Below are 43,712 nucleotides of genomic sequence, written 5' to 3' on the forward strand. Positions count from 1 at the left end.
CCGGGGATTCCCTCTTTACACCGGGCCCACGCCGCAATGCGCGAACCCTCCCGTTTTGGGAACCTTGGTACAGGCAGGCCGGGGATTCCCTCTTTTATTGCTCTCGGAGATGGATCTCCATCCGCCAGCGGTCATCGACCTCGCTACCGGCCCACTCGCCCTGCAGCGGCCGGGCCGCCACCACCGTCAGCAACAGTCCCCCGTCACTCAAACGCGTTCGCCAGTTCACGTCCTTGCCGTTGAGCTTGAGCTGACCTTTCTGTGCCTTGCCTTCAGCCTCGAACAACAGCGCCACGCTGCCGTCGACCAGCTCGCCGTGGGTTTTGGGTTCGTTGTTGAACCACACCACCAGCCCATCGTTCGTCACCTCGACCTGCTGCAAAACGCTGGGGTCGGGCGCGGTCAGGCGACCGATCATCAGGCCCACCATCACCCCGACAATCGCCAACGAAGCCATCACCCGAGGGAATAGTTTCGAACGAGGGTCCTTTGGCGGCGTAGAATGCCCGTCATCTTTACCTTCGGAGCCGTGCATGTTTCACGTCATCCTTTTCCAACCAGAAATTCCGCCGAATACCGGCAACGTTATCAGGCTGTGCGCCAACAGTGGCTGCCACCTGCATTTGATCGAACCGCTGGGCTTCGAGATGGACGACAAGCGTCTGCGCCGGGCCGGCCTCGATTACCATGAGTATGCCACCCTGCAACGCCACGCAGACCTCGCCAGCTGTCTGGAAAGCCTCGGCCATCCCCGGCTGTTCGCCTTTACCACCAAGGGCTCGCGGCCCTTTCACGACGCCAGCTTCGCCGAGGGCGATGCCTTCCTGTTCGGCCCGGAAAGCCGAGGCTTGCCGGCCGAAGTGCTCGATGCCCTGCCCAGCGAACAACGCTTGCGCCTGCCGATGCGCGAAGGCTGTCGCAGCCTGAACCTGTCCAACACCGTGGCCGTCGCCGTTTACGAAGGCTGGCGTCAGCTGGGGTTCAAATAACCCCGCGACTGATCGTTCCCACGCTCTGCGTGGGAATGCCTCAAGGGACGCTCCGCGTTCCAGCAGCACCACAGGCGTCGAGCCTGGCACCAGTGTGACGCGGAGCGTCACGGGCTGCATTCCCACGCAGAGCGTGGGAACGATCATCTCCCGCCCAAGAAAAAAGCGCCTGTTACGGCGCTTTTTTCGTTACTGCATCGAACGCTTACTGAACGGTTGGAGTCTCGCCAGCCGCCTGCATACGTTGCAGCTCTTGTGCGTACAGCGCGTCGAAGTTCACCGGGGCCAGCATCAGGGCCGGGAACGAACCGCGGGTCACGAGGCTGTCCAAGGTTTCGCGAGCGTACGGGAACAGGATGTTCGGGCAGAACGCACCGAGCGTGTGGCTCATCGAAGCATCGTCCAGGTTCTTGATCAGGAAGATCCCGGCCTGTTGCACTTCAGCGATGAACGCCACTTCCTCACCGTTTTTCACGGTGACCGACAGAGTCAGCACGACTTCGTGGAAGTCACCTTCCAGAGCCTTCTGACGGGTGTTCAGATCCAGACCGACACTCGGCTCCCACTGCTGGCGAAAGATCGCCGGGCTTTTCGGGGCTTCGAAGGACAAGTCGCGTACGTAGATGCGCTGCAAGGAGAATTGCGGTGCGGTTTCTTCTTCGCTAGCTGCAGTGTTCTGTTGGTCAGTCATCTCAGATCCTTTCTGATCTCGGGTCTTGTAGGGTTGGCTATTTCAAGTAAGGCAGTCAGGCCTTGAGCATGGCGTCGAGCTTGCCGGCGCGCTCCAGGGCAAACAAATCATCACAGCCGCCAACGTGGGTGCTGCCGATCCAGATCTGCGGCACGGACGTACGCCCGGCCTTCTGAGCCATCGCGGCACGCACCTGCGGCTTGCCATCGACCTTGATCTCTTCGAAGGCTACGCCTTTGTTCTCGAGCAGGTACTTGGCTCGCGAGCAATAAGGGCAGTAATCGCTGGAATAGACGACGACGTTGTTCATATCACTTCACCAGCGGCAGATTGTCGGCTTTCCAGCTGGAAATACCGCCGGACAGCTTGGCGGCGGTGAAGCCGGCTTTCATCAGTTCGCGGGCATGAGTGCCGGCAGTCTGGCCCATGGCGTCGACCAGGATAATGGTCTTGGCCTTGTGCTTTTCCAGTTCGCCGACGCGAGCGGTCAGTTTGTCGTGAGGAATATTCAACGCGCCAACAATGTGACCAGCGGTGAAATCCTTGGTCGAACGAATGTCGATTACCACGCCTGCATCTTTGTTGACCAGCCCGGTCAGTTCACCGGTGCTCAGGCTGCGGCCGCCGCCTTGCATCTGATAAGCGATCAGCAACGCCAGCAGTACGACGAAGATACCGACAAGCAAATAGTGGTTAGTGGCAAATTCAATCAGGTGAGCAACCATCGAAGGAGGTTCCAGGGCGTTAAAATGTCGGCCAGTATACACAGCCACTATGGTGGGCCAAACCCCGTCTGGCGGTGACGGCGCCGGAACTTCGCTTTAAACTGCCACTCCCTTTTCCATCGCCCTCTTTATAACTCAGCCACGAGTGGAATCCATGACTACCACGCCTAAACCTTTGGTCCTGATTATTCTCGACGGCTTCGGTCACAGCGAGAGCCCTGAATCCAACGCCATCTTTGCAGCGAAGAAGCCCGTACTGGACCGCCTGTGGGCTACCGTACCGAACGGCCTGATCTCGGGCAGCGGCATGGACGTCGGCTTGCCGGACGGCCAGATGGGCAACTCCGAAGTCGGCCACATGAACCTTGGCGCCGGCCGCGTGGTGTACCAGGACTTCACGCGCGTGACCAAAGCGATCCGCGACGGCGAGTTCTTCGAGAACCCGACCATCTGCGCCGCAGTGGATAAAGCCGTTGCTGCCGGCAAAGCCGTGCACTTCATGGGCCTGCTGTCCGATGGCGGCGTTCACAGCCACCAGGATCACCTGGTCGCCATGGCTGAACTGGCCTACAAGCGCGGCGCCGAAAAAATCTACCTGCACGCCTTCCTTGATGGCCGTGATACGCCACCGAAAAGCGCCCAGTCGTCGATCGAGTTGCTGGACGCGACCTTCGAAGCCCTCGGCAAAGGCCGGATCGCCAGCATCATAGGTCGCTACTACGCCATGGACCGCGACAACCGTTGGGATCGCGTGTCCCAGGCCTACAACCTGATTGTCGATGGCGCCAGCGAATTCAACGCCGCCACCGCACAGGAAGGCCTGCAAGCCGCTTACGAACGTGGCGAAAGCGACGAATTCGTCAAAGCCACCAGCATCGGTGAGCCGGTGAAGGTCGAGGACGGCGACGCCGTGATCTTCATGAACTTCCGCGCCGACCGCGCTCGCGAGCTGACCCGCGTGTTCGTCGAAGACGATTTCAAGGAATTCGATCGCGCTCGCCAGCCAAAACTGGCCGGTTTCGTCATGCTGACCCAATACGCCGCCAGCATCCCCGCGCCATCGGCCTTCGCCGCGAGCAGCCTGGACAACGTGCTGGGCGATTACCTGGCGAAAAATGGCAAGACGCAGCTGCGCATCGCCGAAACAGAGAAGTACGCCCACGTGACTTTCTTCTTCTCCGGCGGTCGCGAAGAGCCGTTCCCGGGCGAAGAACGCATCCTGATCCCGTCGCCGAAAGTCGCCACCTATGACTTGCAGCCCGAGATGAGTGCCCCGGAAGTCACCGACCGCATCGTCGATGCCATTGAAAACCAGCGTTATGACGTGATCGTGGTCAACTACGCCAACGGCGACATGGTCGGCCATAGCGGTGTATTCGACGCGGCAGTCAAAGCGGTCGAGTGCCTGGACCTGTGCGTCGGCCGCATCGTCGATGCGCTGGAGAAAGTCGGCGGCGAAGCCCTGATTACCGCCGACCATGGCAACGTTGAGCAAATGTCCGACGAAACCACCGGCCAAGCCCACACGGCCCACACCACCGAGCCGGTACCGTTCATCTATGTCGGCAAGCGTGATCTCAAGGTGCGTGATGGCGGCGTGCTGGCGGATGTCGCGCCGACCATGCTGATGTTGCTGGGGCTGGAAAAACCGGCGGAAATGACCGGGACATCGATTCTGGTGTAATCCGGCAGTCAAACGCAGCAAAACCCTGTGGGAGCGAGCCTGCTCGCGATAGCAATCTGACAGCCAACATCTGTGTTGAATGTACTGATGCCATCGCGAGCAGGCTCGCTCCCACATTGGTTTTCAGTGTTTTTCTGTCCAGTTATCACACAACCCCAATTGGGCATTTTTTTTGCTGCGCTTGGCGGGCATACTAGGCCGTCCCTTTCCCTGGTGTCGCCCGCCTCTATGCTTCGCGTCCTGATAGCCCTTGCCCTGACTTGCCTGCTTCAACCGGCCTTTGCCGACGAGCGCACGCAAACCCAACAACAGTTGGACGCCACGCGTCAGGACATTGCCGAGCTGAAAAAATTGCTGGGCAAACTCCAGGAAGAAAAATCCGGGGTGCAGAAAGACCTCAAGGGCACCGAAACCGAGATGGGCAAGCTCGAGAAGCAGGTCGAAGCCCTGCAAAAAGAGCTGAAGAAAAGCGAATCCGAGCTGCAGCGACTCGATGCCGAGAAAAAAAAACTCCAGAGCGCGCGCATTGAACAGCAACGACTGATCGCCATCCAGGCCCGCGCGGCTTATCAGAATGGCCGTCAGGAATACCTCAAGCTGCTGCTCAACCAGCAGAACCCGGAAAAATTCGCTCGCACCCTCACCTATTACGACTATCTGAGCCAGGCCCGCCTGGAGCAGCTGAAGAATTTCAACGAAACCCTGCGCCAACTGGCCAATGTCGAAAAAGACATCGGCCTGCAGCAGGCGCAATTGCTGGTGCAGAAAAGCAGCCTCGACAGCCAGCGCGACGAACTCGACAAGGTCCGCAAGGAGCGCCAGCAAGTCCTGGCCAAACTCAGCGACGACGTGAAGGCCCGCGATCAGAAACTGGCGGCGCGCGAGCAGGATCAGGCAGATCTGTCTAAAGTCCTTAAAACCATCGAAGAAACCCTGGCCCGTCAGGCCCGAGAGGCAGAAGAGGCGCGGCAAAAAGCGCTGATCGCCCAGCAGGAAGCCGAAAAAAAGCGTTTACGTGAGGCTCAGGCTGAAGCAGATGCCACTGACGCCCCACGCAAAACCGTTAAATCGACACCCGGCGCACTGGTTTCAAGTTCAGGCGAAACCTTTGGCGGCCCCTTTGCCTCCTCCCGCGGCAAACTTCCATGGCCGGTTGATGGTCGACTGCTGGCGCGCTTCGGTGAAAGCCGTGGCGACGATGCCCGTACCAAATGGGACGGCGTAATGATCAGCGCCTCCGCCGGCAGCCAGGTGCATGCCGTTCACGGCGGCCGCGTGGTGTTTGCCGATTGGTTACGAGGCGCCGGGTTGCTGGTGATCCTCGACCACGGCAACGGTTTTTTGAGTCTTTACGGTCACAACCAGACGCTGCTCAAGTCTGCGGGTGACGTGGTAAAAGCCGGTGAGTCCATCTCCACTGTCGGTAACAGTGGCGGACAGGACACACCAGCACTGTATTTCGCTATTCGTCAGCAGGGTCACCCGAGTGATCCGGCGCAATGGTGTCGCGCGCAAGGATAGGCGTTGAGTCACCTACATTAGGAGTTCGTTCGACATGCTGTATTTGTCCCGCCTTACCTCGCTGGCCCTGACGATTGCCCTGGTGATCGGCACACCGTTAGCGTTTGCCGCTGAGCCTGCCCCGGTGGTAGCACCTGCAGGCACTGCTGCGACCACCAAGGCGCCATTGCCGCTGGACGAGTTGCGCACTTTTGCCGAAGTCATGGACCGGATCAAGGCAGCCTATGTGGAACCGGTGGACGACAAGACCCTGCTCGAAAACGCCATCAAAGGCATGCTCAGCAACCTCGACCCGCACTCCGCGTACCTGGGCCCTGAAGACTTCGCTGAATTGCAGGAAAGCACCAGCGGCGAATTCGGCGGCCTGGGCATCGAAGTCGGCGCCGAAGACGGTTTCATCAAAGTGGTTTCGCCCATCGATGACACCCCGGCCTCCAAGGCGGGCATTCAGGCCGGCGACTTCATCGTCAAGATCAACGGCCAGCCGACTCGCGGCCAAAGCATGACCGAAGCCATCGACAAGATGCGCGGCAAGATCGGCCAGAAGATCACACTGACCCTGGTACGCGACGGCGGTGCGCCGTTCGACGTGACCCTGGTCCGCGCCATCATTCAAGTGAAGAGCGTGAAGAGCCAACTGCTGGAGTCCGGCTACGGCTACATCCGCATCACCCAGTTCCAGGTCAAGACCGGCGAAGAGGTCTCCAAGGCCTTGGTCAAGCTGCGCAAGGACAACGGCAAGAAGCTCAGCGGCATCGTCCTCGACCTGCGTAACAACCCGGGCGGCGTGCTGCAATCGGCGGTGGAAGTGGTCGACCACTTCATCACCAAAGGCCTGATCGTCTACACCAAGGGCCGTATCGCCAACTCCGAATTGCGCTTCTCCGCCACCGGCAAGGACGAAAGCGAAGCCGTGCCAATGGTCGTGCTGATCAACGGCGGCAGCGCCTCGGCCTCGGAAATTGTCGCCGGCGCCCTGCAGGATCAGAAACGCGCCGTGGTCATGGGCACCACCAGTTTCGGCAAAGGCTCGGTGCAGACCGTGTTGCCGCTGAACAACGAGCGCGCACTGAAAATCACCACGGCGCTGTACTACACGCCGAACGGCCGCTCGATCCAGGCTCAGGGCATCGTCCCGGACATCGAAGTGCGCAAGGCCAAGATCACCAACGAGCAGGACGGCGAATACTTCAAGGAAGCCGATCTGCAAGGTCACTTGGGCAATGGCAACGGCGGCGCCGATAAACCGACCGGTTCCGGTGGCAAAGCCAAGGCTATGCCGCAGGATGACGATTACCAATTGGCCCAGGCCCTGAGCCTGCTCAAAGGACTGAGCATCACCTCCGGCCGCTGAGATGCGCTTGCGGTTGCTCCTCGGTCTGCTGTGCTGTCTGGCGGGTGTCGCTCACGCGGCGCCTGCCACGACGGCGGCCACACCGGCGAAGGCTTATCTGAGCCTGATCATCGATGACCTGGGGCAGAACCTGCTTCAGGATCGCCGCGTGCTGGCGCTGCCCGGCCCGGTCACTGTGGCGATCATGCCCGACACCCCCCACGCCACCGAGTTCGCCCGCGAAGCCCATCGCGCCGGCAAGATCGTCATCCTGCACATGCCCATGGCCCCGGCCACCGGGCCGTTCGCCTGGCATCCCGAGTTGCCCATCGAAGAACTCGAGAAGCGCTTGAACGCGGCGTTCAAGGCTGTGCCGTATACCGCTGGTATCAACAACCACATGGGCAGCCGCATGACCTCCCAGCAACCGGCCATGGCCTGGCTGATGGCCGACTTGCAGCGTCGACACAAGCTCTTCGTCGACAGCCGCACCAGTGCACAAACCGTGGCCGCCGCCGAGGCGCAGAAAATCGGTTTGGCGAGCGTTTCGCGGGATGTGTTCCTCGATGACGAGCCCACTGAAACCGCGATTTTCACTCAGCTACAAACGGCTATCAGCCTGGCGCGCAAGCAGGGTTCTGCGGTGATGATCGGGCATCCGTATCCGCAGACATTGGCGGTGCTTGAACGTGAATTGCCCAAGCTCAAGGCTCAGGGCATTGACTGGATCGATATCCAACAAATGATCAGCGTGCGCGGCAATCGCGCGACGGCGGCACATGGCAAGGATGGCCAGTACCGCCTCCCGACCGCCCGGTAATTGCTCGCAGCCCACTCCATTTCGCGATAACTATTTATACCTGTCGGCACACAGACGCGTGCCACGATAGCGCTCACCCCGAATTTCATCACCAAGGAATGGACATGAAATATCTCAGCTTGTTTTGCTTCACCGGCCTGATTGGCCTGCTGGCTATTTCCGCCGGGCAGGCCCGCGACTTGGGCGAAGGTGCTGTCAACGACTCACCGTCAAGGGCACTGCAAAACAGCAAACATTTTTATGAAATCTGGAGCGGCGTGGGACGACTCAGTCTCCACTCGGGCGAGACTTGCAGCGCCGTTCTACTGGATACGCGAAACAGGCAAGGCCGAGCCACTGGCCCTGCTTACCTGCTCACCAGCGGTCATTGCGTATTCTTTGAGTACGGTTCGGCGCGGACCAAACTGCCTTTGAAAGCCAGCGTCACCTTCCGCTACTTTCATGACGTACCACAGCGTAAGCGCCAATACACCATCCGAACTGCCCGATGGAGCAGTCTGGTCGGGACCGATCTTGCAGTACTGGAGGTAGACGCAACATTGGCGTCGCTGATACAGGCCGGGATCAACCCGCTCAAGCTGGCCTCCCATCAAACCTACGAAAGTCAGGATGCGCTTAACGTTGGCGCGCCGGGCGGCTTTACCGAACAGGGGCTTCGATTGAGCGCCTGTGCTGAACAAACCGCCGGAACGTTTATCGATCACCCTGGGGTTTTCCCTTTGGCCATGAAAAACAGCTGCGATCTTCACGCTGGCAGCTCCGGTAGCCCGATGCTGAACCGCCGCACCAATGAAATCACCGGCATCGTCAGTAAAGTCGTGATCTCGCGCAATACCCCAGCGCCGCCCGATTGTGAGCACTCGACGTCTTGCAAGGCCGCCCGTTTCAACTACAGCTACTCGGCCAACTTCCTGCACAAGTGCTTTATTGATGGTGTCTTTACCCGCGATGGGGCGGAGTGTTCGTTGGAGCCGGTCGAACTGACTGTCATGGAGCCCTGGAAGCTCAAGTCATACGTTTATAGAACGCAAAATGCGGATGAGCAGATCGTATTGCCTACGTGGGACTTCAGGTTCTCCCTCGAGGCGCCCTTCTACCGCTACAAAACGGTCCACAACGCTCGGGATTGTCAGGCGCCACGCAACTATAGCGCCGCCATCCGCGCTGAAGATGCTTACATCAATACTGAAATCGGGCCACAAAGCGGCGCCTATGCGCTCTGTATTATCGGTGTCGCCTCACGGGAACAGCAGCTGACAAGGGCGACATTGAATAACGTGTTTACAAGTGCCATGTACTTGAGCGCGACGCCGGACGCTGCGTTTCAGACCCCATCGAGGTAATGGCTACAGATAGCGCCCCATGATGTCATCAACAATGCCTTCCTTGCGCAGTTGATCCAGCGCGGCTTGCAGCTTGGCGACAGTTTCGTCCGGCACGTCTTTGTTCAGCGCCAGGTAGAGCTCGGCGCTGTTGAAGCGCAGCACGGTCTTGAGCCCGTTCACGCCTTCCTGGCGCGCCAGGTAGCGGCCTGCCGGGTCACCCGTGGCCCACAGATCAATCTGGCCGTTGACCAGTTTTTTTGCATTATCTTGATCGCGCAGCACAACAATCGGTTTCAATCCTTGCTTGGCCAGTGTCTCGGCAATCGCATCGCCCTTGTAGGCGCCGATCTTGTATTTGCGTGCCTGCTCCAGCGACTCGAGGGTGATCTTGCTATCGGCCTTGGCCAGCAGGATCCAGTCGTCCGGGCCGATAGGGCCAACCCACTTGAAGAGTTTCTCGCGGTCCGGCAACCGTGCCATCACGAACACGCCATAACCAGGTTTTTCCAGGGCGAGTTTGTAGATTCGCTCCCAAGGGAAACGCAGTGTCAGGCTGTAAGTAATGTCGGCGCGTTTGAACATCTCGCGGACGATATCCACGGCGATGCCATTGATATTCTCGTCCTGAGCAAAATTCTTGCCGTTCTTCGCCATGTTGTACGGCGGGAAGTTTTCCGTCAGCAACACCAGACCGGTGCCGGGATTTTCTTCGGCGTGAACTCCGTTGATGAACAACAGGGAAGCGCTGGCGAGGACAAGAAGAAGACGTTTAAGCATGTCGGGCTACCGGAATCCATGGCGTGCCCAAGAGTGCCTTGAGCCCGCCATACTGTCCACTGGCCTGTTTAACGCATCACGATGCCGCGATGAGCCATGTAAGCCTTGGCTTCCTGCACGGTGTATTCGCCGAAGTGGAAAATACTCGCCGCCAGCACCGCGCTGGCGTGGCCTTCGAGGATGCCGTCGGCCAAGTGCTGCAAGTTGCCAACACCGCCGGACGCGATCACCGGAATCCCCAGCGCATCACTGATGGCGCGGGTGACACCCAGGTCGAAGCCGTTTTTCATGCCGTCCTGGTCCATGCTGGTCAGCAGGATTTCGCCGGCCCCCAAGCCTTCCATCTTCTTCGCCCACTCAACGGCGTCGAGGCCGGTTGGCTTGCGACCGCCATGGGTGAAGATTTCCCAGCGCGGGGTTTCACCCGGACCGGACACTTTCTTCGCGTCGATGGCGACGACGATGCACTGCGAGCCGAAATGCTGGGCTGCTTCGCCGACGAATTCCGGGTTGAACACTGCTGCGGTGTTGATCGAGACCTTGTCCGCACCGGCATTGAGCAAGTTACGGATGTCCTGCACGGTACGCACGCCGCCGCCAACGGTCAGCGGGATGAACACCTGGCTGGCCATGCGTTCGACGGTATGCAGCGTGGTGTCGCGACCGTCGACGCTGGCGGTGATGTCGAGAAAGGTAATCTCGTCGGCACCTTGCTCGTCGTAACGACGGGCGATTTCCACCGGGTCGCCGGCGTCGCGAATATTCTCGAACTTGACGCCCTTGACCACCCGGCCGTTATCCACGTCCAGGCAAGGGATGATGCGTTTGGCCAGCGCCATGGTGAGTCCTCAGCCTTTGTACGAATCGCAGAAAGCTTGCGCTTCAGCGACATCGAGGGTGCCTTCGTAGATCGCCCGGCCGGTGATGGCGCCGATGATGCCTGGCGCCTTGGCGTCGAGCAGCGACTTGATGTCACCCAGATTGTGGATACCGCCGGAAGCGATCACCGGAATCTTCGTCGCCGCGGCCAAAGCGGCGGTGTACGAAACGTTGCAGCCCTGCATCATGCCGTCTTTGGCGATGTCGGTATAAACGATCGCGGACACGCCGTCGGCCTCGAATTGCCTGGCCAGGTCGATCACCTGAATGGTGCTGATTTCAGCCCAGCCGTCAGTGGCGACAAAACCGTCTTTGGCATCCAGACCGACGATCACTTTGCCCGGGAACGCGCGGCAGGCTTCAGCAACGAAAGCCGGATCTTTCACGGCTTTGGTGCCGATGATCACGTAGCTCACGCCCGCTTTCACGTAGTGTTCAATGGTTTCCAGCGAGCGGATACCGCCGCCGATCTGAATCGGCAGGTTCGGGTAGCGCTTGGCGATGGCGGTGACTACTTCGCCGTTGACCGGCTGGCCTTCGAAAGCACCGTTCAGGTCGACCAGATGCAGACGGCGGCAACCGCCTTCCACCCACTTGGCAGCCATGCTCACCGGGTCATCGGAGAACACCGTGGAATCTTCCATGCGGCCCTGGCGCAGACGAACACAGGCACCGTCTTTGAGATCGATAGCGGGAATAATCAGCATCTGGCAAACCTTCAAATTCGAGTGTTCAGCTTGGCTCGGAAATCAGTTTTTCTCGAGCGCCCACAGGTCGCTTTCGATGCTTTCGAACCTCTCTTTGAGGTGCGTCTGCACATCGAAAATCGCCCTGTTGTAATAGTGCGGAGCAATTTCGCGGGTAAACAGCTCAAGGATTTCAGCCGCCTCGAACGAACCCAGGTCCAGTTCGAAGCGGTCTTCCATGAAGCGTTTGATCTTGTGATTGGCCTCGTTCTCCTGCTCGGGAGTGAGGGTCAGGATCGGCGGCTTCTTTTTGGCAGCCATTTACCAGCGACCATCCCACGCAGCGAAGTTCTGCAGCAATTGCAGGCCATGGGTGTGGCTCTTCTCCGGGTGGAACTGCACGGCGAAACGCGAGCCATCGGCCAGCGCCGCGGCGAAATCGACACCGTAGTGACCGCTACCCACCACCTGCCGCGCATTGCCGGCAGCGATGTAGTAGCTGTGCACGAAGTAGAAACGCGCCAGGTCCGGAATGTTGTGCCACAGCGGGTGTTCTACCGTCTGCTTCACTTCGTTCCAGCCCATGTGCGGCACTTTCAAGTGTTCGCCGTCTTCGTGCAAATCCTTGCCGAAGAACTTCACCTGACCCGGGAACAGGCCAATGCAGTCCACGCCGTTGTTCTCTTCGCTGCTGTCGAGCAAGGCTTGCATGCCCACGCAGATGCCAAGGAACGGGCGGTCCTGGCTGACTTCACGCACCAGCGAGTCGAAGCCCAGGCGACGGATCTCCGCCATGCAATCGCGAATCGCACCAACGCCGGGAAAAACCACCCGGTCGGCTTCGCGAATCACATCGGCATCGCTGGTGATCAGCACCTTGCCGGCACCGACGTGCTCGAGGGCCTTGGCCACCGAGTGCAGGTTGCCCATGCCGTAATCGATAACCGCGACCGTCTGCATTACAGAACGCCTTTGGTCGACGGCATTTGCCCGGCCATGCGGTCATCCAGCTCCACAGCCATGCGCAGGGCGCGGCCGAAAGCCTTGAACACGGTTTCGATCTGGTGGTGGGTGTTGTGCCCACGCAGATTGTCGATGTGCAGGGTGACGTTGGCGTGGTTGACGAAGCCCTGGAAAAATTCCTGGAACAGGTCAACGTCGAAACCGCCGACGGTCGCGCGGGTATAAGGAACATGCATCTGCAGGCCAGGACGGCCGGAGAAGTCGATCACCACACGCGACAGCGCTTCATCGAGCGGCACGTAGGCGTGGCCGTAGCGACGAATGCCTTTCTTGTCGCCGATGGCTTTGGTGAAGGCTTGACCCAGGGTGATACCGACGTCTTCCACCGTGTGGTGGTCGTCGATATGCAGGTCGCCCTTGCTGACAATATCCAGGTCGATCAGCCCGTGACGGGCGATCTGGTCCAGCATGTGCTCAAGAAAAGGTACACCGATATCAAATCGGGCCTTTCCGGTGCCATCCAGGTTGATCGAGGCTTTGATCTGGGTTTCCAGAGTGTCGCGCTCGACAGACGCCATACGTTCGGCCATCACCAGCTCCGCAAAAATCATTGGGGCGAAAAAGGCAGCCATTATAGGGTCGCGGGCGCTAAACAGAAACACGAGAGGTGATATGACTGACGGAGTGAATCCAGTGCTACCAGCGATGTACATGTCAGTACAAGCATCCCAAGACCACTGATCGCTCCCACGCTCTGCGTGGGAGTGCAGCCCTGGACGCTCCGCGTCCGCTCTGACTGTGACGCGGAGCGTCACGGGAGGCATTCCCACGCAGAGCGTGGGAACGATCAGAGTCAGGGGATTTAGTGGAACAGTACTGCCGTTTTCTGCAGCGTCACCCAAACACCCCATGCCAACGGAATGCCCACAACCAGCCATGCAGCCACTGCCAAAGGCTTGGTACCCGCATCCGCTTTCCACTCCAGCACAGTGCTGGCGTCAGCACCTTTGTCGTGGCCCAGCGCTTGTTCGGCGGCCAGTTCGGCCTCGGTCATGAAGTACTTGTCGGCCACCGGACGCACCAGCAGGTTGCAGATGAAACCCAGTACCAGCAGGCCCGCGAGGATGTACAGGGTGATGTCGTATGCCGCTGCGCGTTCAACGCCGATGCTCAGCTGATATTCACGCAGGTAGTTCACCAACACCGGCCCCAACACACCTGCCGCCGCCCACGCCGTCAGCAGACGACCGTGGATCGCGCCGACCATTTGCGTACCGAACAAGTCAGCCAGGTAAGCCGGCACCGTCGCAAAACCACCGCCGTACATCGACAGGATGATGCAGAACGCCGCCACGAACAGCGCGACGTTGCCCAGGTGACCGAGGTTCGGGATCAGCGCGTACAGCGCGAAACCGAGGGCGAAGAACACGAAATAAGTGTTTTTGCGACCCAGGTAGTCCGAGAACGAGGCCCAGAAGAACCGGCCACCGATGTTGAACAGGCTCAGCAAACCGGTGAAACCGGCCGCAATCGCTGCGATCGAGGCCAGTTGCCCGGCGTCCAGCTGACCAAACGTCTGATCGGTGCCGAGCAATTTACCGGCGAAGACTTCCTGCAACAGCGGCGAAGCCATGCCGAGGATGCCGATACCCGCAGAAACGTTCAGGCACAACACCAGCCACACCAGACGGAACTGGGGGGTCTTCCAGGCCACATTCACGTGCACGTGACGGTGAGTGATCATCGCGTTCGAGGCTTTTTTTGCCGGAGCAGTCCAGCCTTCAGGCTTCCAGCCGGTTGGCGGAACGCGGTAGGACAGCGCGCCACCGATCATGAACACGAAGTAGATCGCGGCCATTACCAGGAAGCTCTGCCATACGCCCACGCTGGTTGGCGAAGCGAAGTGCCCCATCAGCGCTGCAGCCAGTGGAGCACCAACCATCGCGCCGCCACCGAAGCCCATGATCGCCATGCCTGTTGCCATGCCGCGCTTGTCCGGGAACCACTTGATCAGGGTCGAGACCGGCGAGATGTAACCCAGCCCCAGGCCGATACCACCAATGACCCCGGAGCCGATCCACATCAGCCAGATCTGGTGGGTATAGACCCCCAGCGCCGAAATCAGCAGACCACCACACCAGCACAGTGCCGATACCACACCGGCCTTGCGAGGACCTGCGTGTTCCAGCCAGCCACCCCAGATCGCTGCCGAGCAGCCAAGGAAGATGAAGAACAAGGTGTAGATCCAGCCGAGCATCGAGATCGGCCAGTCGCATTGAGACGAAAAGACCTGAGCGATGAAGCTCATGTCTGGCGCGCAAGTCACGGCCTTGGTGACGCCCAGGGCTTTGGACAACGGCAACCAGAACACCGAAAAGCCGTAGGCCATGCCGATGCACAGGTGGATGGCCAGAGCGGCCGGTGGTACCAGCCAACGGTTGAAACCGGGCCTGGCGATGATGCGCTCCTTGGACAGGAACGCGGGCTGGTCGGCAAAGTCGTCCGCCGTGATGCTCGTAGTCATGGTGTTTCCCCCAATTATTAGTATTGTTCGCCAGCCGTACTTCACCCCCAGCCTTAATGCACGCAGGCATGACTTTTTTTAGGTGAAGCTCCATTTTGGTGCGACATCACGTCGCAGAAGGGACGGACGAACGGGCAGAGGTTACCATTTGCAGGTGACAGAAAAACCAAACTGATATCACCTTTTTGTATGTCGTCTGTTCTCGTACAACCCAAGAAAATACATTTTCACGCGGATTAACTTTTCAAAGGAGGCGCCATGCCGATCATTGTCGAGCTGCTGAACCAAGCCACTTACCAGGATCAGCAAGATCTGCAGAAGATCTACCGCGATGCTCCGGACTGGTTGTTTACCCCATTCACCGGGGATTTGCAGCTGATCGAAAGCTGCCTGCTGGACGGCTCGCTGATCGCTGGCCGCTTCAATGATCGACTGTTAGGAGCGGCACGCCTGCAACGGCACCAGGATGTCTGGCACCTGTCCCAACTATGTGTACGAAAAATCACCCGTCGCCGTGGCGTTGCCGAGCGTCTGGTGAACGAAGCGCAGAAAATGGCGTCGCAATCAGGCGCGACATTACGGCTGTTGGCGCCTGCCGGGCACCTCGAAGCTCAAGCGCTGGCGGCTAAGCTGAAGGTGCCGCTGGATGAGCTCCCGACGTGATCGCTGACCGGTCGGCCACTTCGGAGCGCTATACTCCCCGGCTAAATTTCGAATTCGACTAATACAAGGACTCGCCCATGAAAGCGTTCGGCAAAATCCTGGGTCTGGTACTTCTCGGGCTGTTGCTGATCATTGTGGCGCTGGGCTTTGCCCTGACCCACCTCTTCGATCCCAACGACTATAAAGACGAGATTCGCCAGATTGCCCGCGACAAGGCCCACATCGAGCTGACGCTCAATGGCGATATCGGCTGGAGCCTGTTTCCCTGGCTGGGCCTGGAATTGCACGAAGCCAGTGTTGCGACCCTGGCCAAGCCTACTGAACCGTTCGCCGACTTGCAGATGCTCGGCCTGTCGGTCCGCGTGATTCCGCTGCTGCGCCGCGAAGTGCAGATGAGCGATGTGCGCGTCGAAGGCTTGAACCTGCGCCTGAACCGCGACAAGGATGGCCACGGCAACTGGGAAGACATCGGCAAGGTCCCGGCGCCTGCCACCCCGAGTACCTCGGCCACGCCGCCCGCCGCCACCGGCGAACCCGCGCCAACGACTACCGCTCAAGCAGAAAAACCGGCCCAGCCGATCCGCCTGGACATCGACAGCCTGACCGTTAACAACGCCCGCGTTGAATACAGCGATGAGAAAACCGGCAAGCAGTTCAGCGCCGAAAGCATCCAGCTGAGCACCGGCCCCGTGCACGACTCGACCAACATCCCGGTCAAACTCACCGCATTTCTCGGTACCAACCAACCGGTTCTGCGGGTGCGGACCGAGCTGGCCGGCGAGTTACGTTTCGAGCGGGCGCTGCAGCGCTACAAATTCGAAGACATGAAACTCTCCGGTGAAGTCGCAGGCGATCCGCTGCAAGGCAAGACCATGACCTTCGCCGCTCAAGGTCAGTTGCTGCTGGATAAGGCCGCCAACGTCGCCGAATGGACCGGCATCAAAATCTCCGCCAACCAGCTGCGCGCCTTGGGTGAACTGAAGGCCAACGACTTGGACAAGACCCCGCAAATCAGCGGTGGCCTGTCGATTGCCCAGTTCGATCTGGCGAAATTCGTCGACAGCATCGGCCAGAAACTCCCGGCGATGGCCGAAGGCAGCCTGAGCAAAGTCGAACTGGCCAGCCAGGTTGCCGGCACACCGACCAGTTTGTCCCTCGACAGCCTCAACCTGAAACTCGACGACAGCACTTTCAGCGGCCGCATCGCTGTCGAGGACTTCGCCAAGCAATCGCTGCGACTGAACCTCAAGGCTGACACCTTCAACGTCGATCGTTACTTGCCGCCAAAATCCGCCGAAGCCGACAGCGCGAAACAGGTGCGTCAGGCCGAAGTAGCCAACACCGAGAACGAGGCCATGGCCGGCGCAGGCAGCTCACCGCTGCCACCCTCACCGACCAAAGGCCCGTGGAGCACCGAACGTCTGTTGCCGGTGGAGCGTCTGAGCAAACTCGATGTGAACGCCGACCTGACCTTCGGCCAGCTGACCCTCGACAAAATGCCGATTCAGAATGCAGCACTCAAGGCCACAGGCCTTGGCGGCCTGCTGACGCTGGAGAACCTGCGCGGCGACCTGTACGACGGCAACTTCGAAGCCAAAGGTACCCTGGACGTGCGCCAGCAAGTGCCGGCGCTGAACATGCAGACGCGCATCAGCAAAGTGCCTGTAGAAAAAATCCTCGAAAGCCAGGGGAAAAATCCCCCGGTTCAAGGCCTGGTTACGCTCGATAGCGCGCTGACCAGCAGCGGCAATAGCCAGAGCGTGCTGATCGATAACCTCAACGGCAATGCCAGTTTCGTTATCAACAATGGCGTACTGCTCAATGCCAATCTTGAGCAGCAACTGTGCAAAGGCATCGCCACCCTGAATCGCAAAACCCTCACCGGCGAGCCACGAGGCAAGGACACACCGTTCGAAGAGCTCAAGGGCAACCTGATCTTCCACAACGGCGTGGCCAGTAACCAGGACCTGAAAGTGCGCATCCCGGGCATGACCGTCAACGGTAACGGCGACATCGACCTGCGGGTGCTGGGCATGGATTACCGCGTCGGCGTGATCGTCGAAGGCGACAAGAGCGACATGCCGGACCCGGCCTGCCAGGTCAGCGAGCGCTTCGTCGGCATCGAGTGGCCACTGCGCTGCCGTGGTCCGCTGGAACTGGGTGCCAAGGCTTGCCGTCTCGACAACGAACGCATGGGACAAGTCGCGAGCAAACTGGCCGGCGAGCGGATCAGCGAAAAAATCGACGAGAAGCTTGGCGATAAAGTCAGCCCGGAACTGAAAAACGCGCTCAAGGGGCTGTTCAAGCGATGAGAGCCGAGCAGTTTTCAACGGCGGTGCTGGATTGGTACGACCGCCACGGCCGCCACGATTTGCCTTGGCAGCAGGGCATCACCCCTTACCGGGTATGGGTCTCGGAAATCATGTTGCAGCAAACCCAGGTCAGCACTGTGCTGAACTACTTCGACCGTTTCATGGCGTCATTGCCGACGGTCGAAGCCCTGGCCGCCGCGCCGGAAGACGAAGTGCTGCACCTGTGGACCGGCCTCGGTTATTACACCCGCGCGCGCAACTTGCAGAAGACCGCGAAGATTGTCGTTGCCGAATACGGCGGAGAGTTTCCCCGTGATGTGGAAAAGCTCACCGATCTGCCGGGTATCGGCCTGTCCACGGCCGGCGCAATTGCCAGCCTGAGCATGGGCCTGCGGGCGCCGATCCTCGATGGCAACGTCAAACGGGTGCTGGCGCGCTTTACCGCGCAAGAGGGTTATCCGGGCGAGCCCAAGGTTGCCAAACAGCTGTGGGCCAACGCTGAGCGCTTTACGCCATACGATCGGGTCAACGCCTACACCCAGGCGATGATGGACCTGGGCGCCACGCTCTGCACCCGCAGCAAACCGAGTTGCCTGCTCTGCCCGCTGGAAAAGGGCTGCGAGGCGCACATGCTTGGCCTGGAAACCCGCTACCCGATCCCCAAGCCGCGCAAAGCCGTGCCACAGAAGCGCACGCTGATGCCGATGCTCGCCAACGGTGAAGGGGCAATTCTGCTTTACCGTCGCCCTTCCACGGGCCTGTGGGGCGGTCTCTGGAGCCTGCCGGAACTCGACGACCTCGACGACCTGCAACATCTGGCTTCGCAGCACTCGCTGGAACTGGGCAGCCAACAGGCACTGCCGAGCCTGGTGCACACCTTCAGCCACTTTCAGTTATCCATCGAACCCTGGCTGGTTCAGGTCCAGGAGGCCGGCCATCACGTGGCCGAGGCCGACTGGCTCTGGTATAACCTCGCCACCCCGCCGCGCCTGGGCCTTGCCGCCCCGGTCAAAACCTTGCTCGAACGCGCGGCCGTCGTATTGAACGCAGGAGAGTCGTCATGACCCGCACCATCATGTGCCGCAAGTACAAAGAAGAATTGCCCGCCCTGGAGCGCGCCCCGTTCCCAGGCGCAAAAGGCCAGGATATTTTTGACCACGTCTCGGCCAAGGCGTGGGCCGACTGGCAGAAACACCAGACCCTGCTGATCAACGAAAAGCGCCTGAACATGATGAACGCCGAAGATCGCAAATATCTTCAAGGCGAGATGGACAAGTTCTTTTCCGGCGAGGAATACGCCAAGGCCGAAGGCTACGTTCCGCCGGCTGAATAACCCCGCTTTTTCGGGGGGTGGATCGTAAGCGACGGTAATAATTAAAATTTTTTTGAAAACTTTCTTGACGACCCCCTGAAAAACCAGTTTAATGCGCCCCGTTGCCCAGATAGCTCAGTCGGTAGAGCAGGGGATTGAAAATCCCCGTGTCGGCGGTTCGATTCCGTCTCTGGGCACCAAATACCGAAAACCCTGAATCGCAAGATTCAGGGTTTTTTTATGCCTGGGATTTGATCAGACATCGTGCAAGTCGTCCTTCCTTGCTAGTTTTCACCACCCCAGTGGAAAACCAGATTGCGAGCAGCACCGCTGCCTACATCCGCTGTATCACGCCGCACCTCTCCCTTATGTGTCGCGACAACGGTGTACTTGCCGGCAGGCAGCTGAACGTAAACCAGCGGCCCAGCCTCACTCAGCGTCAGCACGGGTTGCCCTGCGGCTTTTTGAATGACCACATCCACATCGGGAACGTATTCATCCTTAGGCCCGGTAGAAAAGGTCATGTGCAGGTTATAGCCCTGCGTTTGTTGGATAGCTTTAGCCTCATCCTCTCCAATACCGCCGGACAGGTAGGTAATCCCGTTTTGCTGTTGCTGCTGGACTTGCACGCCTGAGGGATCGATCGGTTCAAGACTGGCGGCGTTAAGCACGACTGGAAACATCAGTACGCCGACGGCGGCGATGGGCAGCATGAATGAATGGACGTTCTTCATGATGGCGACTCCCGGGTTACGCAGAACCCAATCGTTACTCTTTTTAGATTTGTTACCGAATGTTCAAGTTTTAGATCGATTCGCACTTGGGCTCACTGCGAATCGGACTACGTGATGCGCTCCTCCTGCATGGGTTTCCGTCGGCCCGGTCCTGCAAAACAAACTCGCCTTTCCTTCCGATTTACCAGCAACGCCCGGCATCGCGGACTATCACTCCCTTGCCATCCTCTTGCGCCTGTTTCCTTCAGCTGCGGAAAATGTCATGAGCCCTCTCAAACCCGATAACACTCAAGATTCACAGATCACTTCACTGCTCGGCAATCTTGGCGAATTGATCCGTGAAGCGCGTCAGAAGGTGCTGCGAGCGGTCGATACCGTTCAGGTGCAAACCTGTTGGCAAATCGGACGGCATATTGTGGAGTTCGAGCAGGAAGGCGCTCGGCGCGCGGTTTATGGCAAGCAACTGCTATCGACGCTGGCGAAAGTACTGACGTCGGAGTTTGGGAAAGGCTTCGACGCTTCCAACCTTCGCTACATGCGCCAGTTCTATCAAGCATTCCCAATTCGTGACGCACTGCGTCACGAATTGAGCTGGACCCACTACCGCAGACTGCTGCGAGTCGACAACGACAGCGCTCGCCACTGGTACATGAACGAATCAGCTCTGCAGAACTGGTCAAGTCGCGCCCTCGAGCGCCAGATCAATACCCTCTATTACGAACGCCTGCTGGCGAGTCGCGACCGGTCCGCCGTCAAACAGGAAGCCGACACCAACATCCAGCAAATGAACGCCAGCCCTCGGGAATTCATCCGGGACCCCGTGCTACTGGAGTTTCTCGGCCTGCCCAATGCGGGCTTGGTCCAGGAAAGCGAACTTGAACAAGCCTTGATCGATCAACTTCAGGGCTTCCTGCTCGAACTGGGCAAAGGCTTCGCCTTCATCGCTCGCCAGCAACGCATCAGTACCGAGAGCAAAGACTTCTACATCGACCTGGTGTTCTACAACTACCTGCTCAAGTGCTTCGTCATCTTCGACCTCAAGCGCGGCGTACTGACACACCAGGATGTCGGCCAGATGGACATGTACGTGCGCATGTACGACGACCTCAAGCGCGGACCGGAGGATAGCCCCACCGTCGGCCTCATTCTCTGCGCGCAGAAAGATGAATCGGTGGTGCGCTATTCAGTGCTGCAAGGTAACGAACAACTGTTCGCCAGTACCTACCGGCTGGTGCTGCCGAGCGAGGAGGAACTTCGCACAGAACTGGATCGGGAATGGGCGGTGCTTGAGGAGCGGTTGCGTGGCAGGGTAATCCGGTGAACGAGTTGGCCCTTCAAAACTACCTACGCAGCAAATACCCCAAGGAAAACACTGCCTGCGAGTGGAAGGAGTTCAAGAACCTTACTCATGCCGTGTCCGGACGCAAAGGTGCAGATATTGCGAGTTATCTATCCGCCATCGCAAATATGGCCGGAGGTCATTTGGTGATCGGCGTCCAGGATTGTTCGCTACACATTGTCGGAGTCCAGCAGTTTCATGACTACACACCTGAAAACATTCGCCAGCGTTTGCTCGGGCGTTGCTGCAATCTGAACTCGGAAGGTTTTTGCATCGAAAGTTTCACTACCAGCGATATCGGCAAGACCGTCTGGGTGTTTCATATTCCCAGGCATAGGCCGAGGCTGCCGGTTTATGCGCACGATAAAGCATGGCAGCGGTTGGACGATGTATTGATTGAGATGCGGCAGGAACGGCTAGAGGCTATTTTGAATGAGCCAATCGACATACAGGATTGGTCGGCTCAGACGGTATTAGGCGCGACCCACGCCGACCTTGATGAACAGGCGGTCGACGTAGCACGACAGAAGTTTGCGGAGAAACACCGCAATGCTTCATTTGCTGAAGACATTCAAACCTGGGATCTGGCGACTTTTCTGGACAAAGCGAAGCTGACTATTCAGGGGTGCATCACGCACTCCGCTTTGTTGTTGGTGGGCAAACGAGAAGCCAGTCATTTTCTGCCAACCCTGGCACAAATCACCTGGAAACTCGCAGGCGAAGAACAGGCATACGAACACTTTGGCCTACCGTTTTTACTGACGACGACTCAGGTGCTGCATCGCATACGTAATATTGACTACAAGCTTTTTCCACAAAACCAATTACTGGCCACCGAAGTCAGCAAATATGACACTCGCGTCATCCTGGAAGCCTTGCACAACTGCATTGCCCATCAGGACTATCAACTGCGCTCACGCATCATCGTCGTCGAGCGCGTCGACAGATTGGTATTCGAAAATGCTGGAGGTTTCTATGAGGGTGAACCTGAGGACTACTTCAGCGGCGAGCATACGCCAAGCCGCTACCGTAACCCTTGGCTCACCCAAGCGATGGTCGGCTTGAACATGATCGACACCATGGGTTTCGGAATTTCCACCATGACTCTGTCCCAACGTAGCCGATACTTCCCACTGCCGGACTACAGCAAGTCCAAGGAAAACAAAGTTGTGCTGGAGATTTACGGGAACGTGATCGACGAAAACTACACCCGTCTACTGTTGGAAAATCAGGATCTGCCATTGAACACAGTCATGCTGCTGGACAGGGTGCAGAAAAGACAACCCATCACAGAAAATGCCGCGGCCTTGCTGCGCAAGCAAGGGCTTATCGAGGGGCGAAAACCGAATTATTACGCTGCCGCCCAAGTGGCGCGCAGCACGGGAAACCAAAGCGACTATATTCGCAACCGGGCTTTCAATGATGGCTACTACAAAGATCTGATTCTCGATTATTTGAGGCAATATGGGTCAGCATCACGCCTTGAGCTAGTCGCGCTAATCCTAGATAAACTATCGGATGCTTTAGACGAAAAACAAAAGCAGAACAAATTTCGCAATTTGCTGCACTCGATGTCGACACGTGACCAAAGTATTGAAAAATCGGGCAGTTTGCACAAAGGCCGCTGGATTCTCAGGCGTTTTACTGACGCCATACCGTAGACAAACTCTAGACAAACTTTCTCGCTCTGAATGGGCCCGGTTAGCAACGGAGCACCAATGAGACAACAAATCCTGCTCACGCAATTTCCAATGCTCCAATTCGGAAAACGCCCCTCCAATGCCGCCGGAGAGCCGTTCAACGAACCCGCCGCCGACGGCTTCATCCTTGGCGGCTTCACCTGGCGGCATGCGAATCAAGACCCAACCCGTCCTGTGGTGATTATCAACGCCGCTACTTCAGTCCGTTGCCGACACTACTCGCGCTTCGCCGATTACCTGTTCGCCAATGGCTTCGACGTGATCACCTATGACTACCGCGGCATCGGCGAGTCGCGCCCCGCGTCGTTGAAAGGACTTGAAGCCTCATGGTCCGACTGGGGCGCGCTGGATTTCGAGGCGATGCTGCAAAGAGCGCAACGCGAGTTTGCAGAACAACCCATCAATGTCGTCGGCCACAGCTTCGGCGGCTGTGCGGCAGGGTTGGGCGCCTCGGGGCATGTGATCCGACGCCTGGTGACGGTGGGTGCGCAGTTCGCTTACTGGCGCGACTATGCCCCCGCCCATCGCTGGCGAATGTTTGGGAAGTGGCACGTGACGATGCCATTGATGACCCTGCTTTATGGCTATTTTCCCGGCAAACGCCTCGGCTGGCTCGAAGACACCCCGGCCGGTGTAGTCCGCGACTGGAGCATGCCCACCGCCCGATACGAGAAACGCCCCAGCGGTCGTGTCATCCACGCCAAAAACGGTCAGCTCCCCTTCGCCAATGTCACCGCCCAAACCCTGGCGATCAGCCTCAGCGACGATCCCTATGGCACCATTGCGGCCATCGAACGCCTGCTCGGCTACTTCACTGGCAGTACAAACACCCACCTGCGAATCACCCCTGAAGATATCGGCGAAGAAGAAGTCGGACATTTCGCCTTTTTTCGTAGCGCATACCAAGCCACACTATGGCCCATTGCATTGTCCTGGCTGCGAACCGGCGAGCTGGCCCCCGATACACCCGGGCGGCGAGTGCCACGCAGTTGATGGATGCGCCCCCTCAACGAATTACGGAACGACGCCCATGGCCTCCGCCAACAAGCAAAACAAACGCGCCTCCCGCGCCAAAGCCAAGGCCAAGCAGAACCGCACCCAGCGGGCCGCTGCGCCGGTCGAGCTGGACCCGAACGACGATCGCATCGACTTCGAATCGGTGGACCTGACCGAACTGTTCAAGAAAATGATCGACGCTGAAAAAACCAGTCAGCAAGCGATGTGTGCAGCCTTCCTCGAAGACCCGCTGCTGGAACTGGTGTACGAGCAGGAAGGCGAAGAAGGCGCAATGGACTTCATCCTCGCGGCACTGATCGAATACCGCCAATGGTCCACCGAGACCGACGAAGCCGGCGCCCTGGCGTGGATCGAATCTGCGGCCTTCCAGGCTGACTACGTGGCGGCGTCCGACGCCATCGCGGCCCAAACCCAACAGAAACCAGACTGAGTTCCCATGGCATCCCTGAACAAGCAACAGAAACGCGCCAAACGCGCCAAGATCAAAGCCAAGCAAATCAATATCCACGGCAGAAAACCCGCCGCGCTGGACGATGATCTGGGCGACATCGGTGAGCCGATCCCGGAATACACCCTGGCGATGTTCAGCAAAATGCGTGACGCCGAGGCTACCAGCCGCAACGACATGCTGCTGACCCTGCTGTCGAACCTCGCCGAAATCATCAGCGATCATCCAGAACTGCTGGACATGGAAAACGCCGACAACGAAGCCATGGCCGCCACACATTTGGCCGCCGACATGCTGATCGACTACCGCATGTGGGCCGACGGCATGGACCGCGACGCCGCCCAGGCCTGGCTGACCGACCCGCAATTCATTACCGACTTTGGCGATGCGCTGGACAGTTATCGTCAGTCGCTGGACGAAGGCGAGTCAAAGGGCGAATCAGTCTGAAAACTGAAACCCGGGCAAACAAAAAACGGGCGCAATCATCACTGATTGCGCCCGTTTTTTGTTTGCCACCCGAAAATTCAAATCTTAGCCAGCGACAGCTTCCAGACGTGGAATTTCCATGCCGATCTTCGCGCTCACATAGCTCAGGTCGCCGCTGGCGATGGATTGAGCTTTGTAGCCGGAACCGATCAGGTCACGCACGTAGAGTTTGTTGTAGATGAACATGAACACGATGTTGCTGAGGCCGAAGGTGAAGCAGGCCACAATGAACATGATCGCTGCCCATTTGATATCACCACGGAACAGTGGCGGAAAAAAGCCAAAGAAAAACACCGTCCACGAGAAGCCGATTGGCGCTTCTTTCATGGCACCGGTGTTAGGGTTTTTGAACACAACCGATGTAAACGCCATGCCTGTCTCCTTGATGCCCTAATGGGTTGGCTGAACGGCCGGGCTATCTCCATGCAGCGCTGACTCTGACCTGCCGTCATAAACAACAGGTACACGCAAATGCATCTGTGAACACTCTTCAGATGAGGGAGCAGGCAAGAAAGGCTCGGGGGGCTTTAGCCAGGAAGGCTGGGGGCATCGAACAATCCGTGTCCTGAAACTCCATCGCATCCCGGAAACACCGAAATGCACATTCGCCAAGAAGGCTACTATTTAGCCATCACTCTGTCCATGAGATAGCCAACCGAAAAAGCAAAAACGACCGTGATCATTTCTGATGACGGTCGTTCGGTGTTTCTACCGCGTTTACTTTGAGTCAGAACACTCAGCGCGCTATCGCTGCGGTCAACTTCTCGTTGCGACGACGTCGAGCTACCAGCAACCCCGCCGCCACCACGAGTGCGCTTAGCAAACCGGTCGCGAGAATCTCCACGCGATGGGCTTCCTGGAACAGCATGATGGTCAGGGCCGCGACAATGAATACGATCACGGCGTAGGTCAGGCCCGGGAACAGCCACATGCTGAAGGCGATTTTTTCACCGCGAGCCATACGCTGTTTGCGCATACGCAGTTGCGAAATCGCGATCACCAGGTACACCAGCAACGCGATGGCGCCCGAGCTGGCCAGCAGGAATTCGAATACAGCGGCCGGGGCCACGTAGTTAGCGAACACTGCAAGAAACGCAGCAGCGGTCGACAGCATCACAGCCCAGTAAGGTGTGCCGCTGCTGTTGGTGCGCTGGGAAACGGCCGGCGCATCGCCACGTTTGCCCAACGAGAACATCATGCGCGAAGCAGTGTAGAGCGCCGAGTTCAGGCAGCTGGTTACCGCAACCAGAACCACAATATCGACGATCAGCTTGGCATTCGGGATACCCATGCGCTCCAGCACGGTCTGGTAGGAACCGACACTGGCCAGAATCGGGTCATTCCATGGCACCAAGGCCACAACGATGAAGATGGAGACGAGGTAGAACAAGCCAATCCGCCAGATCACCGAGTTGGTAGCCTTGGAAATCTGCTGGCCAGGGTTCTTCGATTCCGCGGCCGCAATGGTCACGATCTCAGTGCCCATGAAGGAAAACATAGTGGTCAGGATGGCACCCAGCACCGCGCCCATGCCGTTTGGCAGGAAGCCTTGAGTGTCAAACAAATGCGACACGCCGCTGACCTGGCTGGTCGGCAGGAAGCCGAAGATTGCCAGAATGCCAAGACCGATAAAGCCGATGATCGCTACGACTTTGACCAGGGCGAACCAGAACTCGAACTCTCCGTAGTTCTTCACACTGAACAGGTTGGTCACGGTCAGCAGCAAGGTGATAACCAAGGTGAAGGCCCAGATCGCCACGTTCGGGAACCAGGCATGCAAAATGGTCGCGGCAGCGTTAGCCTCCAGCGGGATAACCAAAACCCAGAACCACCAGTAGAGCCAGCCGATGGTGAAACCGGCCCAGTGACCAATCGCGCGATCGGCGTACGTCGAGAAGGAACCTGTGTCTGGCGATGCAACGGCCATCTCGCCGAGCATTCGCATGACCAGAACCACTAGGGCACCGGCGGCCGCATAAGCCAACAGCACGGCCGGGCCAGCAGCGGCAATGGCGTGACCGGAGCCGACGAACAGGCCGGCGCCGATTACTCCGGCGATCGACAGCATGGTCACATGACGCGGTTTTAGCCCCTGTTCAAGGCCATTGGAGGAGCTTTGGCTACTGCTCATTAAAACTACCTTTGCAAGTAAAGCGATGACGTCGGCCCGGTCTGACATCCCTTCTCGTAAAAAGAATCCAACAGGGCGTTTCTTATTCTGCACGCAATAATTGCGCCAAAATGTTTCACGCGCCCGTTACACGGGGCCTGCACGCAGATCGAGCAGTTATCGCAAGTCATTGAGATTAATGGCATTTCGCCAGAGCGTTACCCTGCCACCCACTTCAGTAACGAATCTGCGCACCAAAAAGACATCAAGAAATACAGGCGCGCACAATAAAAGTGCAGTTCGGGTACGTTTGTCCGGTTAGCGCTTCCAACACCCCGCCAAAGCTGGCAACATCGCGCCTTTTTTTACGCGACAGCCACGTCCAAGCGTGTTCAAACGGCTGTTCGGTTGTTGATGGGGCGACAGTCTGCTGTGCCGATGCGACAACCTGCCACATGCCACCCGTTTACCGTCCGTAGCGCTGTTGGCTGCCATTCGAACGCTATGCTAGCTTGGCCGCCTCGCCAGGAAGGCCGCCAATAGCAGGAGCGCAAAACACTATGAGGAACGCACATGGCTGAGGCCACGCCCGCGCTTGAAATCCGCAACTTGCACAAACGCTACGGACAGCTTGAGGTGCTCAAAGGCATCTCGCTGACCGCCCGCGACGGCGATGTGATCTCGATCCTGGGTTCCTCCGGTTCCGGCAAGTCCACGTTCCTGCGTTGCATCAACCTGCTGGAAAACCCGCATCAGGGCCAGATCCTGGTAGCCGGCGAAGAACTCAAGCTCAAAGCCGCCAAGAACGGCGAATTGGTCGCTGCCGACGGCAAGCAGATCAATCGCCTGCGCAGCGAGATCGGTTTTGTATTTCAAAACTTTAATCTCTGGCCGCACATGAGCGTGCTCGACAACATCATCGAAGCCCCGCGCCGCGTACTCGGCCAAAGTAAGGCCGAAGCCATTGAAGTCGCCGAAGCCTTACTGGCCAAGGTCGGCATCGCTGACAAGCGCCACGCCTACCCGGCGCAACTCTCCGGCGGCCAGCAGCAACGCGCGGCTATCGCCCGCACCCTGGCGATGCAGCCCAAGGTCATTCTGTTCGACGAACCCACCTCCGCCCTTGACCCGGAAATGGTCCAGGAAGTACTTAATGTCATCCGCGCATTGGCCGAAGAAGGCCGCACCATGCTGCTCGTGACCCATGAAATGGGCTTCGCCCGTCAGGTTTCCAGCGAAGTGGTGTTCCTCCACCAAGGCCTGGTAGAAGAGCAAGGATCGCCACAGCAGGTGTTCGAAAACCCGCTTTCGGCGCGCTGCAAACAATTCATGTCCAGCAACCGCTAACGGAGCTACCCGCATGCAGAACTACAAAAAAATCTTCCTGGCCGCTGCCGTCACCCTGGCCTTCAGTGCCGGTGTCGCCGCCGAGACCTTGAAGATGGGCATCGAAGCGGCCTACCCGCCGTTCAACAACAAAGATGCCAGTGGCAATGTCGTCGGCTTCGACAAAGATATCGGCGATGCCCTGTGCGCCAAGATGAAAGTCGAGTGCACCGTGGTTACGTCCGACTGGGACGGCATCATCCCGGCGCTGAACGCCAAGAAGTTCGACTTCCTGATCTCCTCGATGTCGATCACTGACGAGCGTAAGCAAGCAGTGGACTTCACCGCCCCGTACTACTCCAACAAGCTGCAGTTCATCGCACCGAAAAACGTCGACTTCAAGACCGACAAGGCTTCGTTGCAAGGCAAGGTTATCGGCGCTCAACGCGCGACCCTGGCCGGCACCTGGCTGGAAGACAACATGGAAGGCGTCGAAATCAAACTCTACGACACCCAGGAAAACGCCTACCTGGACCTGACTTCGGGTCGTCTGGACGGCATCCTGGCCGACAAGTACGTCAACTACGAGTGGCTGAAAAGCGACGCCGGCCGTGCTTACGAATTCAAGGGCGACCCAGTGGAAGAAAGCGACAAGATCGGTATCGCTGTGCGCAAGAACGACCCGATTCGCGAGAAGCTGGACGCTGCGCTGAAAGAAATCGTCGCTGACGGCACCTACAAAAAGATCAACGACAAGTACTTCCCGTTCAGCATCTATTGATTCTGACCTGCCGGGCCGGCGCCATTATTTGACGGCGCCAGTCCCTGGCATTGCCTGCGCGATTTGAAAAGAAATCCATGACTATCGATCTCTACGGATTCGGCCCGGCGCTCGCCGCTGGTGCGCTGATGACTGTGAAACTGGCACTCTCGGCCTTGTGCCTGGGGCTGGTGCTCGGTCTGCTCGGCGCCTTGGCCAAGACTTCCCCGTACAAGCCGCTGCAATGGCTTGGCGGCACTTATTCCACGCTGGTTCGCGGCATCCCGGAATTGCTCTGGGTGCTGTTGATCTACTTCGGCACGGTCAACCTGATGCGTGCCCTGGGCGAGTTCTTCGGCAACCCCGACCTCGAACTCAATGCCTTCGCCGCCGGCGTAATTGCGCTGGGACTATGCTTCGGCGCCTACGCCACGGAAGTGTTTCGTGGTGCGATTCTGGCGATCCCCAAGGGTCATCGTGAAGCCGGCGTGGCCTTGGGCCTGTCGAAATTTCGCATCTTTACCCGGCTGATCATGCCGCAGATGTGGCGCATCGCCCTTCCCGGCCTGGGCAACCTGTTCATGATCCTGATGAAAGACACTGCGCTGGTCTCCGTCATCGGCCTGGAAGAAATCATGCGTCACACACAAATCGGCGTGACGATATCCAAGCAACCGTTCACCTTTTATATGGTGGCCGCCTTCATGTATCTGGGTCTGACCATTCTGGCCATGACCGGCATGCACTTTATGGAACGACGTGCCGCTCGCGGCTTCGCCAGGAGCACCCAATGAACTGGGAAGTCATCATCAAGTGGCTGCCAAAACTGGCTCAGGGCGCGACGCTGACCCTGGAGCTGGTGGCCATCGCCGTGATCGCCGGGTTGCTGCTGGCGATTCCGCTGGGCATCGCTCGCTCGTCACGACTCTGGTACGTGCGGGCATTCCCCTACGGCTACATCTTCTTTTTCCGTGGTACACCATTGCTGGTTCAGCTGTTTCTGGTCTACTACGGTCTGGCGCAGTTCGACGCGGTGCGTAACAGCTCGATGTGGCCCTACCTGCGCAGTCCGTTCTGGTGCGCCACCGCGACCATGACCCTGCACACCGCGGCCTATATCGCCGAAATCCTGCGCGGCGCGATCCAGGCGATTCCTCCGGGCGAGATTGAAGCGGCGCGGGCGCTGGGCATGTCCCGGGCCAAAGCCCTGTTCTACATCATGCTGCCGCGTGCGGCGCGCATCGGCCTGCCGGCCTACAGCAACGAAGTGATCCTGATGCTCAAGGCCAGCGCCCTGGCCAGCACCGTGACCTTGCTGGAATTGACCGGCATGGCTCGCACCATCATCGCCCGCACCTACTTGCCGGTGGAGATCTTCTTCGCCGCGGGCATGTTTTATCTGCTGATGGCTTACGTGCTGGTTCGTGGCTTCAAGCTGCTGGAGCGCTGGCTGCGCGTCGATGCCTGCCAAGGGCGTTGATTCCTGCGTGCTGACGGGCGAGGCCCTGCTCGCCCGTTTCACCGCGCTGGATGCTTTTCTGATCGAGCATCAGGCGCTGTGGAAGCCTCGACCGTTTACCCATCTGCAACTGCCTTGGGAAGCGTCCTACCCGGAGTTGGCGTTTTGGCTACGCGGCCGGTCGCTGGAGGATGCGGAAAGCAGTCATAACCAACCTTGTTTGCTCGATGCGCCGGAGCCATTTGCTTCATTGGCGGCGATGTCTGCTGAACTGAGCACGGTGGGTGAATTACCAGCTCGTACACTTGAAGCGGCAGGTCATCGATTGAATGTGGATGTGCCGGGACGCAAATGGCAGCAGATTGAAGCGTTCGCCGGTCGCCTGCAATTTGCTCATGCACCGACACATTGGCTGGATTGGTGTTCGGGCAAGGGCCATTTGGGGCGGCGCCTGTTGCAAACCGGGCAACAACTGACCTGCCTGGAGTTCGACCCGGCGCTGGTCGCCAGCGGCCAGGCACTCAGCCAGCGTCATCAGTTGCATGCGTTGCACGTCGAGCAGGATGTGCTCGCGCCAGGCGCAGCCTCCTTATTGAACGCCGATCACACGCCCGTAGCGCTGCACGCCTGCGGTGATCTGCATGTGCGACTGATCCAGCTCGCCAGCGCCGCCGGTTGCAAACAACTGGCCATCGCACCGTGCTGCTACAACCGGATCAGTCCGTACACCTATCAGCCGCTTTCCCGCGCGGCTGAGCGCTCCGACCTACGTCTCTCCGTTGATGATCTTGCGCTGCCGATGAGCGAAACCGTCACCGCCGGCGCTCGCGTCCGACGCCAGCGCGACACCTCCATGGCCCGGCGCCTGGCGTTCGACTTGCTGCAACGGCAACTGCGCGGCGTCGACAAATACCTGCCAACCCCTTCCCTGCCCAGCGCCTGGCTGGACAAGCCTTTCGCCGATTACTGCCGCGATCTGGCAGCACTCAAAGACTTATCCACAGTTGGTGCCCCAGATTGGACTACACTCGAAACCGCCGGTTGGCAGCGATTGGCTGAAGTCCGCAATCTGGAGCTGCTACGAGGCCTTTTCCGACGGCCGCTGGAGCTGTGGCTGGTACTTGATCGGGCACTTTTCCTCATTGAACAGGGTTACGCCGTTCGTCTCGGCACCTTCTGTAAAACTCCACTCACGCCGCGCAATTTCCTACTCCTGGCAGAACGTCCTTAAATAGCCACAGCCTGTGGATAACTCTGTTGATGGAATTATCGTGGATCCAATATCCGCGCCGTTTTACGCCTTAAACACTACTGGTCATTTTTTGTTCACCCTTATAAAAAACCGGTAAAACAGGCATTTGCAGACAAATGAGAACGAGTTCACAAAATCGTAATGAACAGGCCATCGCCCCTGCTCCATTGTGCATAAGCATTTAATCAAAACGACATAACCGCCGAACACCGGACATCCATAGCGCAAAATTGCGCCTTGCAACGTCCCTTGCTATACACGCATACAAGGACGCCGACAGTGCGGCCCATGAACAAGAAAAATCTGACCGACAGGATGCGACCGTGACGTTCATTTCTTACGCCCAGAATTTCGAAGACATCCGCCTGTGGCGCGCCCTCAAATACGTCGAAAATGGCTTTTATATCGATATCGGGGCCAACCACCCCACCCAAGACTCCGTCACCAAGGCCTTCTATGACCGCGGCTGGACCGGCATCAACGTCGAACCCATGCCAAATTATTACGACGCCCTGTGCGAACAACGCCCCAACGACATCAACCTGCAATGCGTGGCCGGCGAAAGTGCCGACGACCTGACCTTCTACGGCATCGCCGGCACCGGCCTGTCGACCCTCGACCCGGCCCTGGCCCAGCAACACAAAGACGCCGGCATGGACGTGCGCAGCCAAACCGTCAAATCCCGCACCCTGGCCTCCATCTGCGAACAACACGCCGGGAACCGTCCGATTCACTTCCTGAAAATCGACGTCGAAGGCCACGAAGAAACCGTCCTGCGCGGCATGGACTTCACCCGATGGCGACCGTGGATCATCCTCATCGAAACCCCATGGGAACGCGACCAGACCTGGGAAACCCTCGTCACCGGCGCCGGCTACCAGCCCATCCTGTTCGACGGCATCAACACTTATTACCTCGCCGAAGAGCACCTGGCCCTCAAACCCGCCTTCGACATTCCGCCATGCAACCTGGACGACTTCCAGTTCTGCCGTGGCCACAACTTCAGCCACCCCGTCACTGACGCCGAAAACCACCTCGCCGCCGCCCTGCAACGCGCCGAACACGCCGAAGCGCAGTTGCGGGCGATGCAAAACAGCCGAACCTGGCGCGCCCTCCAGAAACTCAAGAACGTACTGCTTCGCGCCTGACCGAACGCCTGCGCAAAAATAGTCTGAATTCAGGGGTTTACAGAACCAACCCAATCGCTATAATCGTCGCCCAACACGCCGGTATAGCTCAGTTGGTAGAGCAACTGACTTGTAATCAGTAGGTCCCGGGTTCGACTCCTGGTGCCGGCACCATACAAAACAAAGCCCTCGCAGCAATGCGAGGGCTTTGTTGTTTCTGGGGTTGGAGAATCTGCTTCCATCCGACCTTGATAGCCCCACCAAATTCGCCTGCGCGCCTGCCGTTACACATTCGCTTCAGCATGACGTTGACGAGCGACTGCCCCACCTGAAATGCACACCAATACACCCGTCAAGCCTAGGTTGACGTTGTCAGCATGCTCAAATCGTGCGGGGCTTTTTTGCTCGAACCAGGGATACGACGATTTGCATCTGGGAAAATAAAGTTGTCCCTTTTCCACTTCTCAGGGGTTGTTGTTCCCGGATGCCGCTCCTGCCTGGGGCCCTTTGCCGAGCAAGGGGGCGGTTTCCACTTCCAGCATCAGCAGCACCATTTCCGTCAACTCGGCGTCGGACTTCTGTCCGGCATAGAGGTCATGGAGTGCTTTGGCGAAGGGGATGCGCAGGTCTTGGTTTTCTTCGCGGGCGGTATCGCTGTATTGCATTAGTTCGCTGATGGCTCGCAGCACAGCCGCTTGCCACCGAGCGGTGGTCCTGGGACCATCGCTGGTGATTGCAATCAACTTATCCTTCGTCAGCTGGCGAAGGGCAGGTTCGCGCAACGGCTTAAGCGGCTTTGGGTTGCGAGTGATCTTTGACATACCGGACGATACTCAGCGTTTCCTGCCGGAACTGCTCGTAGTCGATCTGCTGGGCGTTAATAAAGGTGCTGCCCATCATGGTCAGCGAGCCCATAAAGCTGGCTTCGGAAATTTCCTCGTCGCTCGCGCCAAACAAGCGCGCGGCTTCGGTATGGAACAGGGCGCAATACTTGCAACGGGTCGCCCCGGACACCGCCAGACCTATCAACTCCTTGTACTTATTAGGAATCTTGGTATCCGCCAGCCAGAAGTCCCGGGCCACGCCCCAGAATCCGATCGCTCCGCCTTCCGGCATCTGCTTGATCCACTCCGGTACCAGACCCAGGGTCTGCTCAATTTCCTGATAGGTATCACGAATAGCCATTTGACACCTCCTTACCTCTGGAGAGACATCTGCTACAGAGATACAACTAGTTTAGTTCGCTGGCGGCCATGCCAGAGCCGGCAGCAGCACGACTCCAGCAATGAATTCTTAAACATCGTAGAAACAACAGGATGGATTTAGTTTTTTTGGGCGCAATGACGTACCACTAAGAACCTGAAGTTATAGAACTTGGCGGGTTGGCTCAGAACGCTCGTATGTGAAATGCGAATCCCGTCCGCATCGCAAGCGCTAAGCACTTAGCTGTTTAATCCAGTCAAGGCTCGCAACGGTGGAACCGGAAGGACGGTATTCACACCCGATCCATCCTGTGTAGCCACGCTGCTCCAGCGCGACGAACAAAGCTGCGAAGTCGATGTTCCCTGTTCCCGGTTCGTGACGACCCGGGCAGTCGGCAATTTGCACATGGACTGTTCTGTCATAAAACCGAGCCAGAACATCTGCCGCATCTCCGGTCAAAAGCTGAGCATGGTAAAGATCGAGAATCAGCCCGACACTCGGGAAGGTCTCCAGCACCTGTTGCGCCTTGCTGAAGTCGGACATGTAATAGCCCGGCATCTCTTGCGTACAAATTACTTCGATAAGCGGCCGCAATCCCTGATCCTCGAAGTACTTGACGGCATACTCCAGGTTGCCTCCGAAGATAGGTCCTGCGTCATCCTGCGTCGTAACGCCAGACATGATGTGGACATCCGAACATGTCAGCGCCTTTGCATAGCGGGCGGCCTGGAGCAAACCGTGGCGAAACTCTTCTTCCTTGCCCTGCAAGGCAGCGATGCCTTTGGTAACGCCCGCCGGTGCGGCGAACTGAATCAACGGCAGACTGTATTGCGCCAGGTGGTCTGCCAGGAGGCTCGCGTCGAATTCATAGGGCGACGGGAACTCCACTGCCCGAAAACCCGCTGCGGCGGCGGCTTCGATGCGTTGCAGAAAAGGCAATTCATTGAATTGGAAACCGAGATGAGCGTTGAACTTGAGCATTAGGTAAATATCCATCCTTGGGAAGAAATGAAATCATCAGCCTGGAGCATCCTTCGCAGCTCCAGCACTGCATCAAAACAAAGCCCTCGCAGAAATGCGAGGGCTTTGTTGTTCCTGGGGTTCGTGGGGCCAACAGCATTGGCCTGAGCAGTCAGCACAAGAAATCTCTCAGCTACTAACGAGCAGATCTCCCTCTGCTACGCTTCACAAGCCACGGCTTTCCTCAGTTGTGATTTCCGGTAAGTACGTGGCACCACACGACCGAAAGAAACACCAACGAGTAAGGAACACTCCCATGCCTCTCCATAAAATAACCTTGGCCGGTGCGCTGTTGTTCACTCTGGCCGGCTGCAACTCCATCGCCAGCAGTACCAACACGCTAACCGATGAGCAGATCAAATCTCAGAGCGCCGGCGCGTTGGGCTATTCACCTTCTGACTTGAGTATTGTCAGCCGTCGTACTGAAGGCACGAATACTTATGTCGCGCTGAAAACCAATGATAACCAGCAGTTCAACTGCATCATTAACGGCGGCAACCTGCTGACGCTGGGTATGACCAATCCGCCGTCATGCGCGAAAAAGGGTGAACCGATCAAGGTAGCGCCGTTCGGAGGTTAATGAATCAAGGATGAGAGCGCTGGTCGTCGTCCTTGCTGTGAACAGCGCCCTACTCCTGAACCGCTCTCAGTGCCCCGCACTCTGCCCACCATCAACATGCAAGATCTCGCCGGTGACAAAGTTGGCGCTGTCCAGATACACCACAGCCTGAGCAATATCGCTGATCTCTCCCATGTGCCCAACCGGGTGCAAACTTCCCAGTGCTTCGTGGGTTTCCTCACCATGCATCGGCGTCTTGATGATGCCCGGGGAAACCGCATTCACCCGAATGCCACGCTTGGCGTACTCAATGGCCAAGGATTTGGTCGCCGCGTTCAAGCCACCTTTGGTTAACGAAGCCAATACCGACGGCACACCGTCTATAGCGTGATCCACCAGGCTGGTGGTGATGTTGACGACGTGGCCGCTGCCTTGTTTTTCCATCTCGGTGATCGCGAGTTGGGTGATGTAGAAGAAACCATTCAGGTTCACCGATAAGACTGCGGCGTAGTCTTCGGGGGTGTAGGCGGTGAACGGCTTGGCGACGAAGATCCCGGCGTTGTTGACCAGGGTATCGATACGGCCGAAACGTTCGGTCGCTTCACGGATGACGTGCTGGGCGATCGCCGGGTCGCCGATGTCGCCGGCAACGGTGAGGATGTCCGGGTCGGTGGATGGCTGGATCGAACGCGAAGTGGCGACAATCCGGTAATCGAGATCACGGAAGGCCTTGACCATGCCTGCGCCGAGACCTTGAGAGGCGCCAGTAATAACGATGACTTTTTTCGAATTGCTCATGATGAACCCTCCACTACTAAATGATGGTTTTGATGGACGCGGTCATGACTGCCCCTGCGCCTCAGCCAGTTGCTTGCGGTACTGGGTAGTGGTGATCCCGGCATAGCCCCAGTTATCGGTGTCGACTTCTTCGATCACGATGTGGGTCAGGTCCGGGCGTTTGTTGAGGACGCGTTCCAGGGTTTCAGTGATTTCGGCGATCACCTGAGCTTTCTGCTCTGAGGTAACGCCATCGCGGGTGATGCGTACGCTTACGAAAGGCATGAGGAATCTCCAGTGACCCTCTCATCGGAATGATGGGGAGGCGTTGGAGAGGAATGTATGAGGTTGGGTCAGGGGGATAAAGGTGGGGACGGGAACATCATTAGTGACGTGATGTAATAAGTTGCCGGGAGCATCATTATGCGCAGACTATTGAAAAGAGATTTTCCGCCCCCCCAAAAAGACGCCGACACACGGTCAAAAACACCCGTTGACACCCGCGTCACACGGGAAGAAAATTTAATCGAGAGCGCGAAACCGACTGCCTTCAGGTGGCGATAGTCGATGTAGGAGCCCCGTTGATGACCTGAAAATCAGCGCTCGGGTAAACCTCTCCTCCCCTGCTTGAGGGAGCACAATATCAAGCACCTATTCATGAAAGCAGCCTGATCAGGCTGCTTTTTTTTGCCTTGGAAAAAGATTTCGCTGCTTCCAAAAAAAGCTCACACCTCCCCCATCCAGGTCTTTTTTGCTCCCTGATCACCTACCCTCCACCAAAACCCCGATCCTGTGTAAGCCTCAAACCATCGGACGCAGAATCATTTCGCTACTAAACTCGGGACAAGCATGCTCAGGTGCAGGATCATAGCCAGCACGCGACCGACGCCCACCCGGCGGCCAGGTACACAACAATAGCCAGCCCACTTTAGAGGGCATTACCCAAATGGATAGCAGAACCTTACGTAACCTCATGCGCATTGTGCAGACCGGCTCATTGTCGGCAGCGGCAGAGCATTCCTGTTTGACCGTGCAGGCATTGGCCGCGCAGTTGAACAAGGTTGAAGAGCAGTTCGGTTTTCGGTTGTTTCGTCGCTCCAACAAGGGGCTGACCCTGACAACGCAGGGCACGGAGCTCACGCCCTACATGGACAAAGTGTTGGTCGCCACGCGGCAACTGGAAGAAAAAGTCGCCGCGCTGAAGGTGCCTGGGCAGCGCACGCTCAAGGTTGCACTTAACACCACGCTCTCGGCCGACTTCAACCGGCGAATGATCGGGCGCCTCATTGAGGTGTTTCCTGATTATCAACTGGAATTCAGCTACGCCGAGTCGATGGAAAACCTCAGCAAATTGAAGAATGAGGATTTCGACCTGGCCGTGCTGATCGGCCCGCAACAACCGGGGTTACCCAGCATTGCCCTGCCCCATGTACAGGTGCAGGTGGTCGGTGCCCATTGCGGTCAGGAAAACGATCCGCTGATGCTGCTCGGCAACAAGTTTCAGGTTCGTCCTGCCGATGATTGTCCGTATTCCCACAGCTTCTTGCGCTTTCTCGACGCCGGCCTTGGTAATTACGAGTCAGGTAAGCGGATGATCTATTCCTGCAGCGAGACCCTGACCCTGTCGTTGATCACACAAATGGACGGCCTTGGCATGGTTTCCCGTGAAGCGGCGCTGCGTAACGGCCTGACCATTTTCCCGGGTTTCGAGGATTCCCTCGAAGTGCGGTTGGCGGTCAATAATCCCGAGTTGTCGGGTCAGGCCTTGAACGACGTGGTCGCTCTGTCGCTACATGAACGACCCGAGCGCAATGTACGCAGCCGTCCCAACCGCCACACTGAGAAAGAGGTTTTTGCTGAAATACGCACATAACAACGTCGGAATCGCTGCATAGAATTCCGGGCGATCGAGCTGCACCTGCTGATCCTTGATCAACAGCGGCGTAAGGCTGATGGCAGCGACGATCGCCACCGGCAGGTATTCCAGCGCCCTGGCGACGAAGGGCGGCCAATGGTCGGTGTTCACTTGCAGCGGCAACGCACGCGGCAGGAACGTCACGGCCATCATTAGCACGACGACCAGAATCAGGAACGTTTGGTCAGGCATACGCCCACCCCGCAGCCCACGAATGTGGCGATGAATACGTTGAAGGGTGAGCTGCCGATCAGGCTCAGGACACCCATGCAGGCGACCGCGGCCAGTGCGGCGATCAGTTTATTGCGGGTGTTGCACAGCGATACCAGGACGTAGAGCATCATCGCGGTCAGCGCATAGTCGAGCTGATATTTGATCAGGTGCGCTGCGTACTGCGCGCAGATTGCTCCCAGCAAACCACCCAGTACCCACGACGTGTGGCAATACAGATTGAAGCCAATCAGATAACGCACATTGACCGGCGTGCCCTTGCCCAGTTTGACGCTGTGGAAGGCGAACGATTCATCGGTCAGCCCGCCGGCATAACACCAGCGCTCGAGACGACTGAGCCCCATCGCCTGCAAGGCCTTGGCCATGTAGACCGACATCAGCATGTGCCGCGCATTGATCAGAAACGTAGTGAGGATGATGGTGGTCAGCGACGCGCCGCTGGAGATCAGCGCCAGGGCGGCGAACTGCGAGGCACCGGCATAGACGAACAGGCACATCGCGACCGGCAGCCACACGGGCAATCCGGCATTGACGGCCATCAAACCGAACACAAACGACACCGTGAAGTAGCCCGCAATCACCGGGCTGGCTTCAGCAAACGTGCGCGAGGGCTGGGGCTCGACCATCAGCGGCTGGCTGCTGGACGTCTCATTCATAAGTCCCTCTCAAAGGTCGTTTCGCCACGCGGCTCGCAAAAGCCCTGGGCACTCCAAAAACGTTTGCCGGCAAGGTTAGCATCGTCAACGAACAGGAACATCCGCAGCACACCGACCCGTTTCATGTCTGCCGACGCCGCTTCCACCAGGCGCTGACCGACGCCCTGGCTGCGATACACCGGGCTCACCGCCAAGTGATTGATGGTGCCACGGCTGCCGAGCATGCCGCCCAACACCGCGCCGACTACTTCGCCACGGATATCGAGCGCGAGGAACGCAGCAGTGGTTTTTTGCACCAACACACCGCGCAGGCATTTGGCGTCCTGCCATTCACAGAACGACACTTCTTCGAATTGCCGAAAGAAGCGTTCCAGGCGCTGGGCATCCTTGGCCGTCGCGCGCTGCAGCATCACCGGTGCAGGGCACTCGGCCATGTTCATCATGGGATCTAGCTGTTCAGCGAACAATGTCGAAAGCGGTCCCGGGCCGCGAGAAGGAAATGGCCAAAATCTGCCGATAGGCCATTTCGTGAGCGTGAGTGTTGCGTGCCGGTGTCACGTAGTGACGCATCTCGCGATCGAGGAAGTAGGTGGTGTCGAGGATTTCCAGATAGGTCGTCGCTGCCAATTGTTCCTCTTGGGCTGAATACAAACGGCTCTCCGCCCCGTCCACGTTGTTACGGCCCCAGAAATGCACACCGCTGAACGGATAACCGTCGCAGTGAATACCTTCAGGGGTAATTTCCAGTTGCTTGCCTGGCTTGATTTCGATGCGGATCTGATGGATCTGGCATTGCCAGATTTCGTCGTGCAACTCTGGCGGCAATACGTTTTTGTACACCTCGAAATCCGCATCGATGAGGCTGCGCATCACCGGCGAATTGATGACTTCGTTGGAGAAATCCTGGAAGTGCCGCTCCAGTCCGCCGACGTAGCTGTTGTTGGCCTTCGATTGCACGTAGGCGCGGTGTTCCAGCTGCGTCAAGTCACGGGTGACCGGGTTGTATTCGAAATCGCTGTAACGACGGAAACGCATGCCCGCATCGGCTTGGCCGTAATAACTGTCCGGCTCCATGCTTTCCCAACTTTTGGTCAATCTGACGAAGTCGGAAAAATGACCGAAGAGATTGAAGTCGGCTCCCTGGACGTTGACATACTTGTCGCGCCGTAGCGATTCGCCAACTTCTCTGTTCAAAACGATCATTACTAGGTCTCCACTGCATTTAGCGGCTCAATCTAGTAGGTGCGGCATTTGCAGCCCATGAGAAAGAATTTCAGGCATATCAAGCGTTGATTGAAACGCGGTATGAAGTTGCTTTAATTCGACTTTTTACGATCGAAAACAGCCATTTTTCGTATTTTCTTACGGTCATGAGGCGAAAAAAAACCCTGAACCAGTCAGGGTTTTTATCGAGTCTGAACAACTCAGCCGATCATCAGAAGATGTTGATCGGGTAATCCACGAATACGCGCAGTTCATTGCCGCTGACGTTGTACTCGCTGGATTTGTGCGACACGCGCAGGATCGAGCTGCGCACCTTCACGCTCAGGTCTTTGGCCGGGCCACTTTGCACGACGTACTTGAACTGGTTGAAGATCTCGCGCTCGGTGCCGCCTTCGCTGGTGGAGGTGGTGATGTTGTCACCGCGCACATAGGCAACGTTGTAGCTCAGGCCAGGAACGCCGAAGGCGCTGAAGTCCAGACCGTAGCCCAACTGCCAGCTGCGTTCGTCTTCAGCGTTGAAGTCAGACCAGTAGGAATTCGCCAGATAGATGGTGTTGCCACCGTCGCCGACGCGACCTTGATCCTTCTGGTAGCCACCGTAGGCGTAACCCAGGTTGCTGTCGCCGGTGCTGCGTTGGTGAGCGAGTGTGAACGAGTGCGGGCCGGTGGCGAAGGTCGCTGCCAGGCTCCAGATCTTGTTGTCGTCGCCGGTAGCACCGCTTTCGCGGACGTAGGAATCGTCCAGCTTGGTGCGGTAGCCGTTGAAGTCCAGGGTCAGGGACTGATCCTTGTCGATCGGGAACACGTAGTTGGCGTTCACGTATTGCTTCTTCAGCACGTCTTCGACGTCGGATGCATACAGCGCAGCCTTGAACTGTTCGGTGAACTGGTAGCTACCACCCAACACGTTGATCGACTTCAAGCCACCGCTGTCACGGCCTTCAGCACTTTTGCGCGATTCGGCGGTGAAGCGACCGGCGTTCAGTTCCAGACCTTTGATCTCCTTGGAGGTGATCAAAGTGCCGGTGTAGCTTTCCGGCAGCAGGCGCGAGTTGTCGTAGTTAAGCACCGGCAAGGCCGGCATCTGGTCGCCATAAGTCAGCGTGGTGCTGGAGAGACGGAACTTGACTGCTGCGCCACCCTTCGACAGGTCGTCCGCCGCGTTGCCGCTGTCGCCCTGTTTGAAAAAGTCGATACCACCGGCGCCGCTGCGGCCCTTGCCGCCATCCAGACGCAGCGCGTACAGACCGAAAGCATCCACACCCACACCAACGGTGCCTTGGGTGAAGCCGGACGAGAAAGTACCGATGGCCGCTTGGCCCCACTCGGCTTTGTCCTGTCGGCCGTCCTTGTAGTCACGATTGATGTAGGCGTTGCGCAGCAGCACTTTGAGGCTGCTGTCTTCAACAAAACCCTTGGATTCGGCCTGGTCGTTAGCCATAGCCTGAGTGGCGCTCAACATCCCCAATGCGATCAGGCTGATTCGCTTGTTCAACATGTTATTTTCCTTATTACGGGTTGATACGCGCTGTGCCGTACAACTGAAACGGCGCTATCGCGCTCTTTTTTCACCCAAAAACAAAAAGGCCCGCCCACGAAAATTCGCGGCGGGCCTTTTATTGTTTTGTGAGTCATGGCGGTTAGCCACAGGCGTGGGGCGCATCCTATCTGCGCCCTTAATAAGGTGTCAATTTCAGGAATCGTCTGTGAATAGGCGAAAATCGTCTAAGAAATCACTTGTCAGCGATAGCCAATTGCACGGTGTGGCTGTCGACGAATTGTTCGAAATGCGTGACTTTGCCATCGGCCAGGGTCCACAAGTGAGCGACCCGAGCATTCATCGGGCGGCCGGTGGCTTTGTAGATTCCGCTGTAATTGCCGTAGGCAAACACCTTGTCGCCCTGTGCAACGTAGTGCTCGACCTTGAACTGAAAATCTTCCCACTCGGTGGCCAGGCGCTTGAAGACGTTTTCGACGATAGCGTCGAAACCGACATAGGTCCCGGCGTACGGGAAACCTGCGGCCTCAGTCCAGCGAGCGTCATCGGCCAGCGCCGCAGCGGTATTGCGAGCGTTCTCCTGGGAGTTGGCGCCTTCGTAGGTGCTTTTAATCAGGCTCAGGTTATCCATGGTGACTCCAGGTGAATTCAATGGGCGCAGCCGTCGAGGCCACAGGCTTGAAACGCGGATGAAGACTCTTTTGCCGCCAATGACTGGCTCAACCATTGAGCGAAGGCTTGCGGTTTGCCGAGCCAAGGGCCGATGTCGACCAGGGTGAATTGGCCATCCTGTTCCAATGCGAAAGTCGGAAAACCCTGTCCACCGACCTTGGCCAGGAGTGCGCGGCTGTCTTTGATATGGCGATCGGTGTCAGCTTCATTAAATGCCTGTTGGAACGCCTCGGGTTCAAGGCCGGTCTGTGTGGCGAGTTCCAGCAGCACGGCGTTATCAGCGATGCGTCGACCTTCCACGTAATGAGCCGTCTGCAAACGCCCCAGCAATGCTAGCCCGCGACCAGCGATCTGCTCGGCTGCCAGCACAGCGGCAATCGGTGGCGCGGAATCGAACACTGCCGTCTCATCGCGCAGCAGCCCCTCAAAATACGCCTCGCCAAACGGCTGGCCGGTGTACTCGGCGATGCGTCGGTCATGGGGCATGACGTAATTGCGCAGTTGTGGCGAAACGGTCTGGCGGTTGGCGCCGGTCATCATGCCGCCACCGTGGGCGATGACAGGCAACACCGCTTGGGCGGCTTGCACCAATGGTTTGGCGCCGTAGCACCAACCGCACAATGGGTCGTAAATATAGTGAAGGATCATGGGAAGACTCCGGCAACAAAGTAGGAAAACTCAATGCCGGCAGGTTAATCCCCAGGCAGTTTCGGAAAAACGCTGGAATGGCTTTCAGTCTGTTTCATGAATCGGTCGAATACTTTCTGTTTCCGCCAGGTTATGGCCGACATGACCGGAACCTATATCTTCTAAACAATGCAAAACCTTGTGGGAGCGGGCTTGCTCGCGAAGGGGCCATCATGTTCAACCTCTTCATTGACTGGCATATCGCTTTCGCGAGCAAGCCCGCTTGTATGCTGGGACTTGAAGGGAGGAGGAGGGACAAAGCCCGATTCTGACTGTTGACGCAGTACAGATCCGTGGGAGATTTCGCC

Annotated in this window: 49 protein-coding genes and 2 tRNA genes; 25 read left to right on the forward strand and 26 right to left on the reverse strand. The window is 57.9% G+C overall.

Annotated elements, in window-relative coordinates; translation table 11 throughout:
* Positions 1-94 precede the first annotated feature (94 nt).
* Positions 95-535 carry a hypothetical protein gene (locus ACQKPC_RS15485; RefSeq protein WP_427625406.1) on the reverse strand — a complete coding sequence of 147 codons (441 nt, stop codon included), beginning with the start codon at positions 533-535 and terminating at the stop codon, positions 95-97.
* Between ACQKPC_RS15485 and ACQKPC_RS15490 the strand changes: the two genes are divergently transcribed.
* Complete coding sequence (locus ACQKPC_RS15490; RefSeq protein ID WP_008068783.1) at positions 534-989, forward strand: tRNA (cytidine(34)-2'-O)-methyltransferase; 456 nt, start codon at positions 534-536, stop codon at positions 987-989. The genes ACQKPC_RS15485 and ACQKPC_RS15490 overlap by 2 nt on opposite strands.
* 205 nt (positions 990-1,194) lie before the next feature.
* On the opposite strand, the gene secB is transcribed toward ACQKPC_RS15490, so the two are convergent.
* Genes secB through ACQKPC_RS15505 form a run of 3 tightly spaced genes read right to left on the reverse strand, consistent with a single transcriptional unit; the run spans position 1,195 to position 2,405 of the window.
* Positions 1,195-1,680 carry a protein-export chaperone SecB gene (secB, locus tag ACQKPC_RS15495; RefSeq protein WP_007897410.1) on the reverse strand — a complete coding sequence of 162 codons (486 nt, stop codon included), beginning with the start codon at positions 1,678-1,680 and terminating at the stop codon, positions 1,195-1,197.
* A gap of 55 nt (positions 1,681-1,735) precedes the next feature.
* A complete protein-coding gene (gene grxC / locus ACQKPC_RS15500) occupies positions 1,736-1,990 on the reverse strand; it encodes a glutaredoxin 3 (RefSeq protein WP_007939440.1) in 255 nt (84 codons plus the stop codon).
* Between the two features lies 1 nt (position 1,991).
* Entirely contained in the window at positions 1,992-2,405 is a 414-nt protein-coding gene (locus ACQKPC_RS15505; RefSeq protein WP_007897412.1) for a rhodanese-like domain-containing protein, read from the reverse strand.
* Between the two features lie 154 nt (positions 2,406-2,559).
* Between ACQKPC_RS15505 and gpmI the strand changes: the two genes are divergently transcribed.
* The 5 genes from gpmI (at position 2,560) to ACQKPC_RS15530 (ending at position 9,106) form a co-directional block, all read left to right on the forward strand.
* A complete protein-coding gene (gene gpmI, locus ACQKPC_RS15510; RefSeq protein WP_427625408.1) occupies positions 2,560-4,089 on the forward strand; it encodes a 2,3-bisphosphoglycerate-independent phosphoglycerate mutase in 1,530 nt (509 codons plus the stop codon).
* A gap of 228 nt (positions 4,090-4,317) precedes the next feature.
* Positions 4,318-5,610, forward strand: a complete 1,293-nt coding sequence (locus tag ACQKPC_RS15515; protein WP_427625409.1) for a murein hydrolase activator EnvC family protein — start codon at positions 4,318-4,320, stop codon at positions 5,608-5,610.
* A 34-nt stretch (positions 5,611-5,644) separates the two neighbouring features.
* The gene (locus ACQKPC_RS15520) at positions 5,645-6,964 is read left to right on the forward strand and encodes a S41 family peptidase (RefSeq protein ID WP_427625410.1); all 1,320 of its coding nucleotides are present in this window, start codon (positions 5,645-5,647) and stop codon (positions 6,962-6,964) included.
* A 1-nt stretch (position 6,965) separates the two neighbouring features.
* Positions 6,966-7,763: a divergent polysaccharide deacetylase family protein gene (locus tag ACQKPC_RS15525; protein ID WP_427625411.1), complete on the forward strand. Its 798-nt coding sequence runs from the start codon at positions 6,966-6,968 to the stop codon at positions 7,761-7,763.
* A gap of 98 nt (positions 7,764-7,861) precedes the next feature.
* Positions 7,862-9,106: a trypsin-like serine peptidase gene (locus ACQKPC_RS15530; RefSeq protein WP_427625412.1), complete on the forward strand. Its 1,245-nt coding sequence runs from the start codon at positions 7,862-7,864 to the stop codon at positions 9,104-9,106.
* Between the two features lie 3 nt (positions 9,107-9,109).
* Here ACQKPC_RS15530 and ACQKPC_RS15535 read toward each other — a convergent pair whose 3' ends face one another.
* From ACQKPC_RS15535 to ACQKPC_RS15565, 7 genes are all read right to left on the reverse strand, one after another.
* Positions 9,110-9,865: a substrate-binding periplasmic protein gene (locus ACQKPC_RS15535; RefSeq protein WP_123500040.1), complete on the reverse strand. Its 756-nt coding sequence runs from the start codon at positions 9,863-9,865 to the stop codon at positions 9,110-9,112.
* Between the two features lie 68 nt (positions 9,866-9,933).
* The gene (hisF, locus tag ACQKPC_RS15540) at positions 9,934-10,704 is read right to left on the reverse strand and encodes an imidazole glycerol phosphate synthase subunit HisF (protein WP_007897430.1); all 771 of its coding nucleotides are present in this window, start codon (positions 10,702-10,704) and stop codon (positions 9,934-9,936) included.
* A gap of 9 nt (positions 10,705-10,713) precedes the next feature.
* Entirely contained in the window at positions 10,714-11,451 is a 738-nt protein-coding gene (gene hisA / locus ACQKPC_RS15545; protein ID WP_123500042.1) for a 1-(5-phosphoribosyl)-5-[(5-phosphoribosylamino)methylideneamino]imidazole-4-carboxamide isomerase, read from the reverse strand.
* Positions 11,452-11,493: 42 nt separating this feature from the next.
* Entirely contained in the window at positions 11,494-11,751 is a 258-nt protein-coding gene (locus tag ACQKPC_RS15550) for a DUF2164 domain-containing protein (RefSeq protein ID WP_046045558.1), read from the reverse strand.
* Entirely contained in the window at positions 11,752-12,390 is a 639-nt protein-coding gene (gene hisH, locus ACQKPC_RS15555) for an imidazole glycerol phosphate synthase subunit HisH (RefSeq protein ID WP_008068774.1), read from the reverse strand. It abuts the gene before it with no gap.
* The gene (gene hisB, locus ACQKPC_RS15560; protein WP_007939452.1) at positions 12,390-12,983 is read right to left on the reverse strand and encodes an imidazoleglycerol-phosphate dehydratase HisB; all 594 of its coding nucleotides are present in this window, start codon (positions 12,981-12,983) and stop codon (positions 12,390-12,392) included. Before hisB ends, hisH begins: the two co-directional genes overlap by 1 nt.
* A gap of 272 nt (positions 12,984-13,255) precedes the next feature.
* On the reverse strand, positions 13,256-14,917 hold the full coding sequence (locus ACQKPC_RS15565) for an OFA family MFS transporter (RefSeq protein WP_427625416.1): 1,662 nt from the start codon (positions 14,915-14,917) through the stop codon (positions 13,256-13,258).
* Between the two features lie 258 nt (positions 14,918-15,175).
* On the opposite strand from ACQKPC_RS15565, the gene ACQKPC_RS15570 reads away from it, so the two are divergent.
* The 5 genes from ACQKPC_RS15570 to ACQKPC_RS15590 all read left to right on the forward strand — a co-directional run bounded on the left by ACQKPC_RS15570 (position 15,176) and on the right by ACQKPC_RS15590 (position 19,404).
* Positions 15,176-15,580 (forward strand): acetyl-CoA sensor PanZ family protein, encoded by a 405-nt coding sequence (locus ACQKPC_RS15570; RefSeq protein ID WP_427625418.1) that lies wholly within the window; start codon positions 15,176-15,178, stop codon positions 15,578-15,580.
* 77 nt (positions 15,581-15,657) lie between these two features.
* Positions 15,658-17,892, forward strand: coding sequence for an AsmA family protein (locus ACQKPC_RS15575; protein WP_427625420.1), 2,235 nt, complete (start codon positions 15,658-15,660; stop codon positions 17,890-17,892).
* Positions 17,889-18,956 carry an A/G-specific adenine glycosylase gene (gene mutY / locus ACQKPC_RS15580; RefSeq protein WP_427625422.1) on the forward strand — a complete coding sequence of 356 codons (1,068 nt, stop codon included), beginning with the start codon at positions 17,889-17,891 and terminating at the stop codon, positions 18,954-18,956. Before ACQKPC_RS15575 ends, mutY begins: the two co-directional genes overlap by 4 nt.
* Complete coding sequence (locus tag ACQKPC_RS15585; RefSeq protein ID WP_007897448.1) at positions 18,953-19,225, forward strand: oxidative damage protection protein; 273 nt, start codon at positions 18,953-18,955, stop codon at positions 19,223-19,225. Before mutY ends, ACQKPC_RS15585 begins: the two co-directional genes overlap by 4 nt.
* A 103-nt stretch (positions 19,226-19,328) precedes the next feature.
* Positions 19,329-19,404: transfer RNA gene (locus ACQKPC_RS15590), tRNA-Phe, on the forward strand.
* An 84-nt stretch (positions 19,405-19,488) separates the two neighbouring features.
* Here the strand turns inward: ACQKPC_RS15590 and ACQKPC_RS15595 are convergent.
* Complete coding sequence (locus ACQKPC_RS15595; protein ID WP_427625424.1) at positions 19,489-19,938, reverse strand: carboxypeptidase regulatory-like domain-containing protein; 450 nt, start codon at positions 19,936-19,938, stop codon at positions 19,489-19,491.
* A 262-nt stretch (positions 19,939-20,200) separates the two neighbouring features.
* On the opposite strand from ACQKPC_RS15595, the gene ACQKPC_RS15600 reads away from it, so the two are divergent.
* The 5 genes from ACQKPC_RS15600 to ACQKPC_RS15620 all read left to right on the forward strand — a co-directional run bounded on the left by ACQKPC_RS15600 (position 20,201) and on the right by ACQKPC_RS15620 (position 24,889).
* Positions 20,201-21,259, forward strand: a complete 1,059-nt coding sequence (locus ACQKPC_RS15600) for a PDDEXK nuclease domain-containing protein (protein WP_427625425.1) — start codon at positions 20,201-20,203, stop codon at positions 21,257-21,259.
* A complete protein-coding gene (locus ACQKPC_RS15605; RefSeq protein ID WP_427625426.1) occupies positions 21,256-22,938 on the forward strand; it encodes an ATP-binding protein in 1,683 nt (560 codons plus the stop codon). The genes ACQKPC_RS15600 and ACQKPC_RS15605 overlap by 4 nt, the downstream gene beginning before the upstream one ends.
* A gap of 90 nt (positions 22,939-23,028) precedes the next feature.
* Complete coding sequence (locus ACQKPC_RS15610; RefSeq protein WP_427625448.1) at positions 23,029-23,970, forward strand: alpha/beta hydrolase family protein; 942 nt, start codon at positions 23,029-23,031, stop codon at positions 23,968-23,970.
* A gap of 37 nt (positions 23,971-24,007) precedes the next feature.
* The gene (locus ACQKPC_RS15615; protein ID WP_253547116.1) at positions 24,008-24,424 is read left to right on the forward strand and encodes a hypothetical protein; all 417 of its coding nucleotides are present in this window, start codon (positions 24,008-24,010) and stop codon (positions 24,422-24,424) included.
* Positions 24,425-24,430: 6 nt separating this feature from the next.
* Positions 24,431-24,889 carry a hypothetical protein gene (locus ACQKPC_RS15620; RefSeq protein ID WP_063341864.1) on the forward strand — a complete coding sequence of 153 codons (459 nt, stop codon included), beginning with the start codon at positions 24,431-24,433 and terminating at the stop codon, positions 24,887-24,889.
* A gap of 84 nt (positions 24,890-24,973) precedes the next feature.
* Here ACQKPC_RS15620 and ACQKPC_RS15625 read toward each other — a convergent pair whose 3' ends face one another.
* Both ACQKPC_RS15625 and gabP read right to left on the reverse strand, forming a co-directional pair.
* Positions 24,974-25,300, reverse strand: coding sequence for a hypothetical protein (locus tag ACQKPC_RS15625; protein WP_427625427.1), 327 nt, complete (start codon positions 25,298-25,300; stop codon positions 24,974-24,976).
* 364 nt (positions 25,301-25,664) lie between these two features.
* Positions 25,665-27,059 carry a GABA permease gene (gabP, locus tag ACQKPC_RS15630; protein WP_427625428.1) on the reverse strand — a complete coding sequence of 465 codons (1,395 nt, stop codon included), beginning with the start codon at positions 27,057-27,059 and terminating at the stop codon, positions 25,665-25,667.
* Between the two features lie 552 nt (positions 27,060-27,611).
* On the opposite strand from gabP, the gene ACQKPC_RS15635 reads away from it, so the two are divergent.
* The 7 genes from ACQKPC_RS15635 (at position 27,612) to ACQKPC_RS15665 (ending at position 33,136) form a co-directional block, all read left to right on the forward strand.
* The gene (locus tag ACQKPC_RS15635; RefSeq protein WP_007897462.1) at positions 27,612-28,385 is read left to right on the forward strand and encodes an ABC transporter ATP-binding protein; all 774 of its coding nucleotides are present in this window, start codon (positions 27,612-27,614) and stop codon (positions 28,383-28,385) included.
* Between the two features lie 13 nt (positions 28,386-28,398).
* Positions 28,399-29,145 carry an ABC transporter substrate-binding protein gene (locus ACQKPC_RS15640; RefSeq protein WP_427625430.1) on the forward strand — a complete coding sequence of 249 codons (747 nt, stop codon included), beginning with the start codon at positions 28,399-28,401 and terminating at the stop codon, positions 29,143-29,145.
* A gap of 77 nt (positions 29,146-29,222) precedes the next feature.
* Entirely contained in the window at positions 29,223-29,918 is a 696-nt protein-coding gene (locus tag ACQKPC_RS15645) for an ABC transporter permease (protein WP_427625431.1), read from the forward strand.
* Positions 29,915-30,604, forward strand: coding sequence for an ABC transporter permease (locus ACQKPC_RS15650; protein ID WP_123498398.1), 690 nt, complete (start codon positions 29,915-29,917; stop codon positions 30,602-30,604). The genes ACQKPC_RS15645 and ACQKPC_RS15650 overlap by 4 nt, the downstream gene beginning before the upstream one ends.
* Complete coding sequence (locus ACQKPC_RS15655; protein WP_427625432.1) at positions 30,585-31,814, forward strand: methyltransferase; 1,230 nt, start codon at positions 30,585-30,587, stop codon at positions 31,812-31,814. The genes ACQKPC_RS15650 and ACQKPC_RS15655 overlap by 20 nt, the downstream gene beginning before the upstream one ends.
* A gap of 344 nt (positions 31,815-32,158) precedes the next feature.
* Complete coding sequence (locus ACQKPC_RS15660) at positions 32,159-32,983, forward strand: FkbM family methyltransferase (RefSeq protein ID WP_427625433.1); 825 nt, start codon at positions 32,159-32,161, stop codon at positions 32,981-32,983.
* Positions 32,984-33,060: 77 nt separating this feature from the next.
* Positions 33,061-33,136 (forward strand) — tRNA-Thr (locus tag ACQKPC_RS15665).
* Between the two features lie 290 nt (positions 33,137-33,426).
* On the opposite strand, the gene ACQKPC_RS15670 is transcribed toward ACQKPC_RS15665, so the two are convergent.
* From ACQKPC_RS15670 to ACQKPC_RS15680, 3 genes are all read right to left on the reverse strand, one after another.
* Positions 33,427-33,783 carry a hypothetical protein gene (locus tag ACQKPC_RS15670; protein ID WP_427625435.1) on the reverse strand — a complete coding sequence of 119 codons (357 nt, stop codon included), beginning with the start codon at positions 33,781-33,783 and terminating at the stop codon, positions 33,427-33,429.
* Positions 33,749-34,147: a carboxymuconolactone decarboxylase family protein gene (locus ACQKPC_RS15675; RefSeq protein ID WP_007939479.1), complete on the reverse strand. Its 399-nt coding sequence runs from the start codon at positions 34,145-34,147 to the stop codon at positions 33,749-33,751. Before ACQKPC_RS15675 ends, ACQKPC_RS15670 begins: the two co-directional genes overlap by 35 nt.
* 249 nt (positions 34,148-34,396) lie before the next feature.
* A complete protein-coding gene (locus ACQKPC_RS15680) occupies positions 34,397-35,146 on the reverse strand; it encodes a hydroxypyruvate isomerase family protein (RefSeq protein WP_427625436.1) in 750 nt (249 codons plus the stop codon).
* Between the two features lie 295 nt (positions 35,147-35,441).
* Here ACQKPC_RS15680 and ACQKPC_RS15685 point away from each other — a divergent pair, with 295 nt between their 5' ends.
* Positions 35,442-35,765 (forward strand): hypothetical protein, encoded by a 324-nt coding sequence (locus ACQKPC_RS15685; RefSeq protein WP_427625437.1) that lies wholly within the window; start codon positions 35,442-35,444, stop codon positions 35,763-35,765.
* 66 nt (positions 35,766-35,831) lie between these two features.
* Here the strand turns inward: ACQKPC_RS15685 and ACQKPC_RS15690 are convergent, their stop codons facing one another.
* Together ACQKPC_RS15690 and ACQKPC_RS15695 are read right to left on the reverse strand one after the other, a co-directional pair.
* Complete coding sequence (locus ACQKPC_RS15690) at positions 35,832-36,542, reverse strand: SDR family NAD(P)-dependent oxidoreductase (RefSeq protein WP_427625439.1); 711 nt, start codon at positions 36,540-36,542, stop codon at positions 35,832-35,834.
* Positions 36,543-36,584: 42 nt separating this feature from the next.
* Complete coding sequence (locus ACQKPC_RS15695) at positions 36,585-36,806, reverse strand: tautomerase family protein (RefSeq protein ID WP_007897514.1); 222 nt, start codon at positions 36,804-36,806, stop codon at positions 36,585-36,587.
* Positions 36,807-37,467: 661 nt separating this feature from the next.
* On the opposite strand from ACQKPC_RS15695, the gene ACQKPC_RS15700 reads away from it, so the two are divergent.
* Positions 37,468-38,394, forward strand: a complete 927-nt coding sequence (locus ACQKPC_RS15700; protein WP_218396915.1) for a LysR family transcriptional regulator — start codon at positions 37,468-37,470, stop codon at positions 38,392-38,394.
* Here the strand turns inward: ACQKPC_RS15700 and ACQKPC_RS15705 are convergent.
* The 7 genes from ACQKPC_RS15705 to ACQKPC_RS15735 all read right to left on the reverse strand — a co-directional run bounded on the left by ACQKPC_RS15705 (position 38,311) and on the right by ACQKPC_RS15735 (position 43,365).
* The gene (locus ACQKPC_RS15705; RefSeq protein ID WP_008068739.1) at positions 38,311-38,628 is read right to left on the reverse strand and encodes an AzlD domain-containing protein; all 318 of its coding nucleotides are present in this window, start codon (positions 38,626-38,628) and stop codon (positions 38,311-38,313) included. The genes ACQKPC_RS15700 and ACQKPC_RS15705 overlap by 84 nt on opposite strands.
* Positions 38,607-39,323: an AzlC family ABC transporter permease gene (locus ACQKPC_RS15710; RefSeq protein WP_008068738.1), complete on the reverse strand. Its 717-nt coding sequence runs from the start codon at positions 39,321-39,323 to the stop codon at positions 38,607-38,609. The genes ACQKPC_RS15705 and ACQKPC_RS15710 overlap by 22 nt, the downstream gene beginning before the upstream one ends.
* Positions 39,320-39,757, reverse strand: coding sequence for a GNAT family N-acetyltransferase (locus tag ACQKPC_RS15715; RefSeq protein WP_427625440.1), 438 nt, complete (start codon positions 39,755-39,757; stop codon positions 39,320-39,322). The genes ACQKPC_RS15710 and ACQKPC_RS15715 overlap by 4 nt, the downstream gene beginning before the upstream one ends.
* Positions 39,758-39,779: 22 nt before the next feature.
* Positions 39,780-40,526 (reverse strand): 2OG-Fe dioxygenase family protein, encoded by a 747-nt coding sequence (locus ACQKPC_RS15720; protein ID WP_427625441.1) that lies wholly within the window; start codon positions 40,524-40,526, stop codon positions 39,780-39,782.
* Between the two features lie 232 nt (positions 40,527-40,758).
* A complete protein-coding gene (locus tag ACQKPC_RS15725; RefSeq protein WP_401171988.1) occupies positions 40,759-42,045 on the reverse strand; it encodes an OprD family porin in 1,287 nt (428 codons plus the stop codon).
* A 235-nt stretch (positions 42,046-42,280) separates the two neighbouring features.
* Positions 42,281-42,676: a nuclear transport factor 2 family protein gene (locus ACQKPC_RS15730; protein WP_063341875.1), complete on the reverse strand. Its 396-nt coding sequence runs from the start codon at positions 42,674-42,676 to the stop codon at positions 42,281-42,283.
* Positions 42,677-42,693: 17 nt separating this feature from the next.
* Positions 42,694-43,365 carry a DsbA family protein gene (locus ACQKPC_RS15735; protein ID WP_427625442.1) on the reverse strand — a complete coding sequence of 224 codons (672 nt, stop codon included), beginning with the start codon at positions 43,363-43,365 and terminating at the stop codon, positions 42,694-42,696.
* Positions 43,366-43,712: the final 347 nt, after the last annotated feature.

The sequence above is a fragment of the Pseudomonas sp. NPDC089918 genome, assembly GCF_050280605.1.
Lineage (GTDB): Bacteria > Pseudomonadota > Gammaproteobacteria > Pseudomonadales > Pseudomonadaceae > Aquipseudomonas.

Bases quoted from the DNA above. Each gene is read 5' to 3' on its own strand.
- grxC (WP_007939440.1), bottom strand. From the start codon at position 1,990: ATGAACAACGTCGTCGTCTATTCCAGCGATTACTGCCCTTATTGCTCG.
- ACQKPC_RS15735 (WP_427625442.1), bottom strand. From the start codon at position 43,365: ATGATCCTTCACTATATTTACGACCCATTGTGCGGTTGGTGCTACGGC.
- ACQKPC_RS15625 (WP_427625427.1), bottom strand. From the start codon at position 25,300: ATGGCGTTTACATCGGTTGTGTTCAAAAACCCTAACACCGGTGCCATG.
- ACQKPC_RS15635 (WP_007897462.1), top strand. From the start codon at position 27,612: ATGGCTGAGGCCACGCCCGCGCTTGAAATCCGCAACTTGCACAAACGC.
- gabP (WP_427625428.1), bottom strand. From the start codon at position 27,059: ATGAGCAGTAGCCAAAGCTCCTCCAATGGCCTTGAACAGGGGCTAAAA.
- ACQKPC_RS15550 (WP_046045558.1), bottom strand. From the start codon at position 11,751: ATGGCTGCCAAAAAGAAGCCGCCGATCCTGACCCTCACTCCCGAGCAG.
- ACQKPC_RS15680 (WP_427625436.1), bottom strand. From the start codon at position 35,146: ATGCTCAAGTTCAACGCTCATCTCGGTTTCCAATTCAATGAATTGCCT.
- ACQKPC_RS15535 (WP_123500040.1), bottom strand. From the start codon at position 9,865: ATGCTTAAACGTCTTCTTCTTGTCCTCGCCAGCGCTTCCCTGTTGTTC.
- hisH (WP_008068774.1), bottom strand. From the start codon at position 12,390: ATGCAGACGGTCGCGGTTATCGATTACGGCATGGGCAACCTGCACTCG.
- hisB (WP_007939452.1), bottom strand. From the start codon at position 12,983: ATGGCCGAACGTATGGCGTCTGTCGAGCGCGACACTCTGGAAACCCAG.
- ACQKPC_RS15705 (WP_008068739.1), bottom strand. From the start codon at position 38,628: ATGCCTGACCAAACGTTCCTGATTCTGGTCGTCGTGCTAATGATGGCC.
- ACQKPC_RS15640 (WP_427625430.1), top strand. From the start codon at position 28,399: ATGCAGAACTACAAAAAAATCTTCCTGGCCGCTGCCGTCACCCTGGCC.
- ACQKPC_RS15520 (WP_427625410.1), top strand. From the start codon at position 5,645: ATGCTGTATTTGTCCCGCCTTACCTCGCTGGCCCTGACGATTGCCCTG.
- ACQKPC_RS15620 (WP_063341864.1), top strand. From the start codon at position 24,431: ATGGCATCCCTGAACAAGCAACAGAAACGCGCCAAACGCGCCAAGATC.
- mutY (WP_427625422.1), top strand. From the start codon at position 17,889: ATGAGAGCCGAGCAGTTTTCAACGGCGGTGCTGGATTGGTACGACCGC.
- ACQKPC_RS15505 (WP_007897412.1), bottom strand. From the start codon at position 2,405: ATGGTTGCTCACCTGATTGAATTTGCCACTAACCACTATTTGCTTGTC.
- ACQKPC_RS15675 (WP_007939479.1), bottom strand. From the start codon at position 34,147: ATGGCTATTCGTGATACCTATCAGGAAATTGAGCAGACCCTGGGTCTG.
- hisF (WP_007897430.1), bottom strand. From the start codon at position 10,704: ATGGCGCTGGCCAAACGCATCATCCCTTGCCTGGACGTGGATAACGGC.
- ACQKPC_RS15600 (WP_427625425.1), top strand. From the start codon at position 20,201: ATGAGCCCTCTCAAACCCGATAACACTCAAGATTCACAGATCACTTCA.
- ACQKPC_RS15650 (WP_123498398.1), top strand. From the start codon at position 29,915: ATGAACTGGGAAGTCATCATCAAGTGGCTGCCAAAACTGGCTCAGGGC.
- ACQKPC_RS15485 (WP_427625406.1), bottom strand. From the start codon at position 535: ATGCACGGCTCCGAAGGTAAAGATGACGGGCATTCTACGCCGCCAAAG.
- ACQKPC_RS15710 (WP_008068738.1), bottom strand. From the start codon at position 39,323: ATGAATGAGACGTCCAGCAGCCAGCCGCTGATGGTCGAGCCCCAGCCC.
- ACQKPC_RS15570 (WP_427625418.1), top strand. From the start codon at position 15,176: ATGCCGATCATTGTCGAGCTGCTGAACCAAGCCACTTACCAGGATCAG.
- ACQKPC_RS15530 (WP_427625412.1), top strand. From the start codon at position 7,862: ATGGACATGAAATATCTCAGCTTGTTTTGCTTCACCGGCCTGATTGGC.
- ACQKPC_RS15725 (WP_401171988.1), bottom strand. From the start codon at position 42,045: ATGTTGAACAAGCGAATCAGCCTGATCGCATTGGGGATGTTGAGCGCC.
- secB (WP_007897410.1), bottom strand. From the start codon at position 1,680: ATGACTGACCAACAGAACACTGCAGCTAGCGAAGAAGAAACCGCACCG.
- ACQKPC_RS15715 (WP_427625440.1), bottom strand. From the start codon at position 39,757: ATGGCCGAGTGCCCTGCACCGGTGATGCTGCAGCGCGCGACGGCCAAG.
- ACQKPC_RS15515 (WP_427625409.1), top strand. From the start codon at position 4,318: ATGCTTCGCGTCCTGATAGCCCTTGCCCTGACTTGCCTGCTTCAACCG.
- ACQKPC_RS15610 (WP_427625448.1), top strand. From the start codon at position 23,029: ATGCTCCAATTCGGAAAACGCCCCTCCAATGCCGCCGGAGAGCCGTTC.
- gpmI (WP_427625408.1), top strand. From the start codon at position 2,560: ATGACTACCACGCCTAAACCTTTGGTCCTGATTATTCTCGACGGCTTC.
- ACQKPC_RS15645 (WP_427625431.1), top strand. From the start codon at position 29,223: ATGACTATCGATCTCTACGGATTCGGCCCGGCGCTCGCCGCTGGTGCG.
- ACQKPC_RS15695 (WP_007897514.1), bottom strand. From the start codon at position 36,806: ATGCCTTTCGTAAGCGTACGCATCACCCGCGATGGCGTTACCTCAGAG.
- ACQKPC_RS15575 (WP_427625420.1), top strand. From the start codon at position 15,658: ATGAAAGCGTTCGGCAAAATCCTGGGTCTGGTACTTCTCGGGCTGTTG.
- ACQKPC_RS15565 (WP_427625416.1), bottom strand. From the start codon at position 14,917: ATGACTACGAGCATCACGGCGGACGACTTTGCCGACCAGCCCGCGTTC.
- ACQKPC_RS15585 (WP_007897448.1), top strand. From the start codon at position 18,953: ATGACCCGCACCATCATGTGCCGCAAGTACAAAGAAGAATTGCCCGCC.
- ACQKPC_RS15700 (WP_218396915.1), top strand. From the start codon at position 37,468: ATGGATAGCAGAACCTTACGTAACCTCATGCGCATTGTGCAGACCGGC.
- ACQKPC_RS15720 (WP_427625441.1), bottom strand. From the start codon at position 40,526: ATGATCGTTTTGAACAGAGAAGTTGGCGAATCGCTACGGCGCGACAAG.
- ACQKPC_RS15685 (WP_427625437.1), top strand. From the start codon at position 35,442: ATGCCTCTCCATAAAATAACCTTGGCCGGTGCGCTGTTGTTCACTCTG.
- hisA (WP_123500042.1), bottom strand. From the start codon at position 11,451: ATGCTGATTATTCCCGCTATCGATCTCAAAGACGGTGCCTGTGTTCGT.
- ACQKPC_RS15730 (WP_063341875.1), bottom strand. From the start codon at position 42,676: ATGGATAACCTGAGCCTGATTAAAAGCACCTACGAAGGCGCCAACTCC.
- ACQKPC_RS15490 (WP_008068783.1), top strand. From the start codon at position 534: ATGTTTCACGTCATCCTTTTCCAACCAGAAATTCCGCCGAATACCGGC.
- ACQKPC_RS15595 (WP_427625424.1), bottom strand. From the start codon at position 19,938: ATGAAGAACGTCCATTCATTCATGCTGCCCATCGCCGCCGTCGGCGTA.
- ACQKPC_RS15525 (WP_427625411.1), top strand. From the start codon at position 6,966: ATGCGCTTGCGGTTGCTCCTCGGTCTGCTGTGCTGTCTGGCGGGTGTC.
- ACQKPC_RS15670 (WP_427625435.1), bottom strand. From the start codon at position 33,783: ATGTCAAAGATCACTCGCAACCCAAAGCCGCTTAAGCCGTTGCGCGAA.
- ACQKPC_RS15655 (WP_427625432.1), top strand. From the start codon at position 30,585: ATGCCTGCCAAGGGCGTTGATTCCTGCGTGCTGACGGGCGAGGCCCTG.
- ACQKPC_RS15690 (WP_427625439.1), bottom strand. From the start codon at position 36,542: ATGAGCAATTCGAAAAAAGTCATCGTTATTACTGGCGCCTCTCAAGGT.
- ACQKPC_RS15615 (WP_253547116.1), top strand. From the start codon at position 24,008: ATGGCCTCCGCCAACAAGCAAAACAAACGCGCCTCCCGCGCCAAAGCC.